Here is a 57,671-nt window from a genome sequence, read left to right on the forward strand (position 1 = left end):
TCCCGAACCCGGAAGCTAAGCCTACCAGCGCCGATGATACTGCCCTTTCGGGCGGAAAAGTAGGACACCGCCGAACACCCTTTAAACCAGTGGCCCCCAATCCAAGATTGGGGGCCACTGGCATTTCCACGTTCGAATTCGAATTACGGAAGCGAGCCCGCAAATTGGGCCGTCGTCGCCAGCTGGCTTGAACAACCGTAAGCTCAGCGGAGAAGCGCGAGAAGTAGGAAGGCATCACGTGGCCCAAGACAGGCAAGGCGGTGACCGACGGTCACAGCGTCCCTCGGGGTCGGGTGGACCTCGCCGGCCACAACGTGACTCCCGCGGCGCCCCCCGTTCGTCCGGCCCCAACCGTGCCCGGCCCAATCAGCCGCGCTCCGACGGAGATTCCGGGGAACGGACGGGCCCTGCGCTACCGCCACAGATCGAGGCCAAGCAGCTGGCCCCCGACGTGCGCAGTGAACTCCTCACCCTGGACAAGTCGACTGCCGACTACGTGGCCCGCCATCTCGTCGCGGCCGGTGACCTCCTCGAAGAGAATCCGCAGAAGGCGCTCGAGCATGCGCAGGCCGCTCGTGGCCGCGCCGGCCGGATCGCCGCCGTGCGTGAAGCCGTGGGCATCGCGGCCTACCACTGCGGCGACTGGGCGCAAGCGCTCTCGGAGTTCCGCGCCGCTCGCCGCATGGGCAGCAAGTCGGCGCTCCTGCCGTTGATCGCCGACTGCGAGCGCGGCGTCGGTCGACCGGAACGGGCGGTCGAACTGTCCCGCAGTCCCGAGGCAGCAGAGCTGACCGGCGACGACGCCGACGAATTGCGCATCGTCGTCGCGGGAGCACGCTCCGATCTGGGGCAGCACGAGCAGGCGTTGGCGGGGCTGTCGTCGCCGCCACTGGATTCCACGCGCACCGGCCAGACCGCCGCGCGACTGTTCTACGTCTACGCCGACACCCTCCTCGAACTGGGCCGGACGGCGGACGCCCTGCAGTGGTTCATTCACGCCGCCGCTGCCGACCTCGAGGGTCTCACCGACGCCGAGGAACGCATCACGGAGCTCTCCTGAGGTGACGACTCTCGATCAGCAACACGACTGCCTGCTCCTCGATCTCGACGGCACCGTCTTTCGCGGCCAGCAGGCGACCGAGGGGTCCGTCGAGACCCTGGCGTCGGTGACGGGTCGGGCACTGTTCGTCACGAACAATGCCTCGCGCGCACCCGGCGACGTGGCCAAGCACCTCAACGAGATGGGCTTCGTCGCCCATGCCGACGACGTGGTGACGAGCGCGCAGAGCGCGGCCAAACTGCTGGCGTCCCAATTGCCCTCGGGCGCACGGGTTCTGGTGATAGGCACCGATGCGCTCGCCGACGAGGTGAGCAACGTCGGGCTGGTGCCGGTGCGCGAAGCAACCGACGACCCCGCGGCCGTCGTGCAGGGGCACTCACCCGAGACGGGCTGGGCCAACCTCGCCGAGGCCGCGCTCGCCATCCGCTCAGGTGCGACGTGGGTTGCCGCCAACGTCGATCGCACCCTGCCGTCGGAGAGGGGCCTGCTGCCCGGGAACGGCTCGATGGTCGCCGCGCTGCGGACAGCCACCGACCAGGACCCCCAGGTGGCCGGCAAGCCGGAGCCGACCCTGCTCAACGATGCACTGGCCCGCGGACGGTTCGAGTCGCCGCTGGTGGTCGGCGACCGCCTGGACACCGACATATCGGGCGCCAACGCCGCGGGACTGCCCAGCCTCATGGTGCTCACCGGCGTGAGCACGGCACCGGAGATGGTGCGCGCCGTCCCCCGGGAGCGCCCGGACTACCTAGGGGCCGACCTGCGGTCGCTGCACGACGACGCCGACACGCTGCGCGTCGCACCGCATCCGGCGTGGCGCGTGGACGTCGACGGCGACCGGGTCACCGTCCACGCGAACGGTGGCGTGACCGACGATCCGCTGGCGGTGGTGCGCGCCGTCGCCAGTGCGGTGTGGGAATCGGAAGTGGAACCCGGGTTCGTCGTCGACGCGGCGGACGACGTGGCACGGCAGGCGCTGGAACGCTGGTCGCTGGTCTGACGGCCGCATCGGCTAGCGTGAGAGCCGACATGAGTACCGACCCCGATCAGATTCGGGTGGAGATCGAGGCGCTGCTCGCTGATCTGCCCGCAGCCCATGCCCCCGGCGCCGACGTGGAAGCCATCGCCGTGCGCCTGGAAGAAGCGCACGACCTCTTGGTTCGAGCCTTGGAGTCGGTCGAGCGCGGCCAGGTGAGCGGAGGCGCGTGACTCGTCGTGCCCGGGTCGACGCCGAACTCGTCAGACGTGGTCTGGCGCGGTCTCGGCAGCAGGCGGCCGAATTGATCGGTTCGGGCAGAGTCCGGATCGACGGCATGCCCGCCGCGAAACCGGCGACGGCGGTGTCCCTCGACGCCCGGCTCACCGTGGCCGAGGACGAACGGACGTGGGTGTCCCGCGGCGCGCACAAGCTGATCGGAGCCCTCGACGCCTTCGGCATCGACGTCACCGGCCGCCGATGCCTCGACGCGGGTGCGTCGACCGGCGGGTTCACCGAGGTCCTGCTCGACCGCGGCGCCGTGGAGGTCGTGGCCGCGGACGTCGGATACGGGCAACTCGCGTGGTCGCTGCGCTCCGACGACCGCGTCACGGTCGTCGAGCGCACGAACGTCCGCAACCTCACCACGGAGATGATCGGCGGACCGGTCGACCTCGTCGTCGCCGACCTGTCGTTCATCTCGCTGACGACGGTGCTACCCGCGCTCGCGTCGTGCGCGTCCCCGCACGCCGATATCGTTCCCATGGTGAAGCCGCAATTCGAGGTCGGCAGGGAACGGGTCGGTCAGGGCGGGGTGGTGAGCGATCCCGAACTGCGGATCGACGCCGTTCTGACCGTCGCGCGCCGGGCCGCCGAACTGGGCTGGCCCGCAATCGATGTGACGTCCAGCCCGCTACCCGGGCCGTCGGGCAACGTCGAGTTCTTCCTCCGGCTGCGGACGCCCGCACCGGAATCGCTGGACGGTGCCGCGCTCGACGCGGCCGTCCGAACCGCAGTCGAGAAGGGGCCCCAGTGACCAGCGAACGCACTGTTCTGCTCGTGGTGCACACCGGCCGCGACGACGCGACCGAGACCGCGCGGCGGGTCGAGAAGGTGCTCCGCGACAACGGGGTCGCCCTGCGGGTGCTCGCGGCCGAGGCCGTGGACCGCGGATCCCTGCGTCTCGCGCCGCACGACCCGACCGAGTGGGACCTGGACAGCGGGGTCGTCGACGCCGACGAGCGGGCCGCCGAGGGGTGTGAGCTGGTGCTCGTCCTGGGTGGCGATGGAACCTTCCTGCGAGCAGCCGAATTGGCGCGCAACGTCGAGATCCCGGTGCTCGGGGTCAACCTCGGCCGGATCGGCTTCCTGGCCGAAGCCGAGGCCGACGCCCTCGACAGCGTCTTGGAGCACGTCATCCGGCGTGACTACCGGGTCGAGGAACGCATGACGCTCGACGTCGTGGTGCGCGTCGACGGCAAGATCGTGCAACGCGGGTGGGCGCTCAACGAGGCGAGCCTGGAGAAGGGCCCGCGGCTCGGCGTCCTCGGCGTCGTGCTGGAGGTCGACGGACGTCCCGTCTCGGCCTTCGGGTGCGACGGCGTGCTGGTGTCGACGCCGACCGGGTCGACGGCGTATGCGTTCTCCGCGGGCGGCCCGATCCTGTGGCCCGATCTCGAGTCGATCCTGGTGGTGCCCAACAATGCGCACGCGCTGTTCGCGCGGCCGATGGTCACCAGCCCGGATGCCGCGATCGCGATCGAGGTCGAAGCCGGCGGTTACGACGCGATGGTGTTCTGTGACGGTCGCCGCGAGATGCAGGTGCCTGCGGGTGGCCGCCTCGAGGTGACCCGGTGCGGAACGCCGCTCAAGTGGATCCGATTGGACAGTGCGCCGTTCACCGACCGGCTGGTGCGCAAGTTCCGGCTGCCGGTCACGGGTTGGCGCGGACAGTAGTGCTCTCCGAGATACGCATCGAGGCGCTGGGCGCCATCAACGCAGCCACCGCCGAGTTCGACCGCGGGCTGACCGTGCTGACGGGTGAGACCGGAACCGGTAAGACCATGGTCGTCACGGGTCTGCATCTGCTCGGCGGCGCCCGCGCAGACGCCAACCGCGTGCGGTCGGGCTCCGACCGCGCCGTCGTCGAAGGACGATTCAGCACCGACGACTTGACCCCGGACGTCGCCGCCCGCATCGACGAGGTGCTCGACGCGTCGGGCGCGGTACGCGACGACGACGGCAGCGTCATCGCGGCGCGCTCGGTGAGTCGCGACGGCCCGTCTCGGGCGTACCTGGGCGGCCGCAGCGTCCCGGCGAAGTCGCTGAGCACGTTCACCACCGAACTGCTGGCCCTGCACGGGCAGAACGATCAGCTGCGGTTGATGCGGCCCGACGAGCAGCTCGCCGCGCTCGACCGGTTCGTCGACGTCGAGTCGGCGCTGGGCCGCTATCGCAGTGTGCGGGAGACGTGGCTGACGGCGCGGCGCGATCTCGCCGACCGCAGGCAGCGCGCCAGGGAGATGGCGCAGGAGGCCGACCGGCTGCAGTTCGGTCTGCAGGAGATCGACTCCGTGGCGCCGATGCCGGGGGAGGACGAGGCCCTCGTCAACGACATCCGCAGACTCTCCGAACTCGACGCCGTCCGCGATGCCGCACTGGTGGCGCGCACGGCGCTGTCGGGCCCGGTGGACGAACCGGCAGCCGAGGGGACGTCGGCCGCCGACGGCGTCGGCCAGGCGAAGGCCGCGCTGAGCGCCACCGACGACGCTGCGCTGCGGACACTCGGCGACCGGCTGACCGAGGCGATGGCAGTGATCGGCGACGTGTCGACCGAACTCGGCGACTTCCTGTCCGAATTGCCCAGCGACGCAAGCACCCTGGAGGCGAAGCTGGCGCGGCAGGGGGAGTTGCGCGCGCTCACCCGCAAGTACGCAGCCGACATCGACGGCGTGCTGGCGTGGGCGGAGGACGCGCGGCGACGCGTGCAGCAGCTCGACGTGTCGGAGGAGGCGCTGGCCACTCTGGCGCAACGCGTCACCGAGCTGGAGGCCGCAGTCGTTACCGCTGCCGTCACGATCACCAAGGCACGTACCAAGGCGGCGAAGGCGCTGGCCAAGGCCGTCACGGCTGAACTCGCGGGTCTGGCGATGACCGGGGCGGGCTTCTCCATCTCGGTGTCGCCGATGCCCGCGCGGGCCGACGACTCGGCGCCGCTCACCCTGCCCACCGGCGAGACCGTGCACGCCGGCCATCACGGCACCGACGCGGTCGAATTCGGCTTCACGCCGCACTCGGGATCGGACGCGCTGCCGCTGTCCAAGAGTGCGTCGGGCGGTGAGCTGTCGCGGGTGATGCTCGCGCTGGAGGTCGTACTCGCCAAGTCGGCGGAGGGCACCACGATGGTGTTCGACGAAGTCGATGCGGGCGTCGGCGGTCGGGCCGCCGTGCAGATCGGGCGGCGGCTGGCCCGGCTCGCGCGGACGCATCAGGTGATCGTCGTGACTCACCTGCCGCAGGTGGCCGCGTATGCCGACGTTCACCTGATGGTCGACAGCACCGGCGGACGGGGAAAGTCGAGCGAGGTCCGCAGGCTCGACGACGACGCGCGGGTGGCCGAATTGGCGCGCATGCTGGCCGGTTTGGGGGAGTCGGACAGCGGGCGCGCGCACGCCCGCGAACTGCTCGAGGCCGCGCGGGAGCACGCGCTGCAGGACGCGGGCCAAACCGCCTGAGCGGAACCGTCACCGAACGTTGCCCGATGCGTGTTGCAGATGTGACAAAAGGAAACTGGAGTGACGGGTGTTTCGGCGCGCCTCCACCTCAACTTGAGGGTTGGCCGACAGAATCGCCCTCATGAAGATGTCAGCGCTGCTCTCCCGTAACGCCGGTACCCGCCCCGGCGTCTCAGGTACCGCCCGCGTCGACCGCGACATCGACCGACTGTTGCGGCGGGTCGGGCCGGGCGACATCGTGGTCATCGACGCGCTGGACCTCGACCGGATCACCGCCGACGCGCTCGTCGAGGCTCAGGTGGCCGCGGTCGTCAACGCGTCCCCCTCCATCTCGGGGCGCTACCCGAACCTGGGCCCCGAGGTGCTGGTGGCCAATGGCGTCACCCTGATCGACGAGACCGGACCCGAGATCTTCAAGAAGGTCAAGGACGGTGCCCGGGTCCGCCTGCACAACGGCGGCGTCTACACCGGAGATCGTCGTCTCGCGCTGGGGCACGAGCGCACCGACCTCGAGATCCACGATCTGATGATCGAGGCGAAGACGGGTCTGGTCGCGCACCTGGAGGCGTTCGCGGGCAACACGATCGAGTTCATCCGGAGCGAGAGCCCGCTGCTGATCGACGGGATGGGCATCCCCGACATCGACGTCGACGTCAGTCGCCGTCACGTCGTGGTCGTCGCGGAGGGGCCGGCCGCCGCCGACGACCTCAAGGCGCTCAAGCCGTTCATCAAGGAGTACCAGCCGGTTCTGGTCGGCGTCGGCACCGGAGCGGACATCCTGCGCAAGGCCGGCTACCGGCCCGCCCTGATCGTGGGCGACCCCGACGTGATGAGCGTCGAGGTGCTGCGCTCGGGCGCACAGGTGGTGCTGCCCGCGGACGCCGACGGGCACGCGAAGGGCCTCGAACGCATCCAGGACCTCGGCGTGGGCGCGATGACGTTCCCGGCGGCGGGTTCGGCTGCCGACCTGGCGCTGCTGCTGTGCGATCACCACGGGGCGTCGCTCATCGTGACCGCGGGGCACACCGCGAACATCGAAGAGTTCTTCGACCGCACCCGCCAGGACAGCAACCCGTCGATGTTCCTCACCCGGCTCAAGGTGGGCGAGAAGCTCGTCGACGCCAAGGCCGTGGCGACGCTGTACCGCAGCCGGATCTCCGGCGGCGCGATCGCCCTGCTGGTGCTCGCCATGTTGGTTGCCGTGATCGTCGCGCTGTGGGTGTCGCGTGCCGATGCCGCAGTGCTGCAATGGGTTTCGACCTACTGGGATCAGTTCTCCCTGTGGGTCCAGGGTCTGGTCACCTAGGGCCCGACGGTGATCTCGCTTCGCTCGCATGCCATATCGCTCGCCGCGGTGTTCCTGGCCCTGGCGATCGGGGTCATGCTCGGTTCCGGTCTGCTGTCCAACACGCTGCTGGCCGGATTGCGCGACGACAAGACCGAACTGCAGACGCAGATCGACGACCTCACCGAGGAGAAGAACGCACTCAACGAACGGCTCAGCGCCGCCGGTGATTTCGACTCGCAGATGTCGCCCCGCATCCTGCGTGACGCGTTGAAGGACAAGTCGGTCGTCGTGTTCCGCACTCCCGACGCCGCCGACGACGACGTCGACGCGCTGACCCGTTACGTGGGGACGGCAGGCGGCACCGTCACGGGCACGATCGCGCTCACCCAGGAGTTCGTCGAAGCCAACTCCGCGGAGAAGTTGCTGTCGGTGGTGAACTCGCCGATCGTTCCCGCGGGCCGCCAGCTGAGCACCAAGCTGGTCGACCAGGGATCCCAGGCGGGTGACCTGCTCGGCCTGTCGCTGCTGCGCGGCAAGGACCCCGCCGCCGCGGGCGTCGACGACGCACAACGCGACACCGTGCTGGCCACGCTGCGCGACACCGGCTTCCTGACCTACGGCGAGCAGCGCATCGGGCTCGCCGACACGGCCCTCATCGTCACCGGCGCGGGCCTTGCCGAGGACGCAGGCAATCAGGGGTCCACCGTCGCCCGCCTCGCGGGCGGTCTCGCCCCGCACGGCGCCGGGACCGTGGTCGTCGGTCGCGACGGCTCGGCATCGGGCACGGCTGCGGTGTCGGTGATCAGATCCGACCCGAGCCTGAGCGGCGCGGTGAGCACCGTCGACGACGTCGACGCGCAGTCCGGTCGGATCACCGCCGTTCTCGCCCTAGCCGACCTCGCAGGCGGCGGGAGTCCCGGCCAGTACGGCGTCGGCCAGGGCGCCGCCTCGGTCACCCTGCCGCAGTAGCCGAGGAGTGGGCGACACCGCATCTGCGGCGCGCCAACGACACTCCGACGGCGTCGGTGTTAGGGTGAGATTCCGTGGGTCGGCAGGCCCCGAACCAGGCGTCAGCCCGGAAAACCAAGCCCTGCCCCATCACCACGGAGGTCGCTGTTGCCATCACTACGCAAGCACCCGCAGACCGCGACCAAACACCTCTTCGTCAGTGGTGGTGTCGCGTCTTCGCTGGGCAAGGGCCTGACGGCCAGTAGCCTCGGGCAGCTGCTCACGGCGCGGGGTCTGCAGGTGACCATGCAGAAGCTCGACCCGTACCTCAACGTGGACCCGGGCACCATGAATCCGTTCCAGCACGGTGAGGTGTTCGTCACCGAGGACGGCGCCGAGACCGACCTCGACGTCGGGCATTACGAGCGCTTCCTCGACCGCAACCTCAGCGGTTCGGCCAACGTCACGACCGGGCAGGTCTATTCGACGGTGATCGCCAAGGAACGCCGTGGCGAGTACCTCGGCGACACCGTTCAGGTGATCCCGCACATCACCGACGAGATCAAGCGCCGCATCCTGGCGATGGGGCTCCCGGACGCCGACGGCACCCGGCCCGACGTGGTGATCACCGAGATCGGTGGCACCGTCGGCGACATCGAGTCGCTGCCCTTCCTCGAGGCCGCCCGTCAGGTCCGTCACGAGGTGGGCCGGGACAACTGCTTCTTCCTGCACGTGTCGCTGGTGCCGTACCTGGCTCCGTCCGGGGAACTGAAGACCAAGCCGACCCAGCACTCCGTGGCCGCGCTGCGCAGCATCGGCATCAGCCCCGACGCGTTGATCCTGCGGTGTGACCGCGACGTACCGGAACCGCTGAAGAACAAGATCGCCCTGATGTGCGACGTCGACATCGACGGCGTCATCTCGACACCGGACGCGCCGTCGATCTACGACATCCCGAAGGTGTTGCACCGCGAGGAACTCGACGCGTACGTGGTGCGCAAGCTCAACCTGCCGTTCCGCGACGTCGACTGGACGCAGTGGAACGACCTCCTGCACCGGGTCCACGAACCCCGCGAGACCGTGCGAATCGCATTGGTGGGCAAGTACATCGACCTCTCCGATGCGTACCTGTCGGTCGCCGAGGCGCTGCGCGCCGGTGGCTTCAAGCAGCACGCGAAGGTGGAGATCCGCTGGGTCGGCTCTGACGACTGCGAACTCGACGCGAACGCCGCCGCGGCGCTGAACGACGTCCATGGGGTCTTGATCCCCGGTGGCTTCGGCATCCGCGGCATCGAGGGCAAGATCGGTGCGATCAAGTTCGCCCGCACGCACGGCATCCCGGTCCTCGGGTTGTGCCTTGGCCTGCAGTGCATCGTCATCGAGGCCGCGCGGTCGGTGGGGCTCACCGAGGCCAGCTCGGCCGAGTTCGACCCGGACACGCCGGATCCCGTGATCGCGACCATGGCCGACCAGGAGCACATCGTGGCGGGGGAGGCCGACCTCGGTGGGACGATGCGCCTCGGCGCGTACCCGGCCGTCCTGCAACCCGATTCGATCGTGGCCACGGCGTATCAGTCGACCGACGTGTCCGAGCGGCACCGGCACCGCTACGAGGTGAACAACGCCTACCGGGACAAGATCGTCGAGAGCGGCCTGCGGTTCTCCGGCACGTCGCCCGACGGTCACCTCGTCGAGTTCGTCGAGTACGACCGCGAAATCCATCCCTTCCTGGTCGGCACCCAGGCGCATCCCGAACTCAAGAGCCGGCCGACGCGTCCGCACCCGCTGTTCGCGGCGTTCGTCGGCGCAGCGCTGGACTACAAGGCGGCAGAGCGGCTTCCGATGGAGTTCGACGCCGACGAGCGCTCGCGCGAGGAGCCGACGAGCACCGCCGAGCGCGTCGAAGAGCCGGCCGCCCGTGGCTGACCACGAATTCGTCACCGTCGCCAGCGAGACGCTGTACGTCGGGAAGATCTTCGCCCTGCGCGCCGACGAGGTGCGGATGCCCGGTGGCGGGACCGCACGGCGCGAGATCGTCGAGCACTACGGAGCCGTGGGCATCGTGGCACTCGACGACGACCGCAACGTCGTGATGGTGCATCAGTACCGCCATCCGGTGAAGCGACGGCTGTGGGAGTTGCCCGCAGGCCTGCTCGACATGGGTGACGAACCGGCGCACGAGAGTGCGGCCCGCGAATTGACGGAGGAAGCCGGCCTCGTCGCCGGGACCTGGCGCGTGCTGGTCGACGTCATCTCCGCGGCCGGCTTCAGCGACGAGAGCGTACGGATCTACCTGGCCACCGACCTGACCGAGGTCGATCGACCCGAGGCCCACGACGAGGAGGCCGACTTGAAGGTCGAGCGGATGCCGCTCGCGAAGGCGGTCGAGATGGTGCTGGCCGGCGAGATCGTGAACTCCCTTGCCGTCGCCGGAATCCTGGCCGCTGCCACGACCACCGACGTCGAGACGCTGCGAGGCGTCGACGCGCCGTGGCGTGACCGCTCGAGTGCCTTCAGGGCCCGGCAGAGGTGACCACCTTCGAGGCGCGCGCCGAGTCCACGGGTGACACCGCGGTACTCGACGAGCAGCTTCGGGGCTACCTCGATCACCTGGCCATCGAACGCGGGGTGGCAGCCAACACGCTGACGTCCTACCGGCGCGATCTGCGCCGCTACGCCGAACACCTCGCGTCGCGCCACGTGGCCGATCTGCGCGACGTCACCGAGGCCGACGTCAGCGAGTTCCTGGTGGCGTTGCGCAAGGGCGATCCCGACGCGGGCGCGGTGGCGCTGTCGGCCGTGTCCGCCGCGCGTGCGCTGATCGCGGTGCGCGGGCTGCACCGCTTCGCCGCCGCGGAGGGGCTCACCGACGTCGACGTCGCGCGCGCGGTGAAACCGCCGACGCCCGGGCGCAGACTGCCGAAGAGCCTCGGCGTCGACGAGGTGCTGGCACTGCTCGAGGGCGCAGGCGGCGACGGCGAGGCCGACGGACCGCTGACGCTGCGCAACCGTGCGCTGCTCGAGGTGCTGTACTCCACCGGCGCCCGGATCTCCGAGGCCGTGGGGCTCGACGTCGACGACGTGGACGTCCACTCGCGGTCGGTGCTGCTCCGCGGTAAGGGAGGCAAGCAGCGCCTGGTGCCGATCGGCAGGCCTGCGGTGAGCGCGCTGGACGCCTACCTCGTCCGCGGCAGGCCCGACCTGGCGCGCCGCGGCAAGGGCACGCTCGTGTCTTCCCCGGGTCGCTCCGCTCCTGCCCAAGGGGCGATCTTCCTCAACGCCCGCGGTGGCCGGCTGTCCCGGCAGAGCGCCTGGCAGGTGCTGCAGGACTCTGCCGAGCGGGCCGGGATCTCGGCGGCGGTGTCCCCGCACACGCTGCGACACTCGTTCGCCACCCATCTCCTCGAAGGCGGGGCCGACGTCCGCGTCGTGCAGGAGCTCCTCGGCCACGCCTCGGTGACGACCACCCAGATCTACACCCTCGTCACGGTCAGTGCGCTGCGAGAGGTCTGGGCCGGGGCCCATCCCCGGGCCCGGTGAGCCCGACCGTGCCCGACGTGACGCCCGGCCTGCGGGTCTGGCGTTGCCGAGGCCTCATCGCCGTTAGACTTCACCGGATGTTCGCCAAGCCCGGGGGTTGCATGACCAGCGGCGGCTACGCATGAGCACCGAGGAGTCGGGCGGCACGACCGACGGCACCGGTCTGACGGGGCGTCCGATACGACACATCCCCGAACCGCAGCCGCGGACCAGCCATGGCCCGGCCAAGGTCATCGCGATGTGCAACCAGAAGGGCGGGGTCGGTAAGACCACGTCGACCATCAACCTGGGCGCCAGCCTCGCCGAGTACGGCCGCCGGGTGCTGCTGGTGGATCTCGACCCTCAGGGCGCGCTGTCGGCAGGCCTCGGCGTCCCGCACTACGAACTCGACCAGACCGTGCACAACCTGCTCGTCGAGCCTCGGGTGTCCATCGATCAGGTGCTGTACAAGACCCGGGTGAGCGGTCTGGACCTGGTGCCGAGCAACATCGACCTGTCCGCCGCGGAGATCCAGCTCGTCAACGAGGTGGGCCGCGAGCAGTCACTCGCGCGTGCGCTGTACCCAGTGCTCGATCGGTACGACTACGTGCTCATCGACTGCCAGCCGTCTCTCGGTCTGCTGACGGTCAACGGACTGGCCTGCGCGGACGGTGTGATCATCCCCACCGAGTGCGAGTACTTCTCGCTGCGCGGACTGGCGCTGCTGACCGACACCGTGGAGAAGGTGCACGACCGGCTGAACCCGAAGCTGTCGATCAGCGGCATCCTGGTCACCCGCTACGACCCGCGCACCGTCAACGCCCGCGAGGTGATGGCTCGCGTCGTCGAACGCTTCGGCGACTTGGTCTTCGACACCGTGATCACCCGTACCGTTCGCTTCCCGGAGACGAGTGTCGCCGGCGAGCCGATCACCACGTGGGCGCCCAAGTCGGGCGGCGCGCTGGCGTATCGATCGCTGGCCCGCGAAGTCATCGACCGGTTCGGCGCGTGAGCACGGACACGGCGACGTCGGAGGAGGCAACACCCCAGGCCGGCTTTCAGGTGCGGCTGAGCAACTTCGAGGGACCGTTCGATCTGCTGTTGCAGCTGATCTTCGCTCATCGGCTCGACGTCACCGAGGTCGCACTGCACCAGGTCACCGACGAGTTCATCGCCTACACGAAGGCGATCGGACGCCAACTCGAACTCGACGAGACCACGGCGTTCCTCGTGGTCGCGGCCACCCTGCTGGACCTCAAGGCCGCACGTCTGCTGCCCTCGGGCGACGTCGACGACGAGGAGGACCTGGCACTGCTGGAGGTCCGCGACCTGCTGTTCGCGCGCCTGCTGCAGTACCGGGCGTTCAAGCACGTCGCGCTGATGTTCGCCGAACTCGAGGCGGCGGCGATGCGCAGCTATCCCCGGTCGGTGTCGTTGGAGGACCGGTACGCCGATTTGTTGCCCGAGGTGATGCTCGGGGTCGACCCAGACAGCTTCGCCAACATCGCTGCCGCGGCGTTCACGCCTCGGCCGGTGCCGTCGGTGCGCCTGGACCACATGCACGAGCCTGCCGTGTCGGTGCCCGAGCAGGCCAAGCGCCTGCTCGCATTGCTCGAGGCTCGGGGCGTGGGGGAGTGGGCGACGTTCTCCGACCTGGTCGCCGACTGCTCGGGTGGGCTCGAGATCGTGGGCCGCTTCCTGGCGCTCCTCGAGTTGTACCGCGCCAGAGCGGTAACATTCGAGCAACCAGAACCGCTTGAAGTGCTGCACGTTTCGTGGACCGGCGACCGGCCCACCAACGAGAATCTGGCAGCAGCGGTGGAAGAAGACTCATGAGCGACCAAGACCCCGCCCAGCAGGACCACGGCGAGCACACCGATCTCGGCATCGACCTCGCCGAACCCACCGACATGAGCGACGCCGAACTGGGCGCCGTGCTGGAGGCGTTGCTCCTGGTGGTCGACGCCCCCGTCCCGGTGGACGCACTGGCCGGGGCGTGCGAGCAGCCCGCCTACCGCGTGCAGGCCAGACTGCAGCAGATGGCCGGCGATCTCGCTGCCCGCGACAGCGGCATCGACCTGCGCGAGGCGGGCGGTGGGTGGCGGATGTACACCCGTGCCCGGTACGCGACCTTCGTCGAGCGCCTGCTGCTCGACGGCACGCGATCGAAGTTGACGCGCGCGGCATTGGAGACGTTGGCCGTGGTCGCCTACCGTCAACCCGTCACCAGGGCTCGGGTCAGCGCCGTGCGAGGCGTCAACGTCGACGCGGTGATGCGCACGCTGCTGGCCCGCGGATTCATCACCGAGGCGGGTGTCGATCCCGATGGCGGTGCGGTGACGTTCGCGACGACCGAGCTGTTCCTGGAACGGCTCGGGTTGACGTCGCTGCGCGACCTGCCCGACATCGCGCCACTGCTACCCAACGTCGACGTCATCGACGACATCACCGAAACACTAAGCGAGGAGCCACGATTCATGAAGCTCGGCGGTAACCCGGCGGCGGGCAGCCAGCCGTTGTCATTCGACGTGGACAAGGACTGACGTGGCCGGAGACGATGAAGGGGTTCGCCTGCAGAAGGTGTTGTCGCAGGCCGGTGTTGCCTCGCGGCGCGTCGCGGAGCGCATGATCACCGACGGGCGGGTCGAGGTGGACGGTGAGATCGTCACCGAACTCGGGAGCAGGGTGGATCCGGACAAGTCGGTCATTCGCGTCGACGGCGCGCGGATCATGGTCGACGACAACCTCGTTCACTTCGCACTGAACAAGCCCAAGGGCATGCAGTCCACGATGTCCGACGATCGCGGCAGGCCGTGCGTCGGCGACATCGTGGAGCACCGGGTGCGCGGCAACCACAAGCTGTTCCACGTGGGCCGCCTCGATGCCGACACCGAGGGTCTGATGATCCTGACCAACGACGGGGAGCTCGCTCACCGGCTGATGCACCCGTCGTTCGAGGTGCCGAAGACCTATCTCGCGACGGTGTTGGGGGCGGTGCCGCGAGGAATGGGCAAGAAGCTGCGCGCCGGGATCGAGTTGGACGACGGTCCCGTCGAGATCGACGACTTCGCCGTCGTCGGCGCGGTACCGGGCAAGTCGATGGTGCGGATCACGCTGCACGAGGGTCGCAAGCACATCGTGCGTCGCCTCCTTGCCGAGGTGGGTTTCCCGGTGCAGGAATTGGTGCGGACCGACATTGGTTCCATCGAGCTGGGCGATCAGCGGCCGGGGAGCATCCGGGTGTTGACCTCCAAGGAGATCGGCGACTTGTACAAGGCGGTGGGGATGTGACGGAGGCGATCATCGCCATCGACGGGCCTGCCGGGACCGGAAAGTCTTCGGTGTCAAGGGGTTTGGCGCGCGCCATGGGTGCCCGCTACCTCGACACCGGTGCGATGTACCGGATCGTGACGCTGGCCGTGCTCCGTGCCGGCGTCGACACGTCGGACTCCGGTGCCGTCGCGGATCTGGCGTCCGGCGTGGACCTCGGCGTGGGCTTCGACCCCGACGAAGACCGTTCCTACCTCGCCGGCGAGGACGTCTCCGCCGAGATCCGTGGCGATGCCGTGACGCGGGCGGTGTCCGCGGTGTCGGCGGTCCCGGAGGTTCGCACGCGACTGGTGCAGCGGCAGCGCGAACTCGCCGACGGCCCGGGCAGCGTCGTGGTGGAGGGCCGGGACATCGGAACGGTGGTGCTGCCCGACGCCGACGTGAAGATCTTCCTGACCGCATCGGCCGAGGAGCGTGCCCGCCGGCGCAACCAGCAGAACGTCTCCAACGGTCTGCCGAGTGACTACGAGACGGTGCTTGCCGACGTCCGGCGCCGGGACCATCTGGACTCCACGCGCGCGGTCTCCCCCTTGCGGGCCGCCGACGACGCGATCGTGGTCGATTCCAGTGACATGACCGAAGCCGAGGTCGTCGCGCATCTGCGGGATCTCGTGGAGCAGCGGGCGCGAGTGAGGCAGCGATGAGCGCTTGCGCGAAGAGCAGAGGGCAGCGATGAGCGCTTGCGCGAAGAGCAGAAGGCAGCGATGAGCGACGAAGAGCACGGCACCTGGTACGACGAAACCGACTGGGAGGTCGGCTCGGAGGAGTTCGAGGCCGAACTCGAGGAGGACTTCGCGCCGCCACCGGTGGTGGCGGTGGTCGGCCGGCCCAACGTCGGGAAGTCGACGTTGGTCAACCGCATCCTCGGCCGTCGCGAAGCCGTCGTGCAGGACATCCCCGGCGTGACCCGCGACCGGGTGTCCTACGACGCGAACTGGCTGGGCCGTCGATTCGTCGTGCAGGACACCGGCGGGTGGGAGCCCGACGCCAAGGGATTGCAGCAGTTGGTCGCGGAGCAGGCATCGGTGGCGATGCGCACCGCGGACGCGATCATCCTGGTGGTCGACGCGGTCGTCGGTGCGACGGCGGCCGACGAGGCCGCCGCCAAGAAGCTGCAGCGGGCCGGAAAGCCGGTGTTTCTCGCGGCCAACAAGGTCGACAGCGAGCGCGTCGAATCCGAGGCGGCCGCGCTGTGGTCGCTGGGGCTGGGGCAGCCGTACTCGGTCAGCGCCATCCACGGGCGCGGCGTGGCCGACCTGCTCGACGTGGTTCTGGAGAAGCTGCCCGAGGCGTCCGAAGTGGCCACCGGTGGCGCTGGACCACGCCGCGTCGCGCTGGTGGGCAAGCCGAACGTCGGCAAGAGTTCACTGCTGAACCGCCTGGCCGGCGACGAACGCTCGGTGGTGCACGACGTGGCTGGCACGACGGTGGATCCGGTCGACTCGCTGATCGAGATGGACGGCAAGCTGTGGCGGTTCATCGACACGGCCGGTCTGCGTCGCAAGGTGGGACAGGCGAGCGGGCACGAGTTCTACGCCTCCGTGCGGACGCGCGGGGCGATCGACGCCGCCGAGGTCGTGATCGTGCTGATCGACTCCTCGGAGACGCTCACCGAGCAGGATCAGCGGATCCTGGCGATGGTGATCGAGTCCGGCCGGGCTTTGGTGATCGCATTCAACAAGGCGGATCTGGTCGACGAGGACCGTCGGTACACCTTGGACAAGGAGATCGAGCGCGAACTCGCGCAGTTGCAGTGGGCGCATCGGATCAACATCTCGGCCAAGACCGGCCGCGCGGTGCAGAAGTTGGCTCCGGCGCTGGAGAGCGCACTCGAGTCGTGGGATGCCCGCATCTCGACCGGACGGCTCAACACCTTCCTCAAGGAGGTCGTCGCCGCGACGCCGCCGCCGGTGCGCGGTGGCAAGCAGCCGCGAATCCTGTTCGCCACTCAGGCGACGGCCCGACCGCCCACCTTCGTGCTGTTCACGACGGGGTTCTTGGAGGCGGGGTACCGCCGGTTCCTGGAGCGCCGTCTGCGCGAGACGTTCGGTTTCGAGGGCAGTCCGATCCGGATCAACGTGCGGGTCCGCGAGAAGCGCGGAGCCGGCTCGAAGCGGTAGCGCGGTCTAGCGGTACGGTGAATTGAGCACGGACGACGAGAGGAGTGCGCCGGTGGCCGAGCATGCCTACCGCACCGCCCCCTCGTCTGCGTTCGCGCTCGAGCCGTTCTGGCCGTCCCGGCGGCTGATGGCATTCGACGAGTGGTGTCGTACGCGTCCTTAGATACGCGTCCTTGCACTCCTGACGGTCGCACGCGGCCTCATCGTCGAAAGTCAACGAACCCATGCGTTCGCTCATCATCTTCACCCTGGTTGGCATCGGTGCCCAGCTCGTCGACGGTGCCCTGGGCATGGCCTTCGGCGTGACCGCGTCGACGCTGCTGGTGCTCAGCGGCGTCGCGTCGGCTCAAGCCAGTGCGGCCGTGCACCTCGCAGAGGTGGGTACGACGCTCGCCTCCGGGCTGGCGCACTGGAAGTTCAAGAACATCGACTGGCACATCGTGCTCAAGCTCGGCGTGCCCGGGGCGATCGGTGCGTTCCTCGGCGCCACTGTGCTGAGCTCCCTGTCGACCGAGGATGCCGCACCCGTGATGGCGTCGATCCTGCTGGCGATCGGCGTGTACGTGCTGCTCCGCTTCTCGCTGCGGATGCCGCCCGCGGTGAAGGTCGGCACGACGAAGCACGGCGCGAAGTTCCTCACCCCGCTCGGGTTATTCGGTGGATTCATCGACGCCTCGGGCGGCGGTGGCTGGGGCCCCGTCACGTCGAGCACCCTGTTGTCGAGCGGCAAGACGGCTCCACGCACGGTGATCGGCTCGGTGAGTGCCTCGGAGTTCCTCGTCGCCGTGTCGGCCTCGGTCGGCTTCCTGGTGGGGTTGCGTGAGCAGTTCTTCGACAACCTCCCGGTCGTCTTGGGGCTGGCCGTCGGCGGCGTCATCGCGGCGCCGTTGGCGGCGTGGCTGGTGAGCCGAATCAGTCCGGCGCTGCTCGGTGCCGGCGTCGGTGGCGTGGTCGTGCTGACCAATGCCCAGAAACTGGTCGAATACTTCGGCGTCACGAGCCCGTGGTCGACCGTGATCTACGGCGCGATCGTCATCGCCTGGGCCTTCTTCGTCGTCCTGGCCGCCAGGATCACCAAGGCGCCGACGTACGTCCCGCCGGGGCTCGATGCGTCGGGTGACGAGGCGCCGCGTCCGGTGCACGTGGTCGACGACGCTCGGTGACGGTGGGTCCGGGGTGACCCACTAACGTTTCGTCGGTGCCCGTCATCGACATGATTCTGATCGCCCTTGCTGGGGTGGGTGCAGGTGCCATCAACGCGGTCGTCGGGTCAGGCACCCTGATCACGTTCCCCACGCTGGTGGCGCTCGGCTATCCGCCGGTGACCGCGACGATGTCGAATGCGGTCGGCCTGGTGGCGGGTGGTGTCTCCGGCACGTGGGGGTACCGCCGCGAACTGCGCGGGCAGTGGCACCGGCTGAAGTGGCAGATCCCCGGCTCGCTGCTCGGCGCGATCGGCGGCGCCTGGCTGCTGTTGCATCTGCCGGAGCGGGTCTTCATCACCGTCGTGCCGGTGTTGCTGATCGGCGCGTTGCTCCTGGTGATCATCGGCCCGAGGATCCAGTCGTGGGCCAGGGCGCGCTCGGAGCGCGCAGGCCGGTCGCTGGAACACATCTCGCGGGGTCGGATGGCCGCGCTGGTGGTCGGGACCTTCGCGGTGGGCGTCTACGGCGGCTACTTCACCGCCGCCCAGGGGATTCTGTTGATCGCGGTGATGGGTGCGCTGCTTCCCGAGGACATGCAACGGATGAATGCCGCGAAGAACCTGCTGTCGCTGATCGTGAACGTGGTTGCGGCCGTGGCCTACACGCTCGTGGCCTTCGACAGGATCAGCTGGCCGGCCGCCGGTCTGATCGCGATCGGCTCGCTCATCGGCGGGTTCCTCGGCGCGCACTACGGCCGCCGACTGTCGCCGAATGCGCTACGCGCCGTGATCGTGATCGTGGGCCTGATCGGGCTCTACCGCCTGGTCACGGTCTAGAACTGGGTGCGTTCGGCTTCCTGCTCCAGGACGGGTTCGAGGTCCGAGAGCCGATCCATCGACGACACGGCGCGGCGAGTGCGGTTGTTGCCCGCCAGCAGGTTCCGGTTGCGGTGCACGAACTGCCAGTAGCCGGCGGTGAACGGGCACGCATCGTCGCCGAGGCGCTTCTTGGGGTCGTACTGGCAGTCGCCGCAGTGGTCGCTCATCTTGTTGATGTACGCGCCGCCCGAGGCGTAGGGCTTCGTGGCGAGCCTCCCACCGTCGGCGTGCTGACTCATGCCGACGACGTTGGTCGGCATCACCCAGCGGAAGCCATCCACGAACGCGGTGGAGAACCACTCGGTGAGGTCGCGCGGCTGATATCCGCGTTGCAGCGCATGGTTTCCCAGGATCATGAGCCGCTGGATGTGGTGGGTCCAGCCCCTGTCGCGGACGCCCATCATCGCGTGGCGCAGGCACTCGGCGGTGATCGCGTCCGCGTCGAGTTCGGTCCACCAGTCCGGCAGCGGCTGGTGGACTCCGAGTTCGTTCTCGTCGAGGTAGTCCTCGCCGAAGTGCCAGTAGAGGTGCCACATGTATTCGCGCCAGCCGAGGATCTGGCGGATGAAGCCCTCGACGGCGGACAACGGGGCGCCGTCCTCCCGGTAGGCGCGTTCGGCGGCGTGCACGGCGTCGAGCGGATGCAGGACGCCGAGATTCAGCGGCACCGACAGCAGCGAGTGCGACATTGCCCAGTCGTCGCCCATCATCGCGTCCTCGTACTGGCCGAACGAGGACAGTCGCTGCTCGATGAAGCGGTCCAGCGCACGCTTCGCCTCGAGTGGGGTCACCGCGAACAGGCGCGGGCCGTCGACCCCGACGGTGTCCAGGTTCATCGCGTCGAGGTCGGCGCGGACCTGCTCGTCGATCTCGTCCTCGCGCGGCTGATAGGGCTGCGGGACGCCGAGGGTCTTCTGCTTCTTCGGGGGTGATCCCCGGTTCTCCTCGTCGTAGTTCCACCGGTTGCCGACGGGGTCCTTGCCCTCCATCAGGACGTCGAAGCGGCGGCGCTGGTCGCGGTAGAAGTCCTCCATGCGGAAGCGGGTGCGCTCGCCGGCCCACTCCTTGAAGTCGCTGCGTGGCAGCGCGAAGGTGGGCGTCGGCAGCACGTCGGCCACCAGTCCCTGCTCGTTCAGCCTGTTGACGAAACGCTCCGCGGCGAACGACGTCGGTTGGAAGACCAGGACGGGCCGGCCGAACTGCTCGAGCGCCTCGGTGTAGTCGTCGGTCTTCAGTAGCGTCGCGCGGTCGCCCAGGCCCTTGTCCGCGTGCCGGAGCGCGGAGAGCACGAGGTGCAGCTTCTGCCGGTGGTAGCGCCGCTTGCGCAGGGCGGACTGCGCCTCGACCAGCAACACCTCGCGGTGGGCGTGTTCCCCGCCGTACGTGGAGATGCCGAGCTGATCGGCGAACAGCCAGAGTGGGGTGTCATCGCCAACCTTCGTCACCTGGACGTACTACCCCCGCGAGGCAGTGGCGACGCACGGTCCGTGCGATTCGGGGAGACGGCGGACCGTGAGGTAGCATTTCGACCGCTGCTGGCGATCCCGGCAGCACCGCGGGCTGTGGCGCAGCTTGGTAGCGCACTTGACTGGGGGTCAAGTGGTCGCAGGTTCAAATCCTGTCAGCCCGACAGTAGAAAACCCGCTCTGACCAGTGTCGGAGCGGGTTTCTGTTTCTGTGATTCGGCGAGCGTTCGCCAGTGTCGCAAGCAACGGCACAGCCTCGGTCGCTACAGGCTCCAGCACGCCCATCTCGGATTGCACGATGCGATTGGTGAGTTCCTGGGGTTGTGCAACCTCGTGTCATTGCCACAACCCGGCGAACCCGGGCGTGATCGTCGACCACATCCGTCAGGCGCACGTCTCGCCGGTGAAGAACCGGTACACCACCTGCGCCGGGGTGTCCGACCAGTCGGAACCGGTGGTTGCGTTCGTACACACACAGCCGCAGGGCACGTGCCGGCGATGCCAGTACCTTCGTCGAGGGCTGAGGTCCGCGCTGCCGATAGTGGCTGGCTGTGCAGCGATGATGGCAGCACCGAGGTGCGCGACTTACGTCGTCATGGCTCGGCCGAACCGAGTCCCGAGGTCATCAGAACTGCGCCGCCGACGGCGGAAGCCTTGACGAATGACCGTCGTGACGCGGTGAAGCTCAGGGACTGGCGACCGGTGAATAGCCCGACCGCCCGGAGTGACCAGATCGGTTCCGCGGGAACCGAGTTGTCGTGGTCTTCGTGTTCGTGGAGTCGCTGCCGACGTCCGATCTCGATGAGGAACATTTGTGTTCGATCTGAGAACGGTCTGCCCGGCCTCCACGGCCCATAGCTTGGAAGCATGAAGCCCACGCCGAGCGCGCTGATGTCGACAAGCTGCCATCTTGACGACTGCCAATGTGACCCCCTGACACCGTGTTTCACACGGGACGTGATTCCGCTCCGTGCCGAACTACTGCGCGAGGCGCTTCGGCTGACTCACCGCGGGCCCGACGCCGAAGATCTGGTCCAGGACACGGTCCTTCGCGCCTACCGCAGCTTCGGGACGTTCCGTCCCGGCACCAACGTGCGGGCATGGATGTACCGGATCCTCAAGAACACGTGGATCAGCAACTACCGAGCATCACAACGCCGGCTGACCGAAGTGCCGATGGAGGAGTTCACCGAAGAGCCCGCTGATGGCGTCGGACAACAGAGCGGTATCGCTGCTCCTGAACTGACACTGATTGCTGCACAACCGGATACCGAAGTGCAGTCGGCCATGGCCGCGTTGAGTGACGAGTTTCGGATGGTCGTCTACCTGGCTGATGTGCAGGGTTATTCATACGCGGCGATCGCCGACATGATGAACACGCCGCTGGGGACCGTGATGTCCAGGCTCCACAGGGCGCGCCGACAGCTCCGTACCGATCTGGGCGGTACCGTCCGTCGCCGACGACTCGTCATGGCCGCCTGAGTGCGAAGGAGTCACATCGCTGGTCCCTCGACCGCCGCACGCGGGGCAATCCCGGGATCGGTCGACCCTGGTTGAGCGAGTCGCTGCTGCCTTCAGTTCGACTCGTGCAGTCTGCAAGGGATCGCCAAGGGATCGGTGGAGGCCGATCGCAGCCAGGATTCTGCACCCTGGCGTACCACCGAGATCATGACCGCGCCTGCAACGCGCACCGCGAGTTCGAACCCCAGGAGAAGATGACGTGACTGACCCCGATGAAGTGAGTCGCGATCACGATGAGTGGAGGCCTTCCCGTCGCCGCGTGCTCCAATTAGGTGCGGCCGCAACCCTTGCCGGCGGCGGTGCCCTCGCCGCGATGGCCGCCGCGGGGCCGGCTAGTAGCCCAGCGACGTCTACCACCGCGCCAGCACGCGCCCCGACACCGGCGCCCGCCGCACCCGTCGCTGCCGGCCTGATCGGGAAGCAGATTCCCGGGACCGACATCTACCTACCCGCGGTCGGACTAGGTACCTTTCAGACGTTCGATGCCATTCCCGAGCAAGCACGCGCAGTTCGCGACGACGTGTTGCGCCGGTTCTGGGCTGCTGGCGGGCGAGTGGTGGACACCTCGCCGCTCTATGGTCTGGCTGAGGAGAACATCGCGCGCTCCGCGGTGGCCGACGGTTTTCAGAACGACCTCTTCGTGACCAACAAGGTGTGGGCTACCGGGGATCACCTCGGTGACGAGTCGCACGCTGCGAAGAGTTTGAACGACTCGATGCAGCGGCTGATGCGTACCGCTCCGATGGACGTCATGCAATGTCACGCGCTGGTCAACGTCGACATGATCGTACCGGTCCTACACGCCTGGAAGGCTGAGGGGCGCATCCGCCGACTGGGCGTCACTCACCACGACCCGGCCTATTTCGGGCCGATGGCTACGTGGATTGAGACCGGTGACATCGACTTCGTGCAGACTCGCTACTCGATCGCCGAACGTGGCGCCGAGCAACGCATCTTGCCGTTGGCTGCCGACAACGGCGTCGCGGTCACGGTGAACATGCCGTTGGAGAAGGGGCGGTTGCACCAGTTCGTCGGGGACCGGCCGCTGCCGGACTTCGCCGCCGAAGTGGGGATCTCGACGTGGTCGCAGTACTTCCTCAAATGGGTGATCTCGCACCCGGCGGTCACCGTCGCCCTGCCGGCGACCTCCAACCCCGACCACCTCTCCGACAACATGGCCGCCTGCCGAGGCCCGCTGCCCGATGCGGCGATGCGGACCCGGATGCTCGACCACCTGCTCGCCATGCCGGGTTTCGACCAACTCACGACGCAACCCTGGTACCCGGGCAAGCAGTATCCCGGGGTGATGAACCGTGACCTCACCGCGATCCGGGAGCGCAGTACGTGGAGGTCCACCCGATGGGTGTGACCACGGTCAGCGATCGAGCATCGTCGCTCTCGGTCGAACAGGCGCGAGAACTGCTCCACGTGAAAGTGGTTGCGCCGGCGCTGCTCACGCCTCAAGCTGCCATCGGTACGAAGTCCCGTGGTGGTGGGACTGTCGTCGATGTAGCCGGGATGCTCGCCTTGTCCGGTCCCGCCGACGCGTCCCAGCCTGGAGTCGACGCGGGGAATGCGAACCCGGCTCGCCAACGGCACGTCAATCCATGAGTTCGAACGTCTTGCGCAATTGCTTGTCGAAAATGCGCGTGGGCGCGATGCGGCGCATGGCACTGAGCTGGCGCGCCTTCACTCCGGCGGGATAGCGCAGCTTGGGCCTCGCATTGGTGGCGGCAGCCACGATCGCCTTGGCGACGGTCACGGGGTCTTCGCCGCCGTTGACCTGTTCGGCCACCACACCGTTGGCGCGGCTGCGCTGCCGGGCGTAGACGTCCAGTGGATTGTCCGGTGCCGGGGTGTTGTCGTCGAAACCGGTTCTGGTGCCGCCGGGCTCGACGAGCAACACCCTGATGCCGAGGCTGCGGACCTCGTGGTCGACGGATTCCGAATAGCCTTCGACGGCATACTTCGTGGCGCTGTAGGCGGCCATGTACGGGGCGGGCATGAACCCGAAGATCGACGAGATGTTGACGATCCGCCCGCTTCCTTGGGCCCGCATGTGCGGCAGGACGGCGTTGGTCATCCGGACGACACCGAAGACGTTGATGTCGAACAGCTTCTGCTGCTGGGCGATCGAGTTCTCCTCGACGGCCCCGGCGAGTCCCATGCCGGCATTGTTGACCAGAACGTCGACGCGACCGAAGTCGGCGATCACGCCCTCGACGAGCGCTGCTACCGACTCGTCGCTGGTGACGTCGAGGTTGCGCAGCGTCACGCCCGACGGCGAATCCAGTCCCGCCCTGTTACGGCTGGTGCCGACGACGTCGAAGCCGGCCTCGACCAGACCGAGGGCGGCGAACTTACCGAGACCGGAGTTGGCGCCGGTGATGAGGGCGATGGGTCGCGATATTGGCATGCGATTCATTCCTGACGTGAAGTGGATGGTGTGGTCACGCTGGTTCTCAGCGGGTCTTCGTGTGGCGCTGCGCGTAAATGCCGACGAGCCAACGACTCGGCGGCGGTCAGCGCCAGCCCAACGGCGGCACTGGTGGCTCCGGCTGCGGCCAGCAGTGCCCAGCCAGAGCGGATGGAGGCGAAAGCCGTTGGAGTGCTCGCGATGTGCGTTCCGACGGCGGTGACGATAAGCGCGATGCCCAGCACGGAGCCAACCTGCCGGGCGGTGTTGATCAGCGACGACCCCGAACCCCATCGTGGTGCCGCCAGCGCAGACCCCACGATCGAGGACAAGGTGGGCAGGATCAGCCCGACCCCGAGACCGGTCAGCAGCTGACCGGGCAACAGGCCGCCCAGGTAGTTCTCCGCCGGCCCCAACCGCCACAGCCACCAGAGCGCACCCGCCATGAAGCTCAGCGCGCCGAGCGTGGCGACGGCTCCGATACCCAGCCGTGCCGCAAGACGATTCGCCTGTCGTGCGACGACGACGACGACCGCCGGGCCCGCCGCGAGGCCGAGACCAGCAGCCTGAGCAGACCAGCCCCAGGTGGACGTGAGATACAGGACGTTGACCAACAGCATGCCGGCGAAGCCGCACGAGAAGGCCAGCATCATGACCGTGGCCAGCGCGAACTCCGGCACACGCAGCACCGCGAGATCCAGCGCTGGCACCGGATGGCGTCGCGAGCGAATGACGACCGCCGTCATGCCCACGGCGGCCACGGCGAGCGCGGCGATCACTACCGTTGCGTGCCAGCCTCGCTCCGGTACCTCGACGAACGCGTAGGCCAGCGCACCGACTCCGAGCACCAGGAAGGCAGCGCCGAGCAGGTCGGGTCGTCCGATCGGCGTGACGTCGGATTCGTGGAGGACACGTGCCGCAGCCACCATGGTTACGACGCCGATGGGAACGTTGACCAGAAACACCCACTGCCATCCCGCAGCGACCAGCAGGCCGCCCAGCGGCGGTCCGAGCGCGGCCGCGACCGCTCCCACCGACGCCCACGTGCCAACCGCCTTCGCACGCCGTTCCGCCGGCCAGGCGTTCAGTAGCAATGACAGCGAGGTCGGTGTGATCAGCGCAGCCCCGACGCCTTGCACAGTTCTGGCGGCAACCAATGCCCACAAGCTGGGCGCCAGCGCGCAGGCCGCGGACGCGACGGTGAAGAGCGCCAGCCCGATCAGGAAGACCCGCCGGTGGCCGTAGCGGTCGGCGAGGCGGCCGGCCAGAGCCAAGACTGCGGCGAAGACGACGGTATAGCCGTTGAGCACCCACGACATCTGACCGAAGTCGGCGTCCGGGAAGTCGGCACCGATGGCGGGGAAGGCGATGTTGACGATGAACAGATCGAGCGTTGCCAGGAACGCCGCCGATGACGTGATGACCAGTACGGCACCCGGTCGCGTCCCAGTGGTCACGCGGTCTCCTGAACTCGATGCCACACCATCTGGCTGTGTTGTCGTCTAGTCAGACCCTAGGCTCCTGGCTTTACTGAAGGCAAGTCAGCTGGCACGATGGCGGCCATGACCTCCATGACGCTCACGGGCCGGCTCAGCGACCGCGACAGCTGGTCGGCGGACGGCTGCTCCGTCGCGGCGGCACTGGACGTCGTCGGGCGCCGAGCCAGCCTGTTGCTGTTGCGGGAGGCGTTCTACGGGGCACACCGGTTCGAGGAGTTCTCACGTCGGGCCCAGTTGAGCGAGAAGATCACCGCCATGCGGTTGAAGGAACTCGTCGACGAGGGGTTGTTGGAGAAGCGGCCGTACCACGATCCGGGCCAGCGCCGCCGGGAGGCCTACCACCTCACCGAGAAGGGCCAGGATCTGCAGCCCGCACTGCTGGCGCTGATGCGATGGGGGGACCGCTGGGTCCGCCCCGACGGGGGACGAGTGGGGTTGACGCACTCCGGGTGTGGGGCACCCGTCGAGGTCGAGGTTCGTTGCACTGCGGGTCATCCCGTATCCGCGGCAGAAATCGAGGCCGCGTTACGCGGTTGACGTGATCAGCTGCGCAGCCGGCCCTCTACGCCGTCGTCGCCTAGTTCATCTCGGTGATCAGCTGGCCAGCGCGAGATGCCATCTGCCGCAGCCAGTTGTGCGCGGAATCGCGCTCGTGGATGGGTGCCACCCTAGTGGCTCGACGAGGTGGCCAAGCTCGAAGGGTAGCTCGGCGACGGTCACCGCTGAACGAGGATGCAAGCGGACGACCTGACTCAGTGTTCGCACTGATAGAGCCAGCTGTCTTTCGTCGGCGTGGGCTTCGAGTGTGCGGGCCCGCCGGCATGCATGATCGATCGATGTCGAAGCGCGCGGAGTACACCTATGCGTTGTACTCGGGGTCGGTCGCCGAGCCTGGCGATCCGAATCCCTATGCCGGCGAATCGTTGGTCCTGGCGAAGCTGTGGATGCGCGGGTATCAGCGGATGCTGCGCGTCCGGATCGACACGGGCCCTGCGATGCAGAGGTACCGGGGAACCAAGTCCGCAGGCGATTCCGCGTCGTGAGTGCTCGGTTCGAGGTGCTCGACTGGACCGAGACGCGCATGGGCGTCATCAGCCTGCGCAGGCGGACCGAGCCGTCTCTGAACGTGGACGTCTACGAGGTCAAGCTCGGTGACGAATTCCTGATGTCGAGCTTGTTCACCGTTGCTGAGGTCGAACTGGCGCGCCGCGGGCTCGCGCAGGTGGTCGATGCCGACATCGACGTCGTCGTCGGGGGACTGGGCCTCGGCTATACCGCGCAGGCGGCACTCGGCGATCCGCGCGTGCGCTCGCTCGTGGTGGTGGAAGCCCTCGAGGAGGTCATCGGCTGGCATCAGCGTGCGTTGCTTCCCGATACCGCCGAACTGGCGTCGGATACGCGGGTCCGTCTACACCAAGGTGACTTCTTCGAGATGGCCGCCAGCGACGTCGGTTTCGACCCGCAGACACCTGGTCGCCAATTCCACGCCGTGCTCCTCGACATCGACCACACGCCACGACACGTCCTGCACCCGAGCCACTCCGCGTTCTACACGCCCGCGGGGCTGAAGAAGCTTGCTCGGCACCTGCATGCCGGCGGGGTCTTCGCGCTGTGGTCCGACGACCCGCCCGACCCAGCCTTCGAGGCGGTCCTCGCCGAGATCTTCGACCGGTCCGCGGCATCCGTGGTCCAGTTCGCCAATCCCCTCACTGGCGGCTACTCGACGAACACGGTCTACGTCGCGAGATGACGGTGGGCAGCGTCGGCGATCGCGACCTAGCTGCCGTAGAGATGAAGGGCGCGCGCGCTTTCGGTGGCCACGTGACCGCTCAGTGTGGCGATCGGAGGGCCGCCGCGCTGATGGATCACGTTCGCGAGGACGACCACGTACGTGTCGGACCCCGGATCCATCCACAACGTGACCCCGGTGAACCCGGTGTGGCCGAAGCTGCGGACGGGGAACAGCGCGCCGCGCGGCCTGGAGTGCGCGGTGTCGATGTCCCAGCCGAAACCGCGGAGATCCTGTCCCGATATCGCCGGGTAGTCGGCTGCCAGCAGGGGATCCGCCGTGTTGGAGGCACTCTCGCTGGCCTCGTTCGCCGCTTCCACTTCACCCGGGTAGCGCCCAGGCTGCTGGGGCGTCGTCATTGTCTCCACGCTCGCCTGCGTCAACGGAAACGTGCTCGGCCGGTTGGCGAGACGATCGAGCAGGGCCTGAGCGAAGAGGCCGACATCGTGCACCGTCGTGAAGACACCGGCGCTCCCGGCCACCCCACCCATGCGGCGTGCCGTCGGGTCGTGCACGGTGCCGCGAAGCGGGTGACCGAAGTCGGGGTTGATGCCCGGAGTGTCTTCGTCGATGGCCGTCGGCGCGGTGCGCTGCAGGAGTTCGGTGCTCCAGGTGTCGGCCGGGCAATCGCCCGGCGCCGGTCCACGCGGGTCGTAGGCGATCGCCGCTCCGCGGATCTGGTGTGGGCCGCACGCCTTGTCGGCCGGAAGGTAGTGGGTGTCCGACATGCCCAGTGGTTGAAAGACGTTGTGCTGCACGTAATCGTCCTCGGGTTCACCGGTGATCTTCTCGAGCAGTGCACCGAGGATGATGAAGTTGATGTCGGAGTAGGTGAAGCCTTCTCCTGGTTCGTAGGCCACCGTCGCGGCGAGTGCACGTCGAACGCCCTCGGCCTTGTCCGCTTCGACCAACCCCCACGCGCCTTCGAAACTCAGCTCTCCCGCGATGCCCGAGGTGTGGGTCAGCAGGTTCCGCAGGGTGACCTGCGCACGGCGGGGATCGCCGGCCGGGTTGAACTCGGGAAAGTACGTTTGCACGGGTTCGTCGATCCGGACCCTGCCTTGCTCGGAGAGCTGCACGATCGCCGTCGTGGTCGCGAGGCTCTTCGTCAACGAGGCGATGTCGAAGATGGTGTCCTCGGTCATCGGCTCCGCGGGGGCGGGTGCACCGTCGAGCCCCGGCTCGCCGTCGAGCTTGCGCGACCCGAAGGCCTGACGGAAGACGATCTTGCCGGCGTGCCCGACCTGAACCACGGCGCCGGGTAGCCGGCGCTCCTCCACCGCGTCGTCGACGAGCCGGGTGACGAGGGAGAAGTCACCGGTCGCAGTCACGTCGGCGACCGCCGGTACCGGCGAGGTGGTGGTCGTGGAAGTGGTCGTGCTCGAGGTGCCGGTGGCGAGCGGGGGAGTCGCGGAGTGTCCGCACGCCGCGGCGGCGAGCGTGCACATGACCACGCCGGCGGCTTGGAGCCGGGCGAGGTGGGTGCGTGGGATCCTCATCGGTCCGACCGTAGTCGGGTGGGGCTCAGGCGAAGCTCAGAGGCAACAGTCCGAGGCTAGTCGTCGCTAGTGGTCGACGGCTCGAAAGGTGTGTACCACCACCATTGGGCCTGTTCGCCCAGCGGCCCGGCGCAGGGCGGGACTGCCGGTGGTGGAGTGGTCGGCGGGCGGGCCAAGGAGGCGCTGGTGAGTAGTCGGCCGGTTTCATCGGTGACGGAGAGTCGCGATGCGGGTCCGGTGAGGGTCAGTCCGCCCCGGTGGTGAAGTCGGTGGTGGTAGGGGCACAGCAGCACCAGATTCTCCAGCTCGGTGAGGCCACCATTCTCCCAGTGCACGAGATGGTGGGCGTGCAGTCCGCGGGTCGCCCCGCAGCCGGGGACCACGCAGCAGCGGTCGCGGTGTTCGAGTGCGCGACGCAGCCGGCGGCTGATGGTGCGGGTGGTCCGTCCGGAGCCGATGACCTGACCGCGGCGTTCGAACCAGACCTCGCAGGTGGTGTCGCAGAGCAGGTATCGGCGCTCGTCATCGGTGAGCAGCGGGCCCAGGTGAAGTGCGGCGGGCTTCTCGACGTCGACGTGTACGACGACGGTGGTGTGTTGTCCGTGGGGGCGACGCGCCACCTCGGCATCCCAGCCGGCCGTGACCAGGGCCATGAAGGCATCGACGGTGCCCGGCATCGGCGGAGCCTGCTGACCTACCTTCGTGCTGGTTTCGCGGTCGTGTCGCCAGTCGGTGACCAGCGCGTCGAGATGTGACTGCACGGCGGCATCCACGATCCCGGATTCGTCGTGGGGCAGGGTGATTCGCCAGGTGGTGGAGTGCTCGGTGCTGGCCTTGGTGACCGAGCGCGGTGTCTCCGGTTTGGGCTCGGGTTCGGGCCGGGGTTCGAGCTTGACCGCCGTGCGTAGCTGGGTGACCGTGGCAACGGCGGCGAGGTCGACGTAGTGGTCGTCTGAGCCGTCGGCGGCCCGTTCGGCGATGACCCCGACCTGGTCGAGGGAGAGCCGGCCGTCGCGCAGGCCCGCCACGCACCGGGGGAAGTGCTCGGCGCGCTGGGCGATCGCGACGACGGTTTCGGCGTTGCGCGGTGCGATCCCGGTCTTCCAGGCAACCAGGGCGGCGATGGAGCGCACGCCCGTGGCGCCCCAGAGTTGGTCTTCGTCGATCTCGGCGACGATGTCCACGATGCGTCCGTCGATCGCGTTGCGCTGACCGGTCAACTCGGCCAACTCGTCGAACAACACGTCCAGACGCTCAGCCGGAGTGGCTTGCGTGGCCAAAGGTGTTGCCGTCGTGGGCATGACATCATCATCGCAGAGGGGTCCGACAACTCTGGGCGATGCGCGAGGCGCCGAGATTGGCGGCTCCTGGACCCGTCTACTCCGCTGGCGTCACGTCCGCGCCAGAACCCTTGATCGACGCCTTGGCGCGCTTCTCGGCCCGGACTGCTCTGGTGCCGCGCACGAACCCGGTCGCCGAGACCGCAGCCGCCATCAGTGCGGCCTCGCCACCGACGAACGGATGGAAGCCGACGCCGGCGCCGCCACGGCCCTTCACCGGGATGTCGGCGACTTCGGTGACCTTCCAGGCCTTCTCGGAGACCGACAGGATGGCCTCGCCGTTGCCACACGTGAGCGGCAGGGCCGCGATGACCTCGTCGCCGTCACCGGCCAGCTTGACCCCGGCGACGCCGTTGCCCGCGGCGCCCTGCGGATTCACGGCGGCGGGATCGATGCGCAACACCTTCCCGCGGCGCGTCACCAGCGCCAGATGGGAGCCCGGCGCCAGCACCCCCGATCGCAGCAGCCCGGTGATGTCGGGTGCCACGGGGATGTCGCGGATCTTGTACGGCAACCCGTTGCCGTTGGTGAACTTCACCCGGCCGTCGGTCCACACCGCCCAGCCGAGGCCCGAGGTGAGCAGATCACCGTGGCTGTCGGAGAACACGCCGCGGTCGTCGAGCCGCCACGCGGCGTTGACCCTGCGCTCGCGGGCATCCTCGTCGGAACTCGACACGGTGGGAGTGGCCTCGGAGTCCAGCACGGTGCGTCGGTCGAACTCGGGGCCCTTGAACAGCTTTGCGGTCTCGACGAGTTCGTCGTCGATGACCTTGCGGCGTGCATCGGGGTTGGACACCAGTTCGGTGAGCTCGAGGAACTCGGCGTCCAGCTTCTCCGCCTCGGCCTGCAACTCGATGACGTCGAGCCTGGTCAACCGTCGCAATTGAAGCGCCAAAACGTAATCGGCCTGTACGGCGTCGATGGCGAACCGGTCCTGCAGCCCCTGGCGGGCCTCGTCGACGGTGTCGGATCCGCGGATCACGGCGACCGCGGCGTCGATGTCGAGGTGGATGGTCATCAGGCCGGAGACCAGATGGCGCCGTGCCGAGACCTTCTCGAGTCGATGCTCGCTGCGACGCAACACGACTGAATCGCGCAGGTGCAAGAAGGCCGAGATCAATTCGCGCACCGACCACCAGCGCGGCACCCGGTCCTCGTCGAGGGCGACCAGGCTGGCGGCGAACGAGCCCTCCAGCGGGGTCAAGGCGAGCAGCTGTTCGCGAATCTGCTCGGCATTGTGGCCGCGCTTGGCGGTGACGACGATCCGCAGGCCGTTGCGCCGGTCGGTGAGATCCGACATGTCGGCGACGCCGGCCAGCTCGCCCGACTCGACCAGCGCCCGAATGCGTTCCTGGACGGTCTGGCTCGCCACGCCCGGTGGTAGCTCGGTGATGATGACGTTCTTGCCGTCCACCGACACCGTGCCGCGCACGGTGAACAGTCCACGGCCGGTGGTGATGTACTCGCGCAGTCCGGCGCTGCCGACCACGGTGGCGCCGCAACCCCAGTCCGGGCCGGGGATGAGCTTCACCAACCGGTCGTCGGTCATGTTCGGTGTCTTCAGCAGCGCCCGGCAGGCGGCCATGATCTCGCGGGGGTTGTGCGCAGGCACCTTGGTGGCCCACCCCTCGGCGATGCCGACGGCGCCATTGCACAGGAGGACCGGCCACCGCGCCGGCAGCACCGTCGGTTCGACCCATTCGCCGTCGAAGGTCTGCACCATCGGGACGGCGTGGTCGTCGAGTTCGGCGGTCAACGCGGCACCGGGTGCCGAGAGCCGCATCTCGGTGTAGCGGTCGGCGGCGGGAATGTCGCCCTGGATGCGGGGGAAGGCGCCCTGACCGTCGATGACCTTCACGCGCTGGAACTCCGCGGCCATCAGCGCGGCCGCGCCGTACATCGACGCTCCGCCGTGGGGATGCAGGTTGCCGGTGACGGCCGAGCAGACCTTGGACGACTTCTGCGGCTTGTTTCCCGGCAGCAGCCTGGACTCGTGCATTTGATACAGCAGCCGGCGCTGGCCGGGCTTGAGCCCGTCGAAGGCCGACGGGATGGCACGGTCGCTGACGCTGTAGAGCGCGAACGTCAGCTGGTAGTGGTTCCAGTAGTCGTCGGCACTCTGGTCGAGCACCAGGTCGGGGTTCTGCTCGGGAACGTCGAGGGTGGCGGTCACGGTCGTCGTACTCCTAGGTCAGATCGAGAGCAGCGGTGTCGACGCGGGAGGCGACGTCGGCCATCCACGTCCGCCTGCCCTCGGGCGGCCCGCCGAACAACGTGTGGTGCAGTTTCGGATCGCCGTCGTCGAGGTGGACCCGGATCACGGTGCGGCGCTGTGGATCCAGCACGGTGTTCCAGAAGTCGTCGGCGTCCATCTCGCCGAGGCCCTTGTTGCGCTGCACCTCCACCTTGCGCCTGGAGGTGGCGCGCAGCTGGGTCACGGCGGCGTCGCGCTCGGACTCGTCCTGGCAGTAGATCCGCTCCTGGCCGTCCTTGACCACGAACAGCGGCGGCAACGTCACGTACACCATCCCGGCCTTAACGAGCGGACGGTAGAAGTCCAGGAACATCGAGATGAGGCTGGAGTTGATGTTCCCGCCGTCGGGGTCGGCGTCGGAGGCAAACAGGATCCGGTCGTACCGGCAGGACTCCGGGTCGCAGTTGTCGCGCACCCCGCAGCCCAGGATGCGTTCGATCGAGTCGAATTCGTCCTTGATCCGCGCCTTGCTCAGCGTGAACCCGTAGACGTTGGGCGGCTTGCCCTTCAGCGGAAAGGCTGCCTGGAAGGTGGCGTCGCGCGCGGCCTTGATGGTGCCCAGCGCGGAATCGCCCTCGCAGAGGAACAGCTCGGCACCCGAGCCGCGTCCGGTCTCGCGGCTGGGCAGCAGCTTCGGCGGCAGGGACAGGTTCGTCCCGAGACCCTTGGCCTTCGACGCCGCCCGGGAGCGGGCCTTGGCGCCCTCGGCGCTGCGTCGCGCCCTGGCGGCCTCCAGCGCGAGCTTCGTCCATAGCGATACCGTGTCGCCGTTGCCGGGGTTGGCGGCCCAGATGGTGACGCTGCGCGCCACGTCCGGTGCCATCGCGACGTTCAGCGAGCGCGACGACACCGCGGTCTTGGCCTGCGAGTCCCACGACACGTCGGGCGCCCGGGTGTCCACGGCGAGCGCGGTCACCGCCGCGAAGTCCTGCGCCTCGGGACCCTCTTCCCCCTTGGCCAGTCCCAGGTCGCGGATGCGGGAGGCGCGATCGGCCAGAGCCTCGGAGAGTCCCTTCACCGCTGCGGTGAGGTGCGATCCGCCGCCGGGGGTGCGCACGGTGTTGCAGAACGCGGCGACGGTGACCGGCTCGGCGGGGCCTGCCGTCAGGGACCAGCGGAACGGCGTCGGCCCCCGGCCGGTGGTGTACTCGCCACGGCCCTCGACGACCGCGCGCACGCCGGGTACCGGGGTTCCGGCCGCGACGCAGACGAGGTCCAGGAGGGTGTCGGTGCCCCACGGACCGCGGAACGGCTCGAGCAGTTCTGGCCTGACCTCGTCGCCGGGCCAGCCCTCGTCGACGACGAACAGGTGCACGCCGGGGGACATGCGTGCCGCCGCGTGGGCCCGCAGCAGCACCTCGTTGACGTCGATGCCGGAATCCGGCACCACGGTCGCGTCGAACAGAATCCGAACGGTGGTGCCGTGCGCGTCGGGCTTGCGGTTGGCAGTACCGCGCAGCTTCTGGGTGTCGGCGCGGGTGAACGGGGCGTCGGGGTCGAAGTCCTTGCCGTCGAACACGCCCGGGTAGCCGCCGCCAAAGCTCTGCAGGTAGGTCTTGCCTGCGCGGCGCACCGTCACGTCGGTGCGCGCGGAGATGAACACCGCTGCGGCTGCCCCGATTCCGTTCAGCCCGGCACCGGTGCTCGTAGCGTCGACGTGTGCGGAGAACTTGCCGCCGGCCCGTGCCGTGCCGAGGGTCTTGACGATGCCGTTCTTGCCGTTCACCGGGTCGGAGTCGACCGGAAGGCCGCGGCCGTCGTCGGCGACGCTGACCGATCCGTCGGCGTGCAGGGTGATCATGACGGTCGATCCACCGTTGCCGGGGTCGGCGACCTCTTCGATCGCATTGTCGACGATCTCGCGCAGCGCGGTGTTGAGGACGTCAAGACCGAGGTTGACCGCCGGCCGCAGGCGTGTGTGCTGGACATCGTCGAGTTCGGTGATGTCGGCGGCGGTGTAGGCCACTGCTCGCCCCTTCCATCGGTCATGGGTGTGCCGCAGGAATGGTAGACGCCGAGTCGGACATCTTCGCGCAGGCGTGGCGGGTGGAGTCCGGCGCCAGTGGCAGCGGCCTCGACGAAAGACGTTGTCGGGACCAGACCCTACTTGCAGCAGTTCGGGTCCAGCACCGCGCACAGAGCGACGATCGCATCACGGTGAGGCCGGTGATAGACGTTCATGCCGCGTCGGTCGGACTCGACGAGTCCGGCGCGACGCAACTGCGTGAGGTGGTGACTGACGGTCGACTCGGACAAGCCGAGAACGTGTGCGAGATCGCCGCTGTTCTCCTCTCCGGATGGAGAGCTGAACAGGAACGACAGGATCTTCACCCGCGCTGGATCGGCCAGGGCCTTGAGCCGTAACGCGACCTGCAGGGCATCGTCGTCGTTCATCGGCCCAGCAGCGACCGGCGCGCAGCAGACCGGCGAGGACATGTCGATGGTCGGCAGCGTCTTGGGCACGACGCCAGTATGGGTTCGCGCATTGACATAAGTCAAAGAGGTCTGCAATCTGTACTTAGCTCTATTTAGTGAGACCGTCCACGCCGAGATCGCACGCCTCACGGGCGAAGGCCTGTTCACGGACGAAGAGATCGGCACGACCTGCTGCTTCGGTGTCCGTGAAGACGAGCCCACGCAATGCAGCGTTCAGCGCTCCAGCGCGACGATGACGGGAGTCTCTGATCGGCTCACGACCGCAGAACTGACCGAGCCCAGCGACCCGCCGCGACGTCCGCCCACCACGACCAACTGCGAGTAACGCGACTCGAATGTCAAAGCGTGGGCGGGGACATCGCATACGACACGTAGCTCGACGTCGACACCGGGACGCTCCTCCCGCCAAGGAGCGAGACGTTCGGCAGTGCGTGCGCGCATCTCCGCCTCGCGGTCATGCCACCGGGCCTCGCCAATCACGGGCGGGATGCCGACGTCGCTCCATGCATGCACGACAACGAGTTTCGCACCGCGGCGCGAAGCCTCGTCGAATGCCAGGGAAATGGCATCCCCGTTGGCGTCGGTGTGGTCCACGCCAACCAGCACCGGATCATCGCCGGGCGGGAGAGGACGCTGCGCAGGCAAGGGGATGACCGCGACCGGGCAGTGCGCGCGGTGAATCACGGCGGCGCTGACCGAACCCAGCAGCATCCGCCCCGCCGCATGCAGCCCGCGAGTCCCGACGACGATCATCTGGGCCTGCTTCGAGGCGTCGACCAGACAGTCCACGGCTGCCCCTTCGAGAACGGCCACGCTGACGCCGTCCATCCCGACAGGATCGCGCTCCGCGCGGAACGCCCCCTCGGCGTCGACGAGAATCCGTTCGGCGACCTCCCGATCGTTCAGGTGGATACCGCTACGCGGCCCAACGCCACCTTCGAGTCCCGGGGCGAGGGCGTGAACGATGCGAACCGGAGCGCCGCGCAGCATGCTCTCTCGGGCAGCCCATCGAACTGCCGCAGTGGAATTGGGTGAGTCGTCGACGGCGACGACGATTGGCTCGGCCTCGTGTCGGCCCATGGCGTACTCCTCACTCTCGGTTGGCGCGAACGTGGAATTCGGTGAGGCCGGGTCCTGGCGTCACTGGACGCCGAGGATCACTCTGGTGGTCTCGACGACACCCCGTGGATCGACGAAGGTAAGGGTCAGCGAGTCGCCGGGAACCTTGGAATGCAAATAGGCGGTGACGGCGTTGGCGTTCGCGATGCCGCGATCATCGATCTTCGTGATCAATGCGTCCTCGGGTATGCCCGCGGCATCGGCAGGACCGCCGGGTGCCACGGCGACGACCTTCGCCCCGCGCACCGGGCTGGCACTGACCAACTCGACACCCAAGGTGGCATGTACGGCGACGCCGCTCACGGCGAGTTGGCCAGCTATGCGCGCGGCTTGATCGACGGGGATGGCGAACCCAAGTCCGATGGATCCACCCGGGCCGTTCACGTAGTCCACGGTCGCAGTCGCGAAGGCGGCGATGAGTCCGACGAGCGCACCGGTCGAGTCAACCAGTGCGCCACCGGAACTGCCGGGGTTTATCGCAGCATCGGTCTGGATGGCGTCCAGCACGGCGTCGTCCTGGGTGATGTCGCCGGCGGCCGACACTGGGCGGTGGAGGGCGCTGATGATTCCGGAGGTGACGGTTCCGTCCATGCCCAGCGGGGAGCCCACTGCCATGACTTCCTGGCCGACGTGAAGATCCGCCGACGAGCCGAGTGCGATCGGCAACAGGTGTTCTGCGTCTTCGACGCGAACGACGGCGACGTCACTGGCAGGGTCGCCGCCGACCATGGCGAACGATGCAGTGCGCCCGTCGGAGAACGTGGCCGTCCTGGTGACTGGGTGGGGACCCGTCGTCAGCTCCTCCGGTACCGCCACGACGTGGTTGTTCGTCATGACGAGTCCGTCGGAGCGGAATATGACGCCGGAACCCTCGAAGGAAAGCAGGCCCACCGTGGTCTCGAGCTTCACGACGCTCGGCAACACCCGTGTGGCGATCTGCTGAACCGAATCTCCCAGGACGGTTGCGCCGCGGATGTGGCCCCCGGCAGCGCAGAGAGGGAGGCCCGCCGGGCATACGGTCAGTGCAGTCGCTCCACCCATGAGCGCGGACACCACCGCGACGACGACTGCTCCGGTCACCAGGAGTCGCGAAAGAGATGGTAGCCGGGACTGATCGTCCATCAGATCCCCTAAGCCCATGGTCACGTGATCACTACACCTCCAAACTAAGTCTCAGTCGTCGTGTGCCATAGAGCCCTTCGACCCCGATGGCACACCACGAGGTCCTGCCGCTGGGGCCGCACCGTACGAGGTGCCGTCGAACGCGCGCGTTCGGTCCACGACGCGTTGACCGCGGTGTCGAGTACGGCGTCAGGTGCGCACTTGCGCGTCGTCGAGCCTGGTCACGTCACCGTCGTCGGGGCCGTGGGCCTTGCCGACGTGCGCCTCGGCGCGCATGCGCTCGACCATGTGCGGGTAGTGCAGCTCGAACGCGGGCCGCTCCGAACGGATTCGGGGCAGCTCGGTGAAGTTGTGCCGCGGCGGCGGGCAGCTGGTGGCCCACTCCAGGGAGTTGCCATAGCCCCAGGGGTCGTCGACGACGACGGGCTCGCCGTAGCGCCAGCTCTTGAACACGTTCCACACGAACGGCAGCGTGGAGATGCCGAGGATGAACGCCCCGACTGATGACACCAAGTTCAGCGTGGTGAAGCCGTCGGTGGGCAGGTAGTCGGCGTAGCGGCGTGGCATGCCCTCGTTGCCGAGCCAATGCTGGACCAGGAACGTGGTGTGGAAGCCGATGAACGTCAGCCAGAAGTGCAGCTTGCCCAGCCGCTCGTCGAGTAAGCGGCCCGTCATCTTCGGGAACCAGAAGTAGATGCCTGCGTAGGTGGCGAACACGATGGTGCCGAAGAGCACGTAGTGGAAGTGCGCGACGACGAAGTAGCTGTCGGTCACGTGGAAGTCCAGCGGCGGGCTGGCCAGCAGGACACCCGAGAGGCCACCGAGCAGGAAGGTGACCATGAAGCCCACCGCAAAGAGCATCGGTGTCTCGAACGTCAACTGTCCCTTCCACATCGTGCCTATCCAGTTGAAGAACTTGATGCCCGTCGGGACGGCGATCAGGAACGTCATGAAGCTGAAGAACGGCAGCAGTACCGCACCGGTGGCGAACATGTGATGCGCCCACACCGCCATCGAGAGTGCGGCAATGCTGAACGTGGCGTACACCAGGGTGGTGTAACCGAAAATCGGCTTGCGGCTGAAGACCGGCACGATCTCACTGATGATGCCGAAGAACGGCAGCGCAATGACGTAGACCTCGGGGTGCCCGAAGAACCAGAACAGGTGCTGCCACAGGATCGCCCCGCCGTTGGCGGGATCGTAGATGTGGGCACCGAGGTGTCGGTCGGCGGCGAGGCCGAACAGTGCGGCGGTCAACAGCGGAAATATGAGCAGCACCAGGATCGAGGTCACCAGGATGTTCCAGGTGAATATCGGCATCCGGAACATGGTCATGCCGGGGGCGCGCATGCAGACCACGGTGGTGATCATGTTCACGGCGCCAAGGATGGTCCCCAGGCCACCTACTCCGAGGCCGAGGATCCACAGGTCGCCCCCGGATCCCGGGGAATGCACCGCGTCGCTGAGCGGCGCATATGCGGTCCAACCGAAGTCAGCCGCCCCGCCGGGGGTGATGAAGCCGCTCAGCGCGATCAGGGCGCCGAACAGGAACAGCCAGAAGCTGAGCGCATTGAGCCGCGGGAAGGCGACGTCGGGCGCTCCGATCTGAAGCGGCAGCACCAGGTTGGCGAAGCCGAACACGATCGGGGTGGCGTAGAAGAGCAGCATGGCGGTGCCGTGCATGGTGAACAGCTGGTTGTACTGCTCGTTGCTCAGGAACTGCAGCCCGGGCACCGTGAGTTCGCTGCGAAGAAGCAACGCCATCAGCCCGCCGATGAAGAAGAACACGAAGCAGGCGACGCAGTACATGATGCCGATCAGCTTGTGATCGGTCGTCGTCACCAGCTTGTAGATGAGGCTGCCCTTGGGACCCAGCCGGGCCGGAAAGGGCCTGCGTGCTTCGAGGCGAACAACCGGGGGCGCTTCGGCCGTCATGGCATCTCTCGTGGAGCGGGCGACTCGGCCGTCGGCCTGGTCGCGGCGATCGCAGCCGGCGTGTGCCTAGCCTCGGCGCAAAATGGCGCAATCACATTCACCGATAACGCCTCCCGCTCCGGTAGGGACTTTGGTCACCGATGGCCCGAAGGGATGTGTCGACCGGCCCATGACGGCCCACACTGAGGGTTGAGGAATTCCTGTTGCGCGTGACCACGAGGACGTGATGTCAGTGAACCGAGAATCCACATTCGAGGACGTGCCGAGCCTAGGGGCGATGTTCTTCGACCGAGTCGATGCGTCACGGGACGCAGAGGCCTTCCGCTTTCTCATCGGGTCGCAATGGGTTTCGGTCACATGGGGTGATACCGAAGCGCGGGTTACGACGCTGGCAGCCGGGCTGCTCGCGCTGGGCATCGCACCGGAACAACGGGTTGGCATCGCATCGAGCACCCGGTACGAGTGGATTCTGGCGGATCTGGCGATCGCGTGCGCGGGCGCGGCCACGACGACCGTCTACGCCACGACCACCGCCGAAGACACCGCCTACATCATCGGTGACTCGGCCTGCCGCATGGTCTTCGCCGAGAATGACGAACAGCTGACGAAGCTCGCCGAACATCGCCATGAGTTGCCGGCTGTGAGGAAGGTGATCTCCTTCGACGGAGCCGCCGACGGTGATTGGGTGATCACGCTCGATGAACTGGCCGAACTGGGTGAGAAGTTTCTCGTCGACCATCCACGGTGCGTGCGTGACGCGGTGGACGCGATCACGCCGGATCGTCTCGCCAGCCTGATCTACACCTCGGGTACCACCGGTCGACCGAAGGGCGTTCGATTGCGACACGGCGCCTGGGTCCATCAGGGTGCAGCGGTTGCAGCCCTGAACGTGGTGGGCGAGGACGACCTGCAACTCCTGTGGTTGCCACTGGCGCATTCATTCGGGAAGGTACTGCTTGCTGCGCAACTCGCGTGCGGCTTCGTCAGCGCAATCGACGGGCGGATCGAGAAGACCGTCGACGACTGCAGCGTGCGTCCGACGTTCATGGCCGCAGTGCCGCGTCTGTTCGAGAAAGCTCAGGCTCGCATGATCACTATGGCCGAAGGCGGGAGTCGGTTGCCGCGGGCTTTGTTCGATCGAGCCTTCACCGTGGCTGCCGACGTTCGGCGACGACGTTTGGCAGGAAGGCCGGTGCGGTTGATGCAGCGCCTGCAACTGCGAATCCTCGACCGGTTGATGTTCGTGAAGGTGCGCAATGCATTCGGTGGCAGGATCCGCTTCTTCGTCTCTGGCTCGGCACCGCTGAACCGGGACATCGGCGAATGGTTCAACGACGCAGGCATGGTGATTCTGGAGGGCTACGGCCTCACGGAGACTGCTGGCGGCGCATCCATCAACACCCCCGAGCAGTGCCGCCTGGGAAGCGTCGGGCATGCGTTCGCCGGCACTCGAGTGCGTATCGCCGATGACGGATTCCTGACCATCACCGGTCGGTTGAAGGACATGTTCAAGACCTCCGGCGGAAAGTACATCGTGCCGTCTGCGATCGAGGCCAAGTTCGTGGCGCAATTTCCGTAGGCGAGTCAGTTCCTCGTATTCGGAGAAGGCCACAACCATTGCATGGCAATGATTTCGCTCGATGCCGACGTCATCGAAAGCTGGTCCGCCGATCACGGATTGTCCGACTCGTCAGACGGAGAACTGGTGAGATCGACTGTGGTACAGCGCCTCGTGGAGGATGGCGTACGCCGGCTCAACGAGGGACTCAACCGGTGGGAGACGATCAAGAGGTGGGCGATACTGGATCGGGACCTCACGATCGAGGCCGGTGAACTGACGCCGTCGCTGAAGGTCAAGCGCGCTCTGGTAGCAGAACGTTACCGGGAGATCATCGAATCGCTGTACGAGTGAAACGGGGCGATGAGCCCGTGTGATGGGACCTTCGGCCGTAGCGCCCATCGTGGTGGAATACGACACTGGACTCGATCGCGTCGCTTGGCGTGGCCACCGAACGACACCAAACCATGGGAAGGCTGGCCACGACGATGACGGCTCGAAGTCGACGACAGGACGCACCCGCATTCGTCGACCTGCCAACACTTCTCGCTTCGATTTCGGATCGAGCGATGCTCGCCAATCCAGCCCTGAGTGCACTCGTCGTCGAGTACTCCTGCTGGGAGCTGCACTGGAATGAGTGGGGTCGTCGCCAGCCGTGCAAGCGTGGACGCGAGTTCAAGGAGTGGATTGACGAAGGTCGGGCGCTCTTCGACCGCCGCGACGAACTGAAGTCCTTGGCCTGCGCACTGTTGCGGCACGGTTGATTACAGGCCGCTGGGATAGGTCTCGGGGGTCCATCCCGCAATCCACTCGCTCGTCGGTTCGAGCGGTTCGAGTGCCGTCGTGAAGTCGAGGTGGATCACCGCGTCGTACTGGTCGGAGGGACGAACGCGAAAATAGTGACTCTGCCGTTCGGTCTCTGGTCGATAGATGACGCCGATGGCCCGATGCAGCCGCACGGCGTCGAGCGTTTCAGCAGCCTCGGACGGATGCCTCTGTGCGGTCGGGATCAGCATCGACGACTCGCCTGTCTCGTGAAGGAGTTCCTCGATGCTCCCCGGAAGACCCGGCCGAACGTCCTTCCGCTCCGCCTTGCCGCCCCACTCGCTGGCGGCGGTGACGGTTCCGCAAAAGGTGGTGAACCCGATCAGTCGAGTCGTCGCGCCGTAGCGCTCGCGAACCAATTGCCCCAAGGTGTGTTGCCCATCTGCGCCGACCTCTGTGGCACGGGCATCACCGACGTGGGAATTGTGAGCCCACACGATGATCCGTGCCCCGCCGATCTGATCTTGTTGGGCGTCTAGGTGCGCCAGCAGAGCATCCATCGTCTCTGCCATGTGAGTGTCGCGGAGATTCCAGGAGCTGACGCGGCTGCCGAACATCGCGCGGTAGTACTGCTCCGCGTGGCGAACAGTGGCGGCGTTGCGCACGGCGCAGAACAGGTCATCCTCGGCCTCGGTGCCACCATGGCGCATGAAGGCGAGTCGACTTCGCTGCAGCTCCACCAACTGACTGATGGCCTGGCGTTCGCACGACTCTCCGGCACCGAACGCCGCGGCGTAGCCGTAGGCTCGTCCGTCATCGCCGGACGCGAGTTCGAAACAGGCGTAGCGCTTCCGGGCACGTGCGGCTGCGACGTGATCGACGGTGTCGAGGTAGTCGATTACCGCCTCCATCGAACGGTGCAGGCTATACAGATCGAGGCCGTAGAAACCGGTTTGGGTCATCGTCTTTGCCCGCCGAGCAGCATTGTGCGCGCTCAGCCACTCGACGAAGTCACGAACGACGACGTTCCGCCACATCCACGACGGGAATCGTTCGAAACCACTCAACGCTTCGTTGGCATTGCGGTCCTCGCTCTGACCCCGGACGTACTCATTGACCCGATATGCATCGGGCCAATCGGCCTCGGCTGCCACGGCCGTGAAGTCCCGATGCTCGATCAACCATCGCGTGATGTCGGCGCGCGCTTGGTAGAACTCATGGGTGCCGTGAGATGCCTCTCCGATGAGTACGATTCGCGCATCGCCGATCAGCGTGTCGAGATCTTCCGGCGAAGGGACGCCACCAATAGCGGGCAGGGCGATCCGACGCACCGCATAGGCTGCGCGATGCGGATGCGGTGCAGCGCGGACTGGCGACGTGGTCGGGATACTCAGCAGATTGCGAACTTCGTCGTCGGTGACTTGCCTGAAGTCCCAGTAGGACGCACCGACGGCGGTGAACGGCGTGGGCATCGACGCGCAGACGACATCGTCCACCAGAGCTTCGAATTCGCGGCATGTCGACTCAGGAGCGGCGGGGACTGCCACCACTACGTGCGCCGGTTCCCGATCGCGGATGGCCAACACGGCAGCAAGCATGCTGGAACCGGTGGCCAGTCCGTCGTCGACGAGAATCACCGTCTTGCCGGCCAACTCCAGCGGTGCTCTACCCGCACGGTAGGTCGCCTCGCGTCGAATCAGTTCGCGACCCTCTTGCTCGACGACCTGGCGCAAGCGCGCGGGTGTGATGCGCAGTCCACGCACGACGTCGTCGTTCAGTACCGTCCCGCCACCACTGGCGATGGCGCCCATGGCGAATTCCTCGTTGCCGGGCACGCCGAGCTTGCGCACGATGAAACAGTCCAGCGGTGCACTCAGCGCAGCCGCCACCTCCCATGCGACCGGCACGCCGCCACGCGCAAGACCCAGGACGACGACGTTCTCGTGGTCTTGGTAGGCGCTCAGCAGATCACCGAGGACGCGGCCGGCTTCCCGACGGTCGGCGAACACCGCGGAGCTCGATTGGCGGACGTGGTGAACGCTCATGGTAATGCTCCTGACTCACGATGTACCCGCGCAGCGTGGGGTCGCTTCGGGTGCGTTCGACGGCCTCACGGCGACCCCGCGTCCATCTGATCACCGGGCCTCGTAGTCCACTAGGGGCCGAGGTCCCGTCCGGGCGGGGTCCTTCGCCGAGGGAGGAGACCATCGGCGACCGCTGGGGGACTTTGGTCAGTTACACGCGGTGACACGTCACGAATAACGTCGTGGCGGTAGCCAACCGACGAATGGGAGCAAGACCATGACGCAGACGAACAGCACCGCACCCGCGAAGCCCGGACCCGTTGACCTACTCGACGACGTCCGCGACTCGGCGAAGGCCGGTCAGCACGCTGTGGCAGAGGCTCTCCACGCGTTCCGGCAGACCGTCGACGAGGCCATTCCCGAAGCGGTACAACCATTGCGAACCAAGATCGTCGACGCGGCAATCGAATTGGCCGACAAACTTGCCGCAGCGCAGTACCAGCTGAACCGCAATCTGGTTCGCAGCGCGGAGAGGGCCTTGTCCAAGCGCGAGGAGCACGAGCAGTAGGCGCGACGATGATCGAGGTCTTGCCGGCCATGCCGAGCGGCGTTACGGGCGTGCGCGTTTCCGGACGCCTATCCGGCGCGGACCTACGTGCCTTCGAGCCGCTGATGGACGAGCTGCGCCGGTGCGACGAAATCAGGATCGTCGAGGTGATTGCGCCAGATTACGAAGGCTTTGGCCCGGGGGGCCTCGTGGAGGACCTGAAGATCGGGCTCGGCGTGCTGCTGCGTGAGCACTCGTCGTTCAAGAGGATTGCGGTCGTGTCGGAAAAGGATTGGGTTGCACATACCCTGCATGCGCTGGCCTGGCTGATCCCCGGCGAACTGAAGATGTTCGGCCTCGACGAACTGGATCTGGCGGCGGAATGGGCAGCAGGCTGAGCGAACCTCAGCCGATGGCTACACCGACCACGTGGCCGATGCCATAGGTGATCGCCAGGGCGAGACCACCGCCGACGACGTTGCGGACGATTGCCGAGGAACTCGGCGCCTTGCCGAGCCTCGCAGACACCAACCCGGTGATGGCCAGGGCGATCAGGACGACTGCGACCGTCAGTGGCACACGCCATTGGATCGGAGGCAAGACGATGGCGATGAGAGGGAGCAGAGCGCCAAGCGTGAACGCAAGTGCAGACGACAACGCCGCATGCCACGGATTCGTCAGCTCATCGGGATCGATGCCGAGTTCGACTTCCGCATGGGCCCGCAGCGCGTCATGGTTCGTGAGTTCGCGTGCGACATCCTTCGCCGTGTCGGGCGATAGCCCGCGATTCTCGTAGAGCTCGGCGAGTTCTTCCAGTTCTGCCTGCGGATCGTCGCGTAGCTCGCGACGTTCTAGGCCGAGTAGCGCGCGTTCGGTATCGCGCTGGGTGCTCACGGACACGTACTCGCCCAACGCCATCGACACGGCTCCGGCTGCCAGCCCAGCGATCCCGGCTGTCAGTATGGGCTCCCTTGCGACTGTGGCCGCGGCTACGCCGACCACGATGCCTGCTGTCGACACGATGCCGTCGTTGGCTCCCAGGACACCTGCGCGCAACCAGTTCAGCTTGGAATTCACCGACCCCTGGTGGGGTTCAGTGGGCGATGGCACCGACACGACGTCAGTGGCGCGCGACGATGACGGGTACCCGTGCTGCCTGCACCACGGCAGAACTGACCGACCCCAGCAGAACACTGGCAACGGCACCGTGACCGTGACTGCCGACCACGAGTAGTTGTGCCGACTCAGAGTGGTCTACGAGACGCCGGGCGGGCTGGTCGAGGACGACGACACGACGGACGGCGACCTGCGGGTAGCGCTTCTCCCATTCCGACAATCCAGTCGCGATCTCGAGTTCGACGTCCGGTCGCAACTCGTCCCAATTCGCTCCGGGCAGGTCCCACGCCCCGGGGGACCACCACGCATGCAGGGCAACGAGTTCGACGTGGCGCCGATTCGCTTCGTCGAAGGCCAATGCGGTGGCGGCCGACGACACCGGCGACCCGTCGAATCCAAGAATGACCGGGGAATTCGGATTGATCGGCCTCTGGTCTTCGTCGTGGATGACGGCGACGGGGCACTGCGCGCGGTGTACGAGTGCGGTGCTCACGGACCCAAGGATGGTTCGCGCCAATGCTCCCTGCCCTCTGCTGCCCACCACCACCATGTCGGCGTTCCTCGACCTGTCGATGAGATCGAACGCCGGCGCATCGAGGACGAAATCCGTTGTCACTCGAATAGATCCGTGGGTGACGTCCTTCGCGGTGGTTGCGGCGTCTTCGAGAATGCGAGCGCCGGCCTCCCGTTGCCAATCGAGTATGCCCGTCGGAGGCGGCAGCACCGGGTACGCACCGAGGACTGGCGCCACTGCATGGACGATGGTGAGTGGCGAATCGTGAAGAACAGCCTCGGCTGCAGCCCAACGTAGCGCGCCAAGCGCAGACGGCGATCCGTCGACGCCGACGACGATGCCAGCATTCCAGGATTGATCCATGTGCGACCCGGTTCCTTCGTCGATCTGGTGCCATCGGCACACGTAGTGTGTCGGTCATCCAAACCGTAAGGAACTCGGCGGCGCTGCCATAGGGACCTTTGGCATCAAAGGGCTACTCCATCGGGCGTGGCGTCTGACCGAGCTTCGAGACGAAGACCGCGGCTTGTGTGCGCCGTTCCATTCCGAGTTTCGCGAGCAAGCGCGACACGTAGTTCTTGACCGTCTTCTCCGCCAGGAACATGCGAGCCGCAATCTGTTTGTTCGTCAGGCCCTCGCCCAGCAGGCTGAGCAACACCCTCTCCTGGTCGGTCAGTCCTGAGAGCGGATCGGAACGTTCGGCGGCTCCGCGCAGTTTCGCCATCAACGCAGCCGCCGCGCGATTGTCGAGAAGCGATCGCCCAGCGCCGACATCCTTGATGGCGCGGGCGAGTTCCATCCCCTTGATGTCCTTGACGACGTAACCGCTGGCGCCGGCGAGTATGGCATCGAGCATGGCCTCGTCGGAGGTGAACGACGTGAGCATCAGGCAACGGAGATCGGGCATTCGGGAGAGCAGGTCACGGCACAACTCCACGCCGTTGCCGTCAGGCAGCCTCACGTCGAGCACTGCCACGTCCGGCCTGAGGGCAGGGATCTGCGCCATCGCGTGAGCAACGGTGCCGGCTTCACCGATGACCTCCAGTTCGGGGTCTGCGCTGAGCAGGTCGATCAACCCGCGTCTGACCACTTCGTGGTCGTCGACGAGGAATACGGTCACCATGGCTGTTCACCTCTCTGCGAACGTCTGCACCATTGTGACGGCTGCGGGCGGCGAATGCGTCGACATCGCCGCATACCGCCGCCATTCCATCAATCCTCCTCGGCGCATCCTCGCGATCCCAAGTGCACGCCATGTCGCGTCACGCGAGGTGAAGAGGGTCCAAGGTCCATGGCATCGAGGACTTCCTCAGGCAGAGCGCGACGGTCACCCGGCAATAGCGTCGAGAAGACCACGGCGTTCCTGCTGAGCATCACGTCGCAGGGCCATCCCAACAGCCCGAGGAGTGTCACGTGTCCGAGACCCACCCGAACATCATCGTCGCGGTCGATGGTTCACCGACGAGCAGGACGGCCGTCGAGTGGGCGGCTCGCGATGCTGGATTGCGCCATGCTCCGCTCACGCTGGTGCACGTGGTCCCCAATCCCGTGGTGGGGATGTGGCCCGCCCCTCCGTCCTTGGACGCGTACGCGACGTGGCGTGAATCGCGCGGGCACGAGATCCTCGAGGACGGTCAGCACATCGTCGACGGCGTACTGCTGGAGCTGGGTCCGGTGACGGTGGAACGCAAATGCCTCGTCGGTTCGGTCATTCCGACGCTGGTGGATCTGTCCAAGGACGCCGCCATGGTGGTCGTCGGCTGCCGGGGCGCCGGCGGACTCGGCCAGCGGCCGTTGGGATCGGTGAGCACCGGGTTGGCACACCACGCGCACTGTCCCGTCGCAGTGGTCCACGACGAACGGCCGATGGATCCCGCCACCCGACGAGCACCGGTACTACTCGGCGTAGACGGGTCGCAGGCGTCGGAGCAGGCGACGGCCATCGCCTTCGAGGAGGCGTCGCAGCGCAATGTCGGCCTCGTCGCCATGCATTCGTGGGCCGACTACGGCACTTTCGAGCTGCCTGAGGGCGAGTGGCGGGACCAGCTCGAGATCGGCCGCGAAGCGCTCGCCGAACGGTTGGCTGGCTGGCAGGAGCGTTATCCCGACGTCGCGGTGGAGCGGCGCCTGGTGGAGGGGGAGCCCGCCACTCACCTGGTTGCCGCCTCGGCATTGGCGCAGCTGACCGTCGTCGGCAGCCACGGACGGGGTGGCTTCGCGGGCATGCTGCTCGGATCGGTCAGTTCCGCCGTCGTGCAGACCGCCCACAGTCCGGTCATCGTGGCACGGCAGTCGTGACCACTCAGGCAGCGATCGTCGTCGGGATCGACGGAAGCGACAGTGCGAAGTTGGCGGCCCGGTGGGCTGGGGCGGTGGCAGACAGGATGGGCGCCACGCTGCGCCTCGTGCACGCCATGCCGAACGTGGGGATCAATCTCACCGAGGCCGCCGCGCTGTACCGCGTGGCAGCGATGACGTATCACTCCGAGAACGCCGACCGCCTTCTGAAGGAAGCGAGCGAGGCCGTGTTCGCCGCGCACCCCGGACTCGACGTCGACGTCGTTGCGTCGCGCGAACCGGTCGACGAGGCGCTCCTGAGAGCAAGTGAGAGCGCCCGCCTCGTCGTGCTCGGAAGCGTCGACGTCAGCCCCGCCGGGGTGATGTTGCTCGGTTCGACGACGCTGGCCGTCACCGTTGGCTCGCATTGCCCCGTGATTGCGTGGCGAGGCGCCGGCGACGCACCGACGTCGGCGCCGATCGTCGTTGGGCTGGACGAAACGCCGTCTGCAGTCGCAGCCTTGAACGCAGCACTCGATCTGGCGACGTACGTAGGCGCACCGGTGCGGGTGGTGCACTCGTGGACCTTCGCCTCGTATCCTCGCGAGATCGACGGGTTCCCGGATTGGGAGGAACTCAACGCGGCGACGAGGCGGCGCATCGAGGCGCTCGTCGAGCAGGCGAGCAAAGCACATCCGGGGCCCACCGTCAGCGTGGTGTGGGAGCCGGCCGGAGCCAGTCACGCCCTGCTCGACCATCTCGACGATGCGCAGCTGGTGGCGGTCGGCAACAGGGGAAGGTCCGCGCTCACCGCTGCGGTGATGGGGTCGACGAGTCTGAACCTGCTGCATCACAGCAGGATTCCTGTCATGGTGTGCCGTGATCCGACCGCTCGGATCTAGTATTCGGTCTTTCAACCGCAGTGAAGTTGCGGTATTGGTTCTTGCGGTGGTCACCTCCGTGGCGCTCGCATCCGGCATCGCCGCTGCGGTGCTCGGCTCCCGAACGCTGGCAGAAGGGTTTTGGACGGCAGGCACCGTGTCCGCCCTCATTCCCGCCACGTGGTGGGTGCTCAACGCTCTGTGGCAGGGCCGTCTCGGAGTCGATCTCATCGCCGTCGTCTCGTTGGGCGGCACCCTCGCCGTTGGAGAGGAACTCGCCGGGTCGCTGATCGCGCTGATGCTGGCGACCGGTCGTCTGCTGGAGGTGGCCGCGCAGAGGCGGGCGACCCGCGACCTGCGTGCACTGCGGGACCGCACGCCCCTGCAGGCGCGGCGCAGGTCGGGCGATGAGCTGACCACCGTGCCGGTGGCTGATCTCGTGATCGGGGACCTGGTGGTCGTCGGATCGGGCGAAGTCGTGCCCGTCGACGGCCGTCTCGAAGGCGGTGGCGGAGTCTTCGACGAATCCGCGCTGACGGGGGAGTCGCTGCCGGTCGGCCGGAGCGTGGGGACGGATGTGCGCAGCGGCGTCGTCAACGCGGGACATCCCGTCGAATTGCGCGCCATCGCAACCGCATCGGACAGCACCTACGCGGGGATCGTGACACTTGCCGAACAGGCGGTGGCGGTCGACGCGCCGGTGGTACGGATCGCAGACCGGTTCGCTGCGTGGTTCGTTCCCATGACACTCGTCTTGGCGGCGGTGGCGTGGTGGGCCGGCGGGTCACCCGTACGCGCGGTGGCAGTGCTCGTGGTGGCGACTCCCTGCCCTCTGTTGATCGCCGCTCCGGTGGCCATCGTCTCGGGTCTGTCACGCGCTGCGCGCCTGGGCGTGGTGATTCGCAGCGGAGCCGCCTTGGAGACGCTGGGACGCGTAAGCACGTTGGTGACGGACAAGACGGGCACGCTGACTGCCGGTCGTCCAGGTGCTGCCGACATCGCCACCGCACCGGGGTATTCGCGCGACGAGATCATCAAGTGGGCTGCAAGCGCCGACCTGTACTCACCACACGTCTTCGCGCGAGCGATTGTCGAGGAATGCGCTTCTCGCGGGCTCACCCCGAGCGTTCCGACGGATGTCCGTGAAGATCCGGGCCGTGGTGCGACCGCCACGGTGGACGGCCACGTCGTCGCAGTGGGACGTCACGGGGTTGACACCGACCTTCCGGACTGGGCGGCGGACGTGCGGGCACGCGCGGCGCTCGAGGGCACCGCGGTCGCGTGGGTATGGGTCGACACACGACTGGCGGGGGCAGTCACCCTCGCTGACCCGATGCGGTCGGATGCGGTCCGCACCGTGCGGCGATTGCGCGCAGGTGGCGTGCGCCGCCTCGTCCTATTGACCGGCGACAACGCCGAAGCGGCCGGGCAGATCGCGGCGGCCCTCGGACTCGACGACGTGAAATCGGAACAGTCACCGTCGGACAAGGTCGACGTGGTCCGCGCCGAGGGTCGCCTCGCTACGACGGCGATGGTGGGGGACGGCGTGAACGACGCTCCAGCATTGGCCGCCGCGGACGTGGGCATCGCCTTGGCTGCGCAGGGACGCACCGCGAGTTCCGAGATCGCGGAAGTGGTCCTCACGACGGACCGGTTCGACAGGGTTGCCGACGCCATGGCGATAGCGCGGCGAGCCAGACGCATCGCCGTGCAGAGCGCTGCACTCGGCATGGTGATGTCCATTGCGGCGATGGCCGCGGCCGCGGCGGGCATGTTGCCTCCCGCGGCAGGGGCGGTGCTGCAGGAGTGCATCGACGTATTGGTGATCTTGAACGCCCTACGTGCGCTGCGGGCGCCGGGGTCGAACCGGGGGAGGCCATCGCCCGACGCGCAACGCCTCATCCGGCGGTTCGCTGCCGAGCACGAGGGACTGCGGGAGGGGGTAGCCAACATCCGTTCAGCCGCAGACGATCTGGCCAACGGACGGCTCGACGATGCCGTTACCAGCTTGACTAGGGTCGACCACTTCGTGCAGACGGATCTCCTCCCACACGAGCACGCCGAAGAGGGATTGCTGTACCCCCAGTTGGCGATACCACTTGGATCCGTCGAATCGACGGCGGCAATGAGCCGGATGCATGGCGAGATCGATCGCCTGTCATGGCGCCTGCATCGGCATGTGGAGGACGCGGCGAAGCTCGGAACGGTGGCTCCCGACCGCGTCGAGGACCTACTGGCGTGCCTGTACGGGCTGCACGAGCTGCTCCGGCTCCACTTCATGGTCGAGGAACAGGACTACTTCACCTTGTTGCCGGACGAGTCGGCCAAGGCCTGAGGCGCTGATCGTGCTCCTCCTCAGCAGGATCCTGGGCATGGCCGTGCGCGGGCTCCGCCAAGAAGTGTTGGGTCGGGTCACCGACATGACGGTGAACATCGGACACCGCGACGCAGCCGTCGTCGATCGGCTCCTAGTGCACGTTGCCGACGGGCGGGACCTGCTGTTCTACTGGGCGGCAGTCGAACACGTCGGACTCGACGGCATCCGAGTGGCGTCAGACGGAGTGCCCGTAGCGTCGATGAACGCTCACCTCGTGGATCAGGAACTCCTGTTGCACCGCGACGTTCTGGACACGCAGATCGTGGACGTCGCGGGGCAGCGGGTCGCCCGCGTGGCGGACGTCGTCTTGGCCCGTCGCCGCGACGGGCGATTGGAGGTCGTCGCCGTGGACGTCGGTTTCGGAGCGGTGCTGCGCCGATTGGGGCTGCAGCGACTGGCGGCCCGTGCGAACGGTGACGCCGTCGCATGGACGGATCTGCACCTGACGTCGGCGCGAGGACATGCCGTGCAGCTCGCCGCACCTCGATCGGCGGTGCACCGGCTCGACCCGCGAGGGCTGGCCGGTCTCGTGAGCCGCCTGAACGTGACGGCCGCCGTCGACGTCCTCGAGGCAAGGGGGCATGACGTTGCGGCTGACGTGGTCGAACTCAGCGGGCTGGTCGTCGGTGAGCGAATGCTGCGGGCCATGGCGGACGCCAACGCCGCCGAGGTAGTTGCATCGATGCCCGCCGAGCAAGCTTCTCGCTGGCACCACGTCCTCGCGCGACCCCGCCTGCTGCGGGGCCGACCCGTTCTGCGATCACACCTCTGGCCACGTCGCCGGCCCGGGCACGAGACATGAGACGTCGCGGACTGACCCTCGGGGCGTTGCTGGCAGTGGTGGGCCCCGGCCTGCTCGCCGGGCTCTCCGACGACGATCCGGCAGGCATCACGACGTATTCGGTCCTGGGCGCCAGCCACGGCTACCAGCTCCTGTGGGTGCTGCTTCTGTCCACTGTGGCGCTGGTGATGTTCCATGCCCTGGCGGCACGGATGGGAGTGGTCACCGGTCAGGGTCTGGTCGGACTGGTCCGTCAACGCTTCGGCGTTCGGGGTGGCGGTCTCATTCTCATGACCCTGGTCGTCGCGAACATGGGCACGACGTGCGCTGAATTCGCCGGGTTGGCAGCAGGTTTCGAACTGTTCGGCGTGAGCCGCTACCTCAGCGTTCCCGTGGCGGCTATCACGGTGTCGCTGCTGGTGTTGCGTGGCAGCTTCCACCGGGTCGAACACTTCCTCCTCCTGCTCTCGACCGTCTTCCTCGCATACGTTGCCTCGGGTGTCCTGGCAGGTCCAGACTGGGGCGCGGCGGTCGAGGGCCTCGTCATACCGACGATGCCGATTGATCGAGCGACCATCGCGATCGTCACGGCCACCGTTGGTACGACGCTTGCTCCGTGGGGACTGGCCTTCATCCAGTCCTACGCCGTCGACAAGAAGCTGCGCACCCAGGATCTGGCGCTCGAGCGCGTCGACGTGGTGACCGGAGCGCTACTGACCGGCGTCATCGGGTTCTTCGTCGTCGTAGCGTGCGCAGCCACCCTGCATCGAGAGGGCCGCCCGATCACCGACGCCACGGATGCCGCGGTCGCCCTGGAACCCCTGGCCGGCAACGCAGCCGCCACGCTCTTCGCCGTTGGCTTGATTGGCGCAGCACTTCTCGCGGCATCGCTGCTTCCCCTGTCGACGGCTTACTCGGTCTGCGAATACGCAGGAACCGAAGCGGCGTTGGACGACGCATACGGTGACGCCAAGGTCTTCTACGTCACGTTCGGCCTCGTCACGACAGTTGGGGCAGCCGCCGTGATGATCCCCGGCGCACCCTTGGTGACCATTCTCGTCGCGACCCAGATACTGAATGCCGTTCTCCTCATTCCCATGCTGATCTTCATGATCAGGCTCGGTCGAGACGCAGACCTTAGGGGGGGTTCGCGATTGGTCCGATCGCGACGTGGGGCTACGGACTCACTACCGCTGTCGTGTTGGCATGCGTTGCCGCACTTGCAGTATCCGTCGCCATCTGACTCGTGCGTGGTGAACCGCCGTGCCCAAGGCTCGCCTCCGCCCGCCGCCGGATACCGCGCATCATCGCGCGCTCCATGACGAAGTGAATGATGTCGAAGGTCGCACGACCGACGGCGCCTCCGCTGCCGCGAGCCAGCAGCCGCGTCGTGCCGTCGGCCTTCTCGCGCAACACGAAGCACCACGCACCAGTAGCCTTCCGGCCCTCGCAAAGGTGGTCGAAGTCAGGCGGCGATACGAGAGCAAGCGCAGTGCCCGGTTCGATTGCCGCCACCACCTGGCGAGCGCGATCTCCGAAGCGACGGGCGAGCCAGACCGTGTCACCCTTCGAGAGATCCTGCCACTCTGGGTGAATCGCGCTGGCGTTGTGAATCGAGGCGCCCACCATGCGTTCGAGGACGGAGTAACTGTAGAAGCCTGCGCGGTCTTCACCGATCTGCGCGAGCCACGGCCAGACCTCGCTCGCAGGTGCGTCGATCGCGATGGCCCGCGTCGTGCGTGGTGTGTCCGCATCGACGAGATCGTCGCCTGGCAGAGTGTCCGCGACCTCGTCGTCGGTGGCGCCCCAGGTGTACATCCATGGGACCACTTCGCCTCGGTAGAGCGTGCGGACGCCGATTGCGGCCATCAGTGCTGCCATCCATCCACGAGTCTTTCCCATGCCCCGAGCATGGCACCGCCGTGCGGTCCGGAGTAGGGTCCAACGTCCCGTGCGGAGCCGAATGACGTTGTCGCGTCTAGTCTGCAGCTGCTGGCCGTTCGAGGTCGACGTCGACCTCGAACACAGTCCCGTTTCGCCGTAGGGTGAATGGCCAGGGCGACTCGACGATGATCCGGTGCATCGCCGAGTTCTCCGCCAGGACGTCTGCAGTCAAGTGACGAATCCCGTTACGCCGCGCAATGCGCCCCAATTCGCCGAGCAGGGCCGTTCCCACCCCGCGGTCGTGGTGGTGATGGGCGACCACGACCGCGATCTCGGCAGAACCAGGAGTCGTGCCCCCGGCGTAATTACCGACTCCGATCAGGCGGCCCCCCTCGAAGGCGCCGAGTGCCACGATGCCCTCGCGCGGCTCGGTGAGCGACGACGCCCATTCGTCCACGTAAGCCGGGTGAGCGGCGAAGAAACGTAGATACCGCTCCTCGTCGCTGAGGGAGTCGGCCAGCGAGACGACGGCGTCGAAGTCGTCGGAGGCCAAGAGCCGCAGGCGAACGGTGGCGCCGTCTAGGAGGGCCACGACGCCCTCGTCGGCTGTTCCTCGTGAAGGCGTGGCGTTCACCTCGGCGGCCTGGCGACGATCACCGGAGCGTCCGACGCGGTGGCGACCGCGGTTGCCACCGATCCCAATGTCAACGACTCGAAACCGCCGCGGCCGCGACTTCCGACGACGACGAGGCCGGCCCGGCGTGCTTCCATCAACAGCCAGTGCGCGGGCAGGTCGCAGAACAGTCGTCGCGTGACCACGACGTCCGGGTGGTGTTCCAACCACGGCGCGAGGAACTCTCCCAGTGCCTTCTCTCCCGCGTCACGGCGCGTCTCCCATTTCATTCCCAACGCGGGGAACACGCCGACGTCACTCCACACGTGCACGGCGATCAGGGGGACGCGACGGCGCGATGCTTCCTCGAACGCCACACCGATTGCGTAGGTGGAAGCCTGGCTGCCATCGATTCCGACGACCACTGGCCGCTCCAGTGACTCCTTCGGGATGTCGCCGTGGACGACCGCGACGGAGCAGGGTGCGTGACGACACAGGCCGGCGCTCACCGATCCGAGCCGGCGACCGCCCCAGGACATTCGAGGCGGTGAGCCCACTGCGATCATCCACGCGTCGGGTACCAGGGTCGAGAGCGTGGGAATGATTGCGCCGTAACCGATCTCACATTCGATCGGGACGTCCGGAGTGCTGCCGATCTGGTCGGTGGCGATCTCGAGCGCGTGCGCGAGTGCCCGATGACCACGACGCGTTTGCCATCGCATCACCCGGTCGGAGATGCGCCGGTCGGGAGTGCTGAACGTGATGGGGCTGACGACGTGCGCCAGGGTCAAGCGCGCCCCGTGCCGGACGGCTTCGTCGGCTGCCCAGCGAACCGCCCAGTCCGACGCCGCGGAGTCGTCGACGGCAGCGACGATGACGCGTTGCGATTTCTCGACAGTGCCCATCGCCAACTCGTTCTCCACTCAATTCAGCGGACGACGATGACGGAGCATCGGGCGTGCTCCCGCACGCCGGCGTCATGGGGCCCAATGAGCGGTGAGAGCAACGTGACTTCATCGCTGCCGATGACGGCCAGGGGACGGTCCGAGCCGCCGTTACTCGCTGGATGGCGACGGGACAGCTCGACGTGTTGGTCGGCCAGGAAGTCGGCCAGTCCGAACGTGGCCGTCTCGGTGTCGATTTCGATGTCCGGATTCTCCCCGGCCCAGGCTTGGGTGCGGTTGTGGGTTCTCTCGGCGGTGTTGACGCCGTAGGCATTGCAGCCCAGCCCGACGACGACGAGGGGCGCTCGTCGCAATCGGGCTTCCCACATGGCGACGGGTACCGTTGTATCCCCGGTGTCCGAGCCGTCGATTCCGACCGCGATCCAGTTGCCGGCGGCTGCGAATGCGTCGGTCGACGGGCGGAGCACTGCCACCGTGCAGTGGGCGCGTTCGGCGACTCCCGCCGCCGTCGACCCCAGGATTGCACGCGCGATGACACCAATCCCGACTGATGCCACGCACACCATGGTCGCATGGCGCGACTCGGCGACGAGTGCGTTCGCCGGCGGGCCCCAGAGCACCTCCGTCTCGATCTTCACCGGTTTGCCGGTTGCGGCGATGGCGGCCGACGCCTGCCGGAGGGCGGTTTCGGCATACTCGAATTCGAGACACCTCGCGGCCTCGGGAACGCGTTCCCGCAAGATGTTCGTCACGCTGACGAGTCGAAGTGGAACATCGCGGTGGATTGCCTCGTCGACGGCCCACTGAGCTGCCTCGACGGACGCTGCCGATCCGTCAACGCCAACCACGATCGGCTTGACGTCCTCTGGTGCGGTCACTGCTGCCTCCTCGGCGCTCGTCTCCTTGCCATCGAGTCTCGGCGCATCCGGTGGCGCTGGGCAGGGCAGTTGGTCGTGCACCTGCAGGGCCAATGGGCCCGACTCATCCGACGTCGATCGTCTGGCCGGCGGCCAACGTCCATTGCCGCCCCCGGCACTCGACGGTCAGGGGCTCGACGTCTTCGGTACCCGCGGTGAGCGTGGCGCTGCGACCTCGGACGCAGATGGCGAGTTCGATGCCGCGGTACATCATCGAGAAGGTCAGGGTTCCTAGTGATTCGGGCAGCATGGGCCCGAGGACCAGTCGATCCGAGCGGAATTCCAAACCCGTGTAGCACCGCTGCAACAGGTCGACGCTGCCGGCCATGGCGGCGAGATGGATGCCCTCGGCCGTGGTACCTCGTTGACGGTCTGCGACGTCGGATGACAGCGCATCGCGGAAGTACGAACTCGCCTCGGCGCGGTTGGCCCGTGCCAGGACCCAGGTGTGCACCACCGAACTCAACGTGGAGCCATGTGAGGTTCGTTCGACGTAGTAGTCGATGGTACGAGGAATCTGCGCGCCGACGAACTCATAACCCATGAAGTCGAACAACTCCGCGAGCTCGTCGGCCGACATCAAGTAGAACAGCATCAGCACGTCGGCTTGTTTGGTCACCTGGTAGCGATTGACGCCGTCGTCCTCGGCTTCGAGTATGCGATCCATACGTCCGATGTCGCCGTACGCCGTCCGGTAATGAGTCCAGTCGAGTTCGCGTAGGTCCTCGTAGCCGTCGAACTGACTGATGATGCCATCTCGAAACGGGACGTACATCCTCCTGGCAACGTGATCCCATCCCGTCAGCTCTTCGTCCTCGAGAGCCAGTGTCTCCAGGAGGCGGCGGCGATCGGGTGGTCGCAAGACCTCGAGGGCCTCGAGTGCGCGTCTGATCGTCCACGTGGCCATCACGTTCGTATACGCGTTGTTGTCGACCCCTCCGAACGGCCGATGCTCATACCCGGTGTGGAACTCGTCGGGTCCGATCACGCCCTCGATGACGTATCGATCTCGCTGTTCGTCGAAACGGCTGCGGCTCACCCAGAACCGCGCGATCTCGAGTAGCACCTCCGCGCCGTAGTCGGTCAGGTACTCGAGGTCGGCCGTGGCCTGGTAGTGC

53 protein-coding genes, 1 tRNA gene and 3 pseudogenes (1 of these 57 running past the window's edge) are annotated in these 57,671 nt (G+C 67.3%); 36 read left to right on the forward strand and 21 right to left on the reverse strand.

Features of this window, described 5'->3' with window-relative positions; all coding sequences use genetic code 11:
• Positions 1-238: 238 nt before the first annotated feature.
• The 19 genes from LOK44_RS00005 to LOK44_RS00095 all read left to right on the forward strand — a co-directional run bounded on the left by LOK44_RS00005 (position 239) and on the right by LOK44_RS00095 (position 18,956).
• Positions 239-1,060, forward strand: coding sequence for a tetratricopeptide repeat protein (locus tag LOK44_RS00005; RefSeq protein WP_237567941.1), 822 nt, complete (start codon positions 239-241; stop codon positions 1,058-1,060).
• Position 1,061: 1 nt separating this feature from the next.
• Positions 1,062-2,060 carry an HAD-IIA family hydrolase gene (locus LOK44_RS00010; protein ID WP_237567942.1) on the forward strand — a complete coding sequence of 333 codons (999 nt, stop codon included), beginning with the start codon at positions 1,062-1,064 and terminating at the stop codon, positions 2,058-2,060.
• A 29-nt stretch (positions 2,061-2,089) separates the two neighbouring features.
• Positions 2,090-2,269, forward strand: coding sequence for a hypothetical protein (locus LOK44_RS00015; protein ID WP_237567943.1), 180 nt, complete (start codon positions 2,090-2,092; stop codon positions 2,267-2,269).
• Positions 2,266-3,072 carry a TlyA family RNA methyltransferase gene (locus tag LOK44_RS00020; protein WP_237567944.1) on the forward strand — a complete coding sequence of 269 codons (807 nt, stop codon included), beginning with the start codon at positions 2,266-2,268 and terminating at the stop codon, positions 3,070-3,072. Before LOK44_RS00015 ends, LOK44_RS00020 begins: the two co-directional genes overlap by 4 nt.
• Positions 3,069-3,992 carry an NAD kinase gene (locus LOK44_RS00025; RefSeq protein ID WP_237567945.1) on the forward strand — a complete coding sequence of 308 codons (924 nt, stop codon included), beginning with the start codon at positions 3,069-3,071 and terminating at the stop codon, positions 3,990-3,992. The genes LOK44_RS00020 and LOK44_RS00025 overlap by 4 nt, the downstream gene beginning before the upstream one ends.
• Positions 3,992-5,770 carry a DNA repair protein RecN gene (gene recN, locus LOK44_RS00030; protein ID WP_237567946.1) on the forward strand — a complete coding sequence of 593 codons (1,779 nt, stop codon included), beginning with the start codon at positions 3,992-3,994 and terminating at the stop codon, positions 5,768-5,770. The genes LOK44_RS00025 and recN overlap by 1 nt, the downstream gene beginning before the upstream one ends.
• 121 nt (positions 5,771-5,891) lie before the next feature.
• The gene (gene steA / locus LOK44_RS00035; protein ID WP_237567947.1) at positions 5,892-7,076 is read left to right on the forward strand and encodes a putative cytokinetic ring protein SteA; all 1,185 of its coding nucleotides are present in this window, start codon (positions 5,892-5,894) and stop codon (positions 7,074-7,076) included.
• Positions 7,077-7,085: 9 nt separating this feature from the next.
• Positions 7,086-8,027 (forward strand): copper transporter, encoded by a 942-nt coding sequence (locus LOK44_RS00040; protein WP_237567948.1) that lies wholly within the window; start codon positions 7,086-7,088, stop codon positions 8,025-8,027.
• 147 nt (positions 8,028-8,174) lie between these two features.
• Positions 8,175-9,932, forward strand: a complete 1,758-nt coding sequence (gene pyrG / locus LOK44_RS00045; RefSeq protein ID WP_237567949.1) for a CTP synthase — start codon at positions 8,175-8,177, stop codon at positions 9,930-9,932.
• Positions 9,925-10,539 carry an NUDIX domain-containing protein gene (locus tag LOK44_RS00050; protein WP_237567950.1) on the forward strand — a complete coding sequence of 205 codons (615 nt, stop codon included), beginning with the start codon at positions 9,925-9,927 and terminating at the stop codon, positions 10,537-10,539. The genes pyrG and LOK44_RS00050 overlap by 8 nt, the downstream gene beginning before the upstream one ends.
• Complete coding sequence (xerD, locus tag LOK44_RS00055) at positions 10,536-11,546, forward strand: site-specific tyrosine recombinase XerD (protein WP_237567951.1); 1,011 nt, start codon at positions 10,536-10,538, stop codon at positions 11,544-11,546. The genes LOK44_RS00050 and xerD overlap by 4 nt, the downstream gene beginning before the upstream one ends.
• Before the next feature lie 121 nt (positions 11,547-11,667).
• Complete coding sequence (locus tag LOK44_RS00060; protein WP_237567952.1) at positions 11,668-12,537, forward strand: ParA family protein; 870 nt, start codon at positions 11,668-11,670, stop codon at positions 12,535-12,537.
• Positions 12,534-13,361: a segregation/condensation protein A gene (locus LOK44_RS00065; protein WP_237567953.1), complete on the forward strand. Its 828-nt coding sequence runs from the start codon at positions 12,534-12,536 to the stop codon at positions 13,359-13,361. Before LOK44_RS00060 ends, LOK44_RS00065 begins: the two co-directional genes overlap by 4 nt.
• Before the next feature lie 74 nt (positions 13,362-13,435).
• Positions 13,436-14,068 carry an SMC-Scp complex subunit ScpB gene (gene scpB, locus LOK44_RS00070; protein WP_372481173.1) on the forward strand — a complete coding sequence of 211 codons (633 nt, stop codon included), beginning with the start codon at positions 13,436-13,438 and terminating at the stop codon, positions 14,066-14,068.
• 1 nt (position 14,069) lies between these two features.
• Positions 14,070-14,816 carry a pseudouridine synthase gene (locus LOK44_RS00075; protein ID WP_237567955.1) on the forward strand — a complete coding sequence of 249 codons (747 nt, stop codon included), beginning with the start codon at positions 14,070-14,072 and terminating at the stop codon, positions 14,814-14,816.
• Complete coding sequence (gene cmk, locus LOK44_RS00080) at positions 14,813-15,499, forward strand: (d)CMP kinase (RefSeq protein ID WP_237567956.1); 687 nt, start codon at positions 14,813-14,815, stop codon at positions 15,497-15,499. Before LOK44_RS00075 ends, cmk begins: the two co-directional genes overlap by 4 nt.
• 60 nt (positions 15,500-15,559) lie before the next feature.
• Positions 15,560-16,975, forward strand: coding sequence for a ribosome biogenesis GTPase Der (gene der / locus LOK44_RS00085; RefSeq protein ID WP_237567957.1), 1,416 nt, complete (start codon positions 15,560-15,562; stop codon positions 16,973-16,975).
• Between the two features lie 224 nt (positions 16,976-17,199).
• On the forward strand, positions 17,200-18,138 hold the full coding sequence (locus LOK44_RS00090; protein WP_237567958.1) for a sulfite exporter TauE/SafE family protein: 939 nt from the start codon (positions 17,200-17,202) through the stop codon (positions 18,136-18,138).
• A gap of 50 nt (positions 18,139-18,188) precedes the next feature.
• Positions 18,189-18,956, forward strand: a complete 768-nt coding sequence (locus LOK44_RS00095; protein WP_249782816.1) for a sulfite exporter TauE/SafE family protein — start codon at positions 18,189-18,191, stop codon at positions 18,954-18,956.
• Here LOK44_RS00095 and LOK44_RS00100 read toward each other — a convergent pair.
• Entirely contained in the window at positions 18,953-20,443 is a 1,491-nt protein-coding gene (locus tag LOK44_RS00100; protein WP_237567960.1) for a cryptochrome/photolyase family protein, read from the reverse strand. The two genes, LOK44_RS00095 and LOK44_RS00100, sit on opposite strands and share 4 nt — an antisense overlap.
• A 111-nt stretch (positions 20,444-20,554) precedes the next feature.
• Between LOK44_RS00100 and LOK44_RS00105 the strand changes: the two genes are divergently transcribed.
• A tRNA-Pro gene (locus LOK44_RS00105) sits at positions 20,555-20,628 on the forward strand.
• A 429-nt stretch (positions 20,629-21,057) separates the two neighbouring features.
• Here LOK44_RS00105 and LOK44_RS30040 read toward each other — a convergent pair.
• Complete coding sequence (locus LOK44_RS30040) at positions 21,058-21,333, reverse strand: twin-arginine translocation signal domain-containing protein (protein ID WP_372481144.1); 276 nt, start codon at positions 21,331-21,333, stop codon at positions 21,058-21,060.
• Here LOK44_RS30040 and LOK44_RS00110 point away from each other — a divergent pair.
• A complete protein-coding gene (locus LOK44_RS00110; protein ID WP_237567961.1) occupies positions 21,332-21,946 on the forward strand; it encodes a sigma-70 family RNA polymerase sigma factor in 615 nt (204 codons plus the stop codon). The genes LOK44_RS30040 and LOK44_RS00110 overlap by 2 nt on opposite strands.
• Before the next feature lie 298 nt (positions 21,947-22,244).
• A complete protein-coding gene (locus LOK44_RS00115; protein WP_237567962.1) occupies positions 22,245-23,354 on the forward strand; it encodes an aldo/keto reductase in 1,110 nt (369 codons plus the stop codon).
• A 231-nt stretch (positions 23,355-23,585) separates the two neighbouring features.
• Here the strand turns inward: LOK44_RS00115 and LOK44_RS00120 are convergent, their stop codons facing one another.
• Positions 23,586-24,401: an oxidoreductase gene (locus LOK44_RS00120; RefSeq protein WP_237567963.1), complete on the reverse strand. Its 816-nt coding sequence runs from the start codon at positions 24,399-24,401 to the stop codon at positions 23,586-23,588.
• A 5-nt stretch (positions 24,402-24,406) separates the two neighbouring features.
• Entirely contained in the window at positions 24,407-25,858 is a 1,452-nt protein-coding gene (locus LOK44_RS00125) for a DHA2 family efflux MFS transporter permease subunit (RefSeq protein WP_237567964.1), read from the reverse strand.
• 105 nt (positions 25,859-25,963) lie between these two features.
• On the opposite strand from LOK44_RS00125, the gene LOK44_RS00130 reads away from it, so the two are divergent.
• The 3 genes from LOK44_RS00130 to LOK44_RS00140 all read left to right on the forward strand — a co-directional run bounded on the left by LOK44_RS00130 (position 25,964) and on the right by LOK44_RS00140 (position 27,650).
• The gene (locus tag LOK44_RS00130; RefSeq protein ID WP_237567965.1) at positions 25,964-26,437 is read left to right on the forward strand and encodes a winged helix-turn-helix transcriptional regulator; all 474 of its coding nucleotides are present in this window, start codon (positions 25,964-25,966) and stop codon (positions 26,435-26,437) included.
• A 299-nt stretch (positions 26,438-26,736) separates the two neighbouring features.
• Entirely contained in the window at positions 26,737-26,943 is a 207-nt protein-coding gene (locus tag LOK44_RS00135; RefSeq protein WP_237567966.1) for a ribosome modulation factor, read from the forward strand.
• Positions 26,940-27,650, forward strand: coding sequence for a polyamine aminopropyltransferase (locus LOK44_RS00140; RefSeq protein WP_237567967.1), 711 nt, complete (start codon positions 26,940-26,942; stop codon positions 27,648-27,650). Before LOK44_RS00135 ends, LOK44_RS00140 begins: the two co-directional genes overlap by 4 nt.
• Before the next feature lie 26 nt (positions 27,651-27,676).
• On the opposite strand, the gene LOK44_RS00145 is transcribed toward LOK44_RS00140, so the two are convergent.
• The 5 genes from LOK44_RS00145 to LOK44_RS00165 all read right to left on the reverse strand — a co-directional run bounded on the left by LOK44_RS00145 (position 27,677) and on the right by LOK44_RS00165 (position 35,245).
• Positions 27,677-29,188 carry a serine hydrolase domain-containing protein gene (locus tag LOK44_RS00145; RefSeq protein ID WP_237567968.1) on the reverse strand — a complete coding sequence of 504 codons (1,512 nt, stop codon included), beginning with the start codon at positions 29,186-29,188 and terminating at the stop codon, positions 27,677-27,679.
• Between the two features lie 56 nt (positions 29,189-29,244).
• Positions 29,245-30,489: an HNH endonuclease signature motif containing protein gene (locus LOK44_RS00150; protein ID WP_237567969.1), complete on the reverse strand. Its 1,245-nt coding sequence runs from the start codon at positions 30,487-30,489 to the stop codon at positions 29,245-29,247.
• Positions 30,490-30,565: 76 nt separating this feature from the next.
• Complete coding sequence (locus LOK44_RS00155) at positions 30,566-32,701, reverse strand: DNA gyrase subunit A (protein ID WP_237567970.1); 2,136 nt, start codon at positions 32,699-32,701, stop codon at positions 30,566-30,568.
• 13 nt (positions 32,702-32,714) lie between these two features.
• Entirely contained in the window at positions 32,715-34,748 is a 2,034-nt protein-coding gene (locus LOK44_RS00160) for a toprim domain-containing protein (protein WP_237567971.1), read from the reverse strand.
• Positions 34,749-34,885: 137 nt separating this feature from the next.
• Positions 34,886-35,245, reverse strand: coding sequence for an Rv2640c family ArsR-like transcriptional regulator (locus tag LOK44_RS00165; RefSeq protein WP_237567972.1), 360 nt, complete (start codon positions 35,243-35,245; stop codon positions 34,886-34,888).
• A 67-nt stretch (positions 35,246-35,312) separates the two neighbouring features.
• On the opposite strand from LOK44_RS00165, the pseudogene LOK44_RS00170 reads away from it, so the two are divergent.
• A pseudogene (locus LOK44_RS00170) lies at positions 35,313-35,408 on the forward strand (ArsI/CadI family heavy metal resistance metalloenzyme); the annotation flags it as partial.
• A 23-nt stretch (positions 35,409-35,431) separates the two neighbouring features.
• On the opposite strand, the gene LOK44_RS00175 reads toward LOK44_RS00170, so the two are convergent.
• From LOK44_RS00175 to ctaD, 3 genes are all read right to left on the reverse strand, one after another.
• Positions 35,432-36,298 (reverse strand): universal stress protein, encoded by an 867-nt coding sequence (locus tag LOK44_RS00175; protein ID WP_237567973.1) that lies wholly within the window; start codon positions 36,296-36,298, stop codon positions 35,432-35,434.
• A gap of 60 nt (positions 36,299-36,358) precedes the next feature.
• Entirely contained in the window at positions 36,359-37,459 is a 1,101-nt protein-coding gene (locus tag LOK44_RS00180; protein WP_237567974.1) for a S1C family serine protease, read from the reverse strand.
• Between the two features lie 189 nt (positions 37,460-37,648).
• Positions 37,649-39,394: an aa3-type cytochrome oxidase subunit I gene (gene ctaD, locus LOK44_RS00185; protein WP_237567975.1), complete on the reverse strand. Its 1,746-nt coding sequence runs from the start codon at positions 39,392-39,394 to the stop codon at positions 37,649-37,651.
• 277 nt (positions 39,395-39,671) lie between these two features.
• Between ctaD and LOK44_RS00190 the strand changes: the two genes are divergently transcribed.
• The 3 genes and pseudogenes from LOK44_RS00190 (at position 39,672) to LOK44_RS00195 (ending at position 41,716) form a co-directional block, all read left to right on the forward strand.
• On the forward strand, positions 39,672-40,973 hold the full coding sequence (locus LOK44_RS00190) for an AMP-dependent synthetase/ligase (protein WP_443678088.1): 1,302 nt from the start codon (positions 39,672-39,674) through the stop codon (positions 40,971-40,973).
• Positions 40,974-40,991: 18 nt separating this feature from the next.
• Positions 40,992-41,306, forward strand: a pseudogene (locus tag LOK44_RS30170) (long-chain fatty acid--CoA ligase); the annotation flags it as partial.
• 215 nt (positions 41,307-41,521) lie between these two features.
• A complete protein-coding gene (locus tag LOK44_RS00195) occupies positions 41,522-41,716 on the forward strand; it encodes a hypothetical protein (protein WP_237567976.1) in 195 nt (64 codons plus the stop codon).
• On the opposite strand, the gene LOK44_RS00200 is transcribed toward LOK44_RS00195, so the two are convergent.
• A complete protein-coding gene (locus LOK44_RS00200; RefSeq protein WP_237567977.1) occupies positions 41,717-43,762 on the reverse strand; it encodes an erythromycin esterase family protein in 2,046 nt (681 codons plus the stop codon).
• A 256-nt stretch (positions 43,763-44,018) separates the two neighbouring features.
• On the opposite strand from LOK44_RS00200, the gene LOK44_RS00205 reads away from it, so the two are divergent.
• Positions 44,019-44,309, forward strand: a complete 291-nt coding sequence (locus tag LOK44_RS00205; protein WP_237567978.1) for a hypothetical protein — start codon at positions 44,019-44,021, stop codon at positions 44,307-44,309.
• An 8-nt stretch (positions 44,310-44,317) separates the two neighbouring features.
• The gene (locus tag LOK44_RS00210; RefSeq protein WP_237567979.1) at positions 44,318-44,686 is read left to right on the forward strand and encodes a SpoIIAA family protein; all 369 of its coding nucleotides are present in this window, start codon (positions 44,318-44,320) and stop codon (positions 44,684-44,686) included.
• A gap of 7 nt (positions 44,687-44,693) precedes the next feature.
• Here the strand turns inward: LOK44_RS00210 and LOK44_RS00215 are convergent, their stop codons facing one another.
• The 3 genes from LOK44_RS00215 to dosR all read right to left on the reverse strand — a co-directional run bounded on the left by LOK44_RS00215 (position 44,694) and on the right by dosR (position 47,041).
• Positions 44,694-45,404 (reverse strand): VIT1/CCC1 transporter family protein, encoded by a 711-nt coding sequence (locus LOK44_RS00215; RefSeq protein ID WP_237567980.1) that lies wholly within the window; start codon positions 45,402-45,404, stop codon positions 44,694-44,696.
• 4 nt (positions 45,405-45,408) lie between these two features.
• Positions 45,409-46,281: a universal stress protein gene (locus LOK44_RS00220; RefSeq protein WP_237567981.1), complete on the reverse strand. Its 873-nt coding sequence runs from the start codon at positions 46,279-46,281 to the stop codon at positions 45,409-45,411.
• 112 nt (positions 46,282-46,393) lie between these two features.
• Positions 46,394-47,041, reverse strand: coding sequence for a hypoxia response regulator transcription factor DosR/DevR (dosR, locus tag LOK44_RS00225; RefSeq protein WP_237567982.1), 648 nt, complete (start codon positions 47,039-47,041; stop codon positions 46,394-46,396).
• A 290-nt stretch (positions 47,042-47,331) separates the two neighbouring features.
• On the opposite strand from dosR, the gene LOK44_RS00230 reads away from it, so the two are divergent.
• From LOK44_RS00230 to LOK44_RS00250, 5 genes and pseudogenes are all read left to right on the forward strand, one after another.
• Positions 47,332-48,216, forward strand: coding sequence for a universal stress protein (locus LOK44_RS00230; protein WP_237567983.1), 885 nt, complete (start codon positions 47,332-47,334; stop codon positions 48,214-48,216).
• A complete protein-coding gene (locus tag LOK44_RS29890; protein ID WP_237567984.1) occupies positions 48,213-49,097 on the forward strand; it encodes a universal stress protein in 885 nt (294 codons plus the stop codon). Before LOK44_RS00230 ends, LOK44_RS29890 begins: the two co-directional genes overlap by 4 nt.
• A gap of 46 nt (positions 49,098-49,143) precedes the next feature.
• A complete protein-coding gene (locus LOK44_RS00240; RefSeq protein WP_237567985.1) occupies positions 49,144-51,411 on the forward strand; it encodes a heavy metal translocating P-type ATPase in 2,268 nt (755 codons plus the stop codon).
• A gap of 10 nt (positions 51,412-51,421) precedes the next feature.
• Positions 51,422-52,255 (forward strand): magnesium transporter, encoded by an 834-nt coding sequence (locus tag LOK44_RS00245; protein ID WP_237567986.1) that lies wholly within the window; start codon positions 51,422-51,424, stop codon positions 52,253-52,255.
• Positions 52,252-53,322 (forward strand): annotated as a pseudogene (locus LOK44_RS00250) (NRAMP family divalent metal transporter); the annotation flags it as partial. The gene LOK44_RS00245 and the pseudogene LOK44_RS00250, both read left to right, overlap by 4 nt.
• A gap of 88 nt (positions 53,323-53,410) precedes the next feature.
• On the opposite strand, the gene LOK44_RS00255 reads toward LOK44_RS00250, so the two are convergent.
• From LOK44_RS00255 to LOK44_RS00275, 5 genes are all read right to left on the reverse strand, one after another.
• A complete protein-coding gene (locus LOK44_RS00255) occupies positions 53,411-54,103 on the reverse strand; it encodes an SRPBCC family protein (RefSeq protein ID WP_237567987.1) in 693 nt (230 codons plus the stop codon).
• Between the two features lie 109 nt (positions 54,104-54,212).
• Positions 54,213-54,710 (reverse strand): GNAT family N-acetyltransferase, encoded by a 498-nt coding sequence (locus LOK44_RS00260; protein ID WP_237567988.1) that lies wholly within the window; start codon positions 54,708-54,710, stop codon positions 54,213-54,215.
• A 38-nt stretch (positions 54,711-54,748) separates the two neighbouring features.
• Positions 54,749-55,636 carry a universal stress protein gene (locus LOK44_RS00265; RefSeq protein WP_237567989.1) on the reverse strand — a complete coding sequence of 296 codons (888 nt, stop codon included), beginning with the start codon at positions 55,634-55,636 and terminating at the stop codon, positions 54,749-54,751.
• 23 nt (positions 55,637-55,659) lie between these two features.
• Positions 55,660-56,514 (reverse strand): universal stress protein, encoded by an 855-nt coding sequence (locus LOK44_RS00270; RefSeq protein ID WP_237567990.1) that lies wholly within the window; start codon positions 56,512-56,514, stop codon positions 55,660-55,662.
• Between the two features lie 103 nt (positions 56,515-56,617).
• Positions 56,618-57,671, reverse strand: partial view of a glycoside hydrolase family 65 protein gene (locus tag LOK44_RS00275; protein ID WP_237567991.1) — the end only. 1,403 nt of this gene lie beyond the right edge of the window; the window shows 1,054 of its 2,457 coding nt (coding positions 1,404-2,457); its start codon lies beyond the right edge, outside the window; the stop codon is at positions 56,618-56,620.

The organism is Mycolicibacterium lacusdiani (assembly GCF_021916785.1).
GTDB classification, from domain to species: Bacteria; Actinomycetota; Actinomycetes; order Mycobacteriales; family Mycobacteriaceae; genus Mycobacterium; species Mycobacterium lacusdiani.

Coding starts and splice junctions, on each gene's coding strand:
- ctaD (WP_237567975.1), bottom strand. CDS start 39,394: ATGACGGCCGAAGCGCCCCCGGTTGTTCGCCTCGAAGCACGCAGGCCC.
- LOK44_RS00060 (WP_237567952.1), top strand. CDS start 11,668: ATGAGCACCGAGGAGTCGGGCGGCACGACCGACGGCACCGGTCTGACG.
- LOK44_RS00120 (WP_237567963.1), bottom strand. CDS start 24,401: ATGCCAATATCGCGACCCATCGCCCTCATCACCGGCGCCAACTCCGGT.
- LOK44_RS00130 (WP_237567965.1), top strand. CDS start 25,964: ATGACCTCCATGACGCTCACGGGCCGGCTCAGCGACCGCGACAGCTGG.
- LOK44_RS00135 (WP_237567966.1), top strand. CDS start 26,737: ATGTCGAAGCGCGCGGAGTACACCTATGCGTTGTACTCGGGGTCGGTC.
- LOK44_RS00265 (WP_237567989.1), bottom strand. CDS start 55,636: ATGGGCACTGTCGAGAAATCGCAACGCGTCATCGTCGCTGCCGTCGAC.
- LOK44_RS00255 (WP_237567987.1), bottom strand. CDS start 54,103: ATGGCCGCAATCGGCGTCCGCACGCTCTACCGAGGCGAAGTGGTCCCA.
- LOK44_RS00150 (WP_237567969.1), bottom strand. CDS start 30,489: ATGCCCACGACGGCAACACCTTTGGCCACGCAAGCCACTCCGGCTGAG.
- LOK44_RS00220 (WP_237567981.1), bottom strand. CDS start 46,281: ATGGATCAATCCTGGAATGCTGGCATCGTCGTCGGCGTCGACGGATCG.
- LOK44_RS00200 (WP_237567977.1), bottom strand. CDS start 43,762: ATGAGCGTTCACCACGTCCGCCAATCGAGCTCCGCGGTGTTCGCCGAC.
- steA (WP_237567947.1), top strand. CDS start 5,892: ATGAAGATGTCAGCGCTGCTCTCCCGTAACGCCGGTACCCGCCCCGGC.
- der (WP_237567957.1), top strand. CDS start 15,560: ATGAGCGACGAAGAGCACGGCACCTGGTACGACGAAACCGACTGGGAG.
- LOK44_RS00175 (WP_237567973.1), bottom strand. CDS start 36,298: ATGGGCCGACACGAGGCCGAGCCAATCGTCGTCGCCGTCGACGACTCA.
- LOK44_RS30040 (WP_372481144.1), bottom strand. CDS start 21,333: ATGCTTCCAAGCTATGGGCCGTGGAGGCCGGGCAGACCGTTCTCAGAT.
- LOK44_RS00145 (WP_237567968.1), bottom strand. CDS start 29,188: ATGAGGATCCCACGCACCCACCTCGCCCGGCTCCAAGCCGCCGGCGTG.
- dosR (WP_237567982.1), bottom strand. CDS start 47,041: ATGGTGACCGTATTCCTCGTCGACGACCACGAAGTGGTCAGACGCGGG.
- LOK44_RS00210 (WP_237567979.1), top strand. CDS start 44,318: ATGATCGAGGTCTTGCCGGCCATGCCGAGCGGCGTTACGGGCGTGCGC.
- LOK44_RS00090 (WP_237567958.1), top strand. CDS start 17,200: ATGCGTTCGCTCATCATCTTCACCCTGGTTGGCATCGGTGCCCAGCTC.
- LOK44_RS00205 (WP_237567978.1), top strand. CDS start 44,019: ATGACGCAGACGAACAGCACCGCACCCGCGAAGCCCGGACCCGTTGAC.
- scpB (WP_372481173.1), top strand. CDS start 13,436: ATGAGCGACGCCGAACTGGGCGCCGTGCTGGAGGCGTTGCTCCTGGTG.
- LOK44_RS00110 (WP_237567961.1), top strand. CDS start 21,332: ATGAAGCCCACGCCGAGCGCGCTGATGTCGACAAGCTGCCATCTTGAC.
- LOK44_RS00015 (WP_237567943.1), top strand. CDS start 2,090: ATGAGTACCGACCCCGATCAGATTCGGGTGGAGATCGAGGCGCTGCTC.
- LOK44_RS00190 (WP_443678088.1), top strand. CDS start 39,672: ATGTTCTTCGACCGAGTCGATGCGTCACGGGACGCAGAGGCCTTCCGC.
- LOK44_RS00180 (WP_237567974.1), bottom strand. CDS start 37,459: ATGGACGATCAGTCCCGGCTACCATCTCTTTCGCGACTCCTGGTGACC.
- LOK44_RS00195 (WP_237567976.1), top strand. CDS start 41,522: ATGCTCGCCAATCCAGCCCTGAGTGCACTCGTCGTCGAGTACTCCTGC.
- LOK44_RS00095 (WP_249782816.1), top strand. CDS start 18,189: ATGATTCTGATCGCCCTTGCTGGGGTGGGTGCAGGTGCCATCAACGCG.